This window comes from Acinetobacter sp. Ag2, from assembly GCF_001005515.1.
GTDB lineage: Bacteria > Pseudomonadota > Gammaproteobacteria > Pseudomonadales > Moraxellaceae > Acinetobacter > Acinetobacter bereziniae.
In genome coordinates this window covers 57672-115342 of sequence record NZ_LBNA01000053.1, presented here as the reverse complement: position 1 = coordinate 115342, position 57671 = coordinate 57672, and the positions used below count along the sequence as shown (strand labels likewise).

Genomic DNA, 57671 nt, shown 5'->3' with positions numbered 1-57671 from the left:
CATAAAAGCTGAAAACCCAGTGCAATCCGACTGGGTCTTAATTCATATCGCTGATGTTGACTTGATTCAGCCATGAACATAATGTTTTAACTTATTGATCAATACTCTTAACTCTGGACGTGGTGGTTCAGAAACCTCCATAAACCAATCAAGTAGGTCTGGATCTTCTTGATCAACCAATTCTTTAAATAAGGCTTTTTCTTGTGCATCCGCTTGTAAGTAATATTGTTTTACATAAGGGTCAAAATAAACATCAATCTCTTTTAGACCACGACGTGCGCGATAAATCACCTTACGCTCTTCTAAACTCATTTCTTCTGACATTTTTTACCCCAATGATTCAGTTCTGGCTTAGTTTACCTTATTCAACATTATTTTCGCGCTAAATTCTTTGAAATGACCAAATTCATCATTTAAAAATAAGTTTTGAGCATTCATCTCATTGCGGCAATTCGACATTTCACCTAATTTCAACTCACTAAAACTCATATGGATATTATAAAAATGCAATCAGGTGCAATTCGACCTCTAAGCAATATGTTGCCACGCCAATTATTTAATTCAGATCACGAGGCTTTTCGTGAAACTGTACGAAAATTTTATGAAAAAGAAGTTGTACCGAATATTGCAAAGTATGAGCAACAACAACATGTCGACCGTGACTTGTGGAATAAGGCTGGTGAACTGGGTTTACTTTGTGCAACCATGCCTGAAGAATATGGTGGTTATGGAGTTGATCGCCTATACAGCATGATCTTAATTGAAGAACAAGCCTATGCGATGGATTCTTCAACTGGCTTTTCTCTACATTCAGATATCGTTGCCAACTATATCAATAATTTTGGTAATGAAGCGCAAAAGAAACATTGGTTGCCTAAAATGGCATCTGGTGAAACCGTCACTGCAATTGCAATGACTGAACCGGGTACTGGATCTGACTTGCAAGGTGTTCGCACTACAGCCGTTTTGGATGGTGATGAATATGTCATCAATGGTTCTAAGATCTTTATTACCAATGGTTATCTTTGTGATATGGCAATTGTGGTCTGTAAAACAGGCAATTCTGATAAAGGTTCGGCAAACCTATCCTTAATTATCGTTGAAGCAGACCGTGCTGGATTTACCAAAGGCAAACCCCTCAATAAAATTGGGATGAAAGGTCAAGACACTTGTGAATTGTTCTTTGAAGATGTGCGAGTCCCGAAAGAAAACCTTTTGGGTATGGAAGGTATGGGCTTCATCATGCTCATGAAAGAGTTGGCTTGGGAACGTATGTTGGTGGCAATTATTTGTCAGGCGGGTGCAGAAGCCGCACTGGCGCATACCGTTCAATATACCAAAGACCGTAAAGCCTTTGGTAAACCGATTGGTGCATTTCAGAATACCCGTTTCAAACTTGCAGAAATGCGCACAGAAATTGATTTCTGCCGTGCTTATCTTGATCGTTGTATGGAATTACAACTTCAAGGAAGCTTAGGGGTCGATGCTGCAGCAGCGGCAAAATATAAAATTTCTGAACTATTTTCAAATGTTGTCGATGAATGTCTACAATTGCATGGTGGCTATGGCTATATGATGGAATATCCAATTGCTCGTGCATATATTGATAATCGTGCAAATCGGATTTATGCGGGCACCAATGAAATTATGAAAGAACTCATTTCACGCTCCTTATAATTGAAATGTTCTGATCAAGGAGCTTCGGCTCCTTTTTCTATAGCCAAGCTTTTTATAATTAAATTTTATCATCACATAAAAAAGGAGCTTACGCTCCTTTTTATTTCCAAATTAAATTAGGAAACCAGTTTAGGCTTTTTTGCTGCTTGCGCTTCCCGTTTGTGAAACTTTAAAACCCCATCATCAAACTTGGCATTTTTAAGCTCTTTACGATCTGCAAGATAATTATTGGTCACTTTCCAAGGCGCATGTTTACCTTGTTTTGGCATAACATCCGCAGCACGTGCGATATAGCCCGAGCTTAAGCTACCCATCACAGTATCTTCCATTAACTCTGTTGCATCACCTTGAGGAATCACTTCATCATAGCCTTTCTTGTCCATATAATTGACCAGACGACAGATATATTCTGCTGCAATATCAACTTTCAATGTCCATGATGCGTTGATATAACCAATAATCATCGCCATGTTTGGCACATCGCTGACCATCACACCCTGATACAACATATGTTGAGAAGTATTCATTGGCTTATTATCAATAGTAGCTTTAATACCACCTAAAATTTGAATTTCTAAACCTGTTGCCGAAACAATGATGTCTGCATCTAAATGCTTACCAGACTTGAGCTGAATACCTGTTTCAGTGATTCTTTCTATATGATCGGTTTCCACACTGGCTTTACCCGAACGTAAGGTTTTAAATAAATCACTGTCTGGAACAACACATAGACGTTGATCCCAAGGATTATAACTAGGTGTAAAATGCTTAATATCTGTTGTTGAGCCTTTTAACTGACGTTCAATTCGATTCAGTAAAAAACTTCTAACAATTTTTGGTTGGCTCTGTGCCAAAGCATATAAACCACGTTGAATGCCAATGTTACGTGCGCGAGTCAATTTATAGGCAATATCTTCTGGTAAAACTTTACGCATCTTGTCATAAACAAAATCAATTGATGGAATAGACGCAACATAAGTCGGTGAGCGTTGTAACATGGTCACATGACCTGCTCCACCTTTAGCCATTGCAGGAACTAAAGTAATGGCAGTTGCCCCACTACCAATAATCACTACTTTTTTACCTGTGTAATCTAAGTTTTCTGGCCAAAATTGTGGATTAACGAATTCACCTTTAAAATCATTTTTACCTGGATAGTCGGGTTGATACCCTTGATCGTAATTATAATAACCTGTACAGCCAACTACGAAGTTTGCGACCCAAGTTTGTAATTTTTGATTTTCATCTTCAATTTCTACAATCCATTTTTTAATTGAAGAATCATAATTTGCAGTACGCACACGATGATTAAAATGAATTTTATCTTTTAACTTAAACTCTTCAACAACTTCTGCAACATAACCTTTGATTGATGCGCCATCAGCTAATACATTGGCTTTTTGCCATGGTTTAAAATTAAAACCAAATGTAGACATATCTGAGTCAGAGCGAATACCAGGATATTTAAATAAATCCCACGTACCACCGAAGCTTGCACGACGTTCAATAATTTCAAATGAACGTTGTGGCGAGTTTTTAGAAAGATGTGCAGCAACACCGATACCAGAGATACCTGCGCCAACGATAAGAATATCAACTTGCTTTTCCATGTTCTTTTTATAACCTTTTTAAGAGTACATTTTTATTAAAGCATAAATTTGACAATACACAATGTCAAGTTTGAATTTTTCTGACGAAATTTATGTCAATTGAGGACAAATTTAAAAAATTGTCTAACAATACAGGCACAAAAAAAGGTCGGTGAGACACCGACCTTTTTCGAACAACCGATTGTTCTATGACGTAAGTAATTAGTTTACTTCACGATCCACAAGCTCTACATAAGCCATCGGCGCAGCATCACCTGCACGGAAACCAGCTTTAAGAACACGTAGATAACCGCCGTTACGTTCTTTGTAACGAGGGCCAAGAACGGTAAATAATTTACCAACTGTTGCTGCTGAACGAGTACGAGCAAACGCTAAACGACGGTTTGCTACAGTATCGTTTTTAGCTAAAGTGATTAAAGGCTCAGCTACACGACGTAACTCTTTTGCTTTAGGCACAGTCGTTTTGATTAACTCGTGCTCAAACAAAGAATTCGCCATGTTTTGGAACATCGCTTTACGATGGCTGCTGGTACGGCCTAATTTCACACCACTATTACGATGACGCATGGTGATAGTCCTACTTAATTAACGGCTACGATAGGCGAAACGATCGTCCATACGGAGACTAGCTGGTGGCCAGTTCTCTAAACGCATGCCGAGCTGTAAGCCCTTAGAAGCCAGAACATCTTTGATCTCAGTAAGCGATTTCTTACCAAGGTTAGGAGTTTTAAGCAACTCAACCTCAGTACGCTGTACTAGATCACCAATGTAGTAAATATTTTCTGCTTTCAAACAGTTAGCAGAACGAACAGTAAGCTCTAGATCATCAACTGGACGAAGCAAGATTGGATCAACTTCTTCACGTGGCTCTTGAGCAACTGGAGCTTGATCTTTCTGAAGATCAACAAAAATTGCAATTTGTTGTTGCAAGATTGTTGCCGCTTTGCGGATCGCTTCTTCAGGATCTACTGTTCCATTTGTTTCAAGATCAATGATCAGCTTATCAAGGTCAGTACGTTGTTCCACACGAGCGTTTTCAACTGTGTAAGACACACGTTTGATTGGGCTATAAGAAGCATCTAACTGTAGACGACCTACAGGGCGCGTTTCACCTTCAGGGAAACGTGAGTCAGAAGTTTCATAACCACGACCTTGAGAAACTTTCAAGCGCATTTTTAATGAGCCTGAAGCACTTAAAGTACCGATCAAATGTTCAGGGTTAACCACTTCAACATTATGCGGTAAGCGAAGATCAGCAGCAGTTACATCGCCAGGACCTTGCTTTTCCAATGTTAAATATGCTTCGTTTTGATCGAACAGCTTAATAGACAATCCTTTTAGGTTCAGCAAGAGCTCGACGATGTCCTGCTGCAAGCCTTCTAAAGTACTGTACTCGTGCTCGACACCCTCTATTTCAACTTCTACCACAGCAGCGCCAGGTAAAGAAGACAATAGGATGCGACGTAAAGCATTACCAAGAGTATGACCGAAGCCACGCTCTAATGGTTCAAGAATCACTTTTGCCGAGGTCCCGCTTGCCGCTTCGACCTTGATCGCTTGCGGAGTTAGAAACTCGTTTGCAGTACGCGTCATTATTGCTACCTCAAGGATTATTTAGAATACAATTCTACAATCAAGCTTTCGTTGATTTCAGCAGGTAAATCAGAACGATCAGGTGCAGCTTTAAATGTACCTTCAAGTTTTGAATGATCTACGTCAATCCAAGCAGCTGTGCCACGTTGAGCAGCTAATTCAATTGCGTTTTTAATACGTAATTGTTGTTTAGCGCTTTCGTGAACTGCAATCACGTCACCCGCTTTAACTTGGATAGACGCGATGTTAACACGACGACCATTTAAAGTGATTGAACGGTGAGATACCAGCTGACGAGCTTCTGCACGTGTAGAACCAAAACCCATGCGATAAACAACGTTATCGAGGCGGCTTTCAAGCAATTTCAACAAGTTTTCACCAGTTGCGCCTTTAACACGAGCAGCTTCTTTGTAGTAATTACTAAATTGACGCTCTAAAACACCGTACATACGACGTACTTTTTGTTTTTCACGTAATTGTAGTGAATACTCAGATTGTTTAGCACGGCTTTGGCCATGTTGACCAGGAGCTTTAGCAGATTTTTTTGTTTTGACGTCAAAAGGTTTAACGCCAGATTTTAATTGCAGGTCTGTCCCTTCGCGGCGAGAGAGTTTGCATTTTGGACCAATATAACGAGCCATGAATGTTTCTCCTTACACGCGACGTTTTTTAGGTGGACGGCAACCGTTGTGCGGAATCGGAGTCACATCGGTAATGCTGTTAATTTTATAACCCACTGCACCTAATGCACGAACCGCAGATTCACGACCTGGACCAGGACCTTTAACAAGGACGTCCAAGTTTTTCAAACCGTAATCTAAAGCAGCTTTACCAGCAACTTCAGCAGCTACCTGAGCAGCAAACGGAGTTGATTTACGTGATCCACGGAAGCCTTGTCCACCTGAAGTAGCCCAAGCCAATGCATTACCTTGACGATCAGTAATCGTAACAATGGTGTTATTAAAAGAAGCGTGAATGTGTGCAACACCTTCAGAGACGGTACGGGTGACCTTCTTGCGTGTGCGAGTATCTTTAGCCATCTTTTAGCTTCCAGAAATCTTATTTCTTAATAGGTTTGCGCGGACCTTTACGGGTACGTGCGTTAGTTTTGGTGCGTTGTCCACGAACAGGCAAGCTGCGACGATGACGAAGACCGCGGTAGCAGCCTAAATCCATTAAACGTTTAATGTTCATGGAAATTTCGCGACGTAAGTCACCTTCGGTAGGAACCTTAGCAACTTCAGCACGAATCGCATCAAGCTGAGCGTCATCTAATTCACGGATTTTAGTCGTAGTTGCAATACCAGCAGCAGCTAAGATACTCTTAGCAGTGTGGCGACCAATACCAAAAATATACGTGAGAGAGATAACAGCATGCTTGTTATCCGGAATGTTTACACCGGCAATACGAGCCATTCAAATTTCTCCAAAAAGGCAGTAGAGATAATCAACCGCCCCACAAAAATCTTGAGGGGCGGATAATAACCTAATTAGCCTACTGAAATCAACAGGTCTTAATTAAATTAACCTTGACGCTGCTTATGACGAGGTTCTGCGCTGCAAATTACGCGAATAACCCCATTACGACGGATAACTTTACAGCTACCACAAATTTTCTTTACAGAAGCTTGTACTTTCATGATGAAACCTTCTAAGTGCGCTTATCCCTTAGGATGAGCAGTCGTTTTTCTCATTAACGATTGATTGTCATATTGATGCGAAGTGAGATGGGCTTGAAGCTGAGCCATAAAGTCCATCACAACCACAACCACGATAAGCAATGAGGTACCACCCAAATGGAATGGAATACCGAAAGAGCTTTGTAAAATCATCGGCATTAAACAGATGACCGTGATATAGATTGCACCAATAAACGTCAAACGATTAAGAATATGATCTAAGTAACGAGCAGTTTGCTCACCTGGGCGAATACCAGGTACGTAAGCTCCACTGCGTTTCAAGTTCTCTGATACTTCTTTCGGGCTAAATACAAGCGCCGTATAGAAATAACAGAAAAAGATAATTAACGCACCGAAGAGCACTAAATACAACGGTTGTCCAGGCGATAATACCAATGCCAAATCTTGTAGGCTACGTTTTACAATTCCTGCATTTGGATCAGCACTGCCTAACCATTGTCCTAAACTTGCAGGGAACAACAATAACGAACTTGCGAAAATTGCTGGAATTACCCCTGCCATGTTGATTTTCAATGGCAAATGCGTTTGCTGTGCAGTAAATACACGACGACCTTGCTGTTTTTGTGCATAGTTTACAGGTATGCGACGTTGAGCTTTCTCAATAAACACAATTGCGGCTAAAACAGCAACTGATAGCAATCCAAATACAGCCAAACCAATAAGACTGGATTGACCATTATCTACCGAAGTAAATGCTTGAATCACTAAGTTCGGTAAACCAGCAACAATACCTGCAAAGATAATCATTGAGATACCGTTACCAACACCACGTTCAGTAATCTGTTCACCTAACCACATCAGGAACATAGTACCTGCAACCAACGATGTTAGTGCTGGAACGTAAAAAGCCAGTCCTGAAGTCAAAGTAATCCCTTGACTAATCAGACCAGCACACATCCCGATACCTTGAACCAATGCAAGCAATAGAGTGCCGTAACGCGTATATTGATTGATCTTACGCTTACCTTGCTCGCCTTCTTTCTTCAATGCTTCTAACGAAGGAACCACTGTAGACATTAACTGCACAATAATGGATGCAGAAATGTATGGCATGATCCCTAACGCAAGAATGGACATTCGTTCTAATGCTCCACCCGAGAACATATTAAACAAACCTAAGAAAGTACCTTCATTAGCTTTGAAAAAACGTTCTAGAGCAACATTATCAATACCTGGCAGCGGAATATGCGCTCCTAGTCGAAAGACCACCAATGCGCCAATCAAGAACATTAATCGGCGAATAATTTCACGGTATTTCACGTGAAATGGCTGACCTTTCATCATGTTAACATGACCTGTAGAACTAGGAGACATAGTCACTCGCGATTACTCCTCGACTTTACCGCCAGCAGCTTCAACAGCAGCTTTAGCGCCTTTAGTCAATGCAACACCTTGAACAGTGAATGCACGAGTGATTTCACCAGAAAGAACGACACGAGCACGTATCATATCTTTACGTACTACATTCGCAGCTTTCAAAGTTTCAAGTGAAACGATATCACCTTCAACTTTAGCAAGTTCAGACAAACGTACTTCAGCAGTTTTCAAAGCCAATTGGCTTGTGAAACCGAATTTAGGTAAACGACGATATAACGCAGTTTGACCACCTTCAAAGCCTGGACGAACGCCACCGCTTTTACGTGATTTTTGACCTTTGACACCACGGCCACCAGTCTTACCAACGCCAGAACCGATACCACGGCCTAAACGACGGTTTTCACGTTTTGCACCTTCAGCAGGTGCAAGCTCATTTAAACGCAGAGTCATGGCTTATTCCTCTACACTAACCATATAGTAGACTTTGTTGATCATACCACGGTTAGAAGGAGTATCTACCACTTCTACTGTATGACCAATACGACGCAGACCTAAACCTTGTAGGCAAAGTTTGTGATTTTTCAAACGATGCGAAGAAGATTTAGTCTGGGTAACTTTAATCGTTTTCATGATTGATTACCCTAAAATTTGTTCTACTGAAAGACCACGTTTCGCAGCAACTTTCTCAGGAGAAGTCATATCACGCAAACCGTTAAAAGTCGCGTTTACAACGTTTGCTGCGTTAGTAGAACCATAGCACTTCGTCAATACGTTACGTACACCAGCAGCTTCTAAAACCGCACGCATAGAACCACCAGCGATTACGCCAGTACCTTCTGATGCAGGTTGCATGTAAACACGGCTAGCGCCATGACGAGCATTAATAGGATGTTGTACAGTACCATCAACAAGATCAACAGTGATCATGTTGCGGCGTGCAGCTTCAAGTGCTTTAGAAATAGCAGCTGGAACTTCACGCGCTTTACCGCGACCAAAACCTACACGACCATTACCATCACCCACAACAGTTAATGCTGTGAAAGAGAAGATACGACCACCCTTAACAACTTTGGCTACACGATCAACGGCAACCAGCTTTTCAACAAGACCTTCGTTTTGTTCAACTTTAGCCATGATTAGAACTCCAAGCCGTTTTCACGAGCAGCATCAGCCAAGGCTTTGATACGACCATGATATTTAAAACCAGAACGGTCAAATGCAACTTTAGTTACACCAGCAGCTTTTGCACGTTCTGCGATTAAAGCACCTACTTTAGTAGCTGAATCTACATTACCAGTAGTTCCGCTACGTAAAGATGCATCCAAAGTAGAAGCTTGCGCTAATACTTTGCCACCATCTGCAGAAATAACTTGAGCATAGATGTGACGCGGCGTGCGGTTTACACACAAACGAGTCGCACCCAATGCACGAATGTGCAAGCGTGTGCTTTTCGCACGACGCAAACGGGATTGTTTCTTTTCGTTCATAAGAACCTCGCGCCTTATTTCTTCTTAGCTTCTTTACGAAGTACAACTTCGTCAGAATAACGAACACCTTTACCTTTATAAGGCTCTGGCGGACGATAACCACGGATTTCTGCAGCAACTTGACCTAACAATTGCTTGTTAGCTGATTTCAAAATGATTTCAGTAGCAGTCGGAGTTTCAGCAGTTACACCTTCTGGAAGAGCGTAATCGATTGGATGAGAATAACCAAGGTTAAGGTTTACAACAGTACCTTTAACCGCAGCTTTATAACCAACACCGATCAGTTGTAACTTACGTTCGAAGCCTTCGTTAACACCTTTAACAAGGTTATTAAGAACAGCGCGAGCAGTACCAGCTTGCATCCAAGAATCACGAGATTCTTTAACTGGAGCAATATGAAGTTGACCTTCTTCCTGTTTAAGCTCGACCAGCGCATGCAGGTTGAAAGACAACGTACCTTTGCTGCCTTTCACTTCGACCTGCCGGCCGTTCTGAGTAACTGCTACACCGTTAGGTACAGTTACTGGGGCTTTAGCCACACGAGACATGAGGAATCACCTATTAAGAAACAAAAGCAATAACTTCACCACCAACGCCCGCAGCACGTGCAGCGCGATCAGTCATGATGCCTTTGCTTGTAGAAACAATTGCAATACCTAAACCTTGCTTAACGCTCGGAAGTGCATCTTTACCGCGATACTGACGTAGACCTGGACGGCTTACGCGCTTCACAGTTTCGATAACTGGTTTGCCTTCAAAATATTTTAAAGTAATTGTCAAAGTAGCTTTGCCTTCAAGATCAGCAACTTCTACATTTGAAATGTAACCTTCTTGTTGAAGTACGTTTGCAATTGCAACTTTCAACTTAGAATTAGGCATAGAAACAGTTTGTTTCTTTGCCATTTGTGCGTTACGAACACGAGTTAACATGTCGGCAACGGTATCTTGCATACTCATTTATAGTCGCTCCTTACCAGCTTGCCTTAACAACGCCCGGTACATCACCTTGCATTACTGTGTCACGTAATTTGTTACGGCTTAAACCGAACTTACGGAAGTAACCATGAGGACGACCAGTTAAACCACAACGGTTACGAAGACGTACTGGAGACGCATTACGTGGTAATGCTTGTAACTTCATCATCGCTTCGAAACGTTCTTCATCAGAAGCATTTACGTTTGCAATTGTTGCTTTTAATTCAGCACGTTTTGCAGCGTATTTAGCAACTGTAGCTTCGCGTTTCAATTCGCGATTAATCATACCTTTCTTAGCCATATCGACCTCTTATTTGAACGGGAAGCCGAATGCACGGATTAGCGCACGGCCTTCGTCATCGGTGCGAGCAGTCGTAGTGATAGTAATATCCATACCACGAATACGATCGATCTTATCAAAATCGATTTCAGGGAACATGATTTGTTCCTTGAGACCCATTGAGTAGTTACCACGACCATCGAATGATTTCGCAGAAAAACCGCGGAAGTCACGAATACGAGGAATCGCAATAGAGATCAAACGATCTAAGAATTCGTACATTTGTTCGCCGCGTAAAGTTACTTTACAACCAATCGGCCAACCATCACGGATTTTAAAACCAGCGATTGATTTACGCGCTAATGTAAGAACTGGTTTTTGACCAGCAATAGCTTGCATATCCGCCAAAGCGCCATCTAACAATTTCTTGTCAGCTGAAGCCGCACCAACACCCATGTTGATGGTGATTTTAGTGATGCGAGGAATCTCCATCACATTAGCCAAACCAAGTTCTTCTTTTAACTTAGCTCGGATTTCGTCGTTATAACGTGTTTTAAGTCTGGCCATAGCCTATTTCAACCTATTACTTCGCTACCGCCACTGATTCACCATTTGATTTGTAAACGCGAGTTTTCACGCCTTCAATCACTTGGTAACCAACACGGTCAGCCTTTTGGGTTGTAGCATTTAAAATTGCCACGTTTGAAATATGAAGCGAAGCTTCTTGTGTAACGATAGCGCCTTCAGCACCTGTTGCACGGTTCGGCTTTTGATGCTTCTTAACTAAATTAAGGCCTTCAACCTTAACTTGGTCATTTGAAACAGACAAAACAGTACCCTGTTTGCCTTTTTCTTTACCTGCGATCACAATTACTTGATCGCCTTTTCTAATCTTAGCCATGATTGCCTCTATTATAGAACTTCAGGAGCCAATGAAATGATTTTCATGAACTGTTCAGTACGAAGTTCACGAGTCACTGGTCCGAAAATACGAGTGGCAATCGGAGCCTTGTTGTTGTTCAAGATAACTGCAGCATTATCATCGAAACGGATCACAGAACCGTCTGGACGACGAATACCGAATTTAGTACGAACTACAACTGCATTCATCACGTCGCCTTTTTTAACACGACCACGCGGAATTGCTTCTTTTACAGTAACTTTAATAATGTCGCCAACAGAAGCATAACGACGATGTGAACCACCAAGTACTTTAATACATTGTACGCGGCGAGCACCACTGTTGTCTGCTACGTCTAGCATACTTTCGGTCTGAATCATTGCCCTACTCCAAAACCGAGCATCACCGGTCGCAATTTCGAAAGGCTCAAAGAGTACTCGAAATTGACCGATGATGCAACAAGAACGTCTAATTACTCAGCAGCTGCTTCAATAACTTCCACTAAAGTCCAAGCTTTAGTTTTTGAAATTGGGCGGCTTTCTTTAATGGTTACAACATCACCAGTTTTAGCAGTGTTGTTCTCATCATGAGCGTGTAATTTTGTTGAACGGCGGATTGATTTGCCATACAACGGGTGTTGAACGCGGCGTTCGATAAGTACAACAATAGACTTGTCCATTTTGTCGCTTACTACTTTGCCTGTTAACGTGCGAACTGTTTGCTCACTCATTGTGCGTTCCCCTGTTTTTCGGTAAGGAGGGTCTTGATACGAGCAATAGTCTTACGAGTTAACGCAACTTCATGCGATTTACCCAATTGACCTGTTGCTTTCGCCATACGAAGACGGAATTGGTTCAACTGTTGCTCATCAAGCAAAGCTGTCAACTCTTCTACCGACTTTTCACGTAGATCTTTAGTTTTCATTACATCACCGTCTTAGTAACGATAGTGGTTTTAAATGGAAGCTTAGCAGCTGCAAGCGTAAACGCTTCGCGTGCCAATTCTTCACTAACACCATCCATTTCGTACAAGATCTTACCTGGTTTGATTTGGCAAACCCAGTATTCCACAGAACCTTTACCTTTACCCATACGAACTTCTAATGGTTTTTCAGTAATTGGTTTGTCTGGGAAAACACGGATAAAGATCTTACCACCACGTTTAACACGACGGCTAATTGTACGACGCGCAGCTTCAATTTGACGTGCAGTCATTTGACCACGTTCAATAGATTTAAGTGCGATTGTACCGAAAGATACTGTGCTACCACGATGCGCTAGACCAGTGTTACGGCCTTTTTGCACCTTACGGAATTTAGTACGTTTAGGTTGCAACATGGATTATTCTCCTTTTTCAGCAGAACGATCATTGCGACGACCACGACGCTCTTGACCTTCACCACGACCGCGACCGCGTTTAGCTGGACGTTCTTCAGCAGGAGCAGGGTTCATGACTTGTTTCATGCCACCTAAGATCTCACCACGGAAAATCCAAACTTTAACACCAATCGTACCGTAAGTAGTTTCAGCACGCATAGTTGCATAGTCGATATCAGCACGAAGTGTATGCAAAGGTACACGACCTTCACGATACCATTCAGTACGTGCAATCTCTGCACCGCCTAAACGACCAGAAACTTCAACTTTGATACCTTTAGCACCAGCACGCATCGTATTTTGAACCGCACGCTTCATAGCACGACGGAACATTACACGTTTCTCTAATTGAGAAGCGATTGCTTCAGCAACTAAACGAGCGTCTAAATCTGGGCGATCGATTTCGTTGATGCTTACTTGCGCTGGAACACCCATAATAGTGGTGAGTTCACGCTGTAATTTTTCAATGTCTTCGCCTTTTTTACCGATCACGATACCTGGACGAGCAGTGCTAATTGTTACTTTAGCAGCGCCTGTAGGACGTTCGATAAGAATATTGCTGATCATCGCGCTTTTAAGTTTTTTAGTTAAAAACTCACGAACTTGAAGATCTTTAAGCAAATATTCAGCGTATTGTTTCGGACTCGCATACCAGTTGGCGTTATGACGTTTTACAACACCAAGGCGGATACCGATTGGATGAACCTTCTGACCCATATCAAACCCCTACCTTAACGGTAATGTGACAAGTACGCTTAGTAATACGATCTGCACGGCCTTTAGCACGTGGCATAATACGTTTAAGGCTCATGCCTTCATCAACGTAAATCGTAGATACTTTAAGATCGTCAACATCTAAACTGTTATTGTGTTCAGCGTTTGCAATCGCAGATTCCAAAGCTTTTTTAACTAAAACTGCAGCTTTTTTGTTGCTGAAGTTCAAGATATTTAAAGCATGCGCAACAGATTTGCCGCGAATTAGGTCTGCAACCAAACGTGCTTTTTGTGCCGAGATAGCGGCACCGCGTAATTTAGCAGTTACTTCCATCATAGCACCTATTAACGTTTAGACTTCTTGTCAACACCGTGACCACGATAGGTACGAGTTGGCGCGAATTCACCTAATTTATGACCAACCATATGTTCAGATACGATCACTGGAACATGGTTACGGCCATTGTGTACAGAAATTGTTAAACCAACAAAATCCGGGAGGATCATCGAACGACGCGACCAAGTTTTGATCGGCTTACGGTTATTAGCCGCGATTGCCGCTTCAACCTTAGCGAACAAGTGCGCATCGACGAATGGGCCTTTTTTCAGAGAACGAGGCATTGTCAGATTCCTTTACTTGTTACTTAACGCGACGGTCGCGAATGATCATCTTAGTCGTACGCTTATTGGTACGAGTCTTGTACCCTTTAGCTTTTTGACCCCATGGGCTTACAGGTTGAATACCTTTGTTACGCCCTTCACCACCACCATGTGGATGGTCTACTGGGTTCATCGCCATACCACGAACGGTAGGACGAACGCCACGCCAGCGTGCAGCACCTGCTTTACCAAGTGAACGAAGGTTGCTTTCTGAGTTAGATACTTCACCTAACACAGCACGACATTCAACGTGTACTTTACGCATTTCGCCTGAACGAAGACGAATGATTGCGTAAGAACCGTCACGACCTAACAACTGAGCAGAAGTACCAGCTGAACGCACTAATTGTGCACCTTTACCGATTTTAAGCTCGATGTTATGTAGTGTAGAACCGATAGGCATGTTACGAAGTGGTAAGCAGTTACCTGGACGAATTGGAGCATCGTTACCAGACTGTACTTTATCACCAGCACGTAAACCTTTAGCAGCGATAATATAACGACGCTCACCGTCAGCATATTTCAATAAAGCAATATGAGATGTACGGTTAGGATCGTATTCAATACGCTCAACTACAGCAGGAATGCCATCTTTGTTACGTTTAAAGTCAACGATACGGTAGTGTTGTTTATGACCACCACCAACGTGACGAGTAGTAATGTGACCGTTGTTATTACGACCACCAGTACGTTTTTTAGCTTCAACCAACGGTGCATAAGGCGCGCCTTTGTGAAGGTGATCATGAACCACTTTCTCTACAAAGCGACGTCCTGGAGACGTTGGCTTACATTTTTGAATCGGCATAATTTTCGTCCTTATTCCGCTGCGCTTTCAGCGGTATCGCCCAAGTCAGCCATTTCAACATCTTGGCCAGCTTTCAGGGTGACGTATGCTTTCTTAACATCAGAACGACGTCCTAATGTACGACCAAAGCGCTTAGTCTTACCTTTAGTGATAGTCGTGTTAACTTTAACAACTTCTACACCAAATAATTGTTCTACTGCTTTTTTGATTTCAAGCTTGTTTGCATCAAGTGCAACTTTAAATACTTGAACACCAGCAGTTTCACCTAAAACTTGTGCTTTTTCTGAGAATACAGGTCCTTTTAGGACTTGATAGATACGTTCGTTGTTCATCCGAGTTCTACCTCAATTTTCTTAGCAGCAGCAACAGACATAACAACTTTATCGAACGCAATCAAACCAACAGGATCGATCCCAGCAGCATCAACCACATCAACGTGTGGAAGGTTACGTGCAGCTAAGTATAGATTTTCATCTACAGCTTCAGTAACGATTAATGCGCGAGTAGCGTTCAAGCCGTTTAGTTTTGCAAGCAATTCTTTAGTTTTTGGAGCTTCAACTGCAAACTCTTCAACCAATACAAGACGATCTTGGCGAACAAGTTCAGCTAAGATACATTGCATTGCACCGCGGTACATTTTACGGTTAACTTTTTGAGACCAATCTTGTGGACGAGCAGCAAAAGTTTTACCACCACCAACCCAGATTGGGCTACGAATAGAACCAGCACGAGCGCGGCCAGTACCTTTTTGACGGAATGGTTTTTTACCACCGCCAGAAACGTCTGCACGTGACTTCTGAGCTTTAGAACCTTGACGACCACCAGCTAAATAAGCTGTAACAACTTGGTGTACAAGAGCTTCATTAAATTCACGTCCGAAAGCAACTTCAGACAATTCAACAGCAGAGCCGGAAACAGTTTTTAAATTCACGTTATTTCCCCTCAGGCCTTGATCGTAGGACGAACGATAACGTCGCCACCAGTAGCACCAGGAATCGCACCTTTAACAACAAGAACTGAACGTTCTGCGTCAATAGATACAATCTCAAGACCTTGTACAGTTACGCGATCATCACCTAAGTGACCAGGCATTTTTTTACCTTTGAACACGCGACCAGGAGTCTGGTTTTGACCTGTAGAACCGATTACACGGTGAGATACAGAGTTACCATGTGTAGCATCTTGCGTACGGAAGTTCCAACGCTTAACACCACCTTGGAAACCTTTACCTTTTGATTGACCAGTAACGTCAACAACTTGACCTACTGTGAACAAATCAACACCGATAGTTCCACCAACTTCACGACCTTCAAGATCAGCTTCTGCAACGCGGAATTCTTTAACCAAACGACCAGCAGCAACACCAGCTTTCGCAAAGTGACCTTTTTGAGCGTTAGTTACGCGAGATTCGCGACGTTCACCAGTAGTGATTTGAATCGCTTGATAACCATCAGTTTCAAGCGTTTTGATTTGAGTGATACGGTTAGGATCAACCTCAATCACTGTTACAGGCACAGAAACACCAGCATCTGTAAAGATACGTGTCATACCGCACTTGCGACCGACTAAACCAATAGCCATGTGCATAAACCTCTAAAAAAGCGGCTTAATTAACTTAGAGCGTTAATTAACCGAAAGCCTTAACCCAATGCGATCTGAACATCAACACCAGCTGCAAGATCCAACTTCATCAATGCATCTACAGTTTTGTCTGTAGGTTGAACGATGTCGATCAAACGTTTATATGTGCGGATTTCATATTGGTCACGCGCATCTTTGTTCACGTGTGGCGATGTCAAAACGTTAAAACGTTCGATGCGAGTAGGCATCGGAATTGGACCACAAACTTGTGCGCCAGTACGTTTTGCTGTTTCTACGATCTCTTGAGAAGATTGATCAATTAAACGATGATCAAAAGACTTAAGACGGATACGAATTCTCTGGTTAGACATACCAGTTAACTCCAAGCCAAATATATAAAGAATCACCCTTGACGCATCTCACCCCACTAAATAAGGCAAGTGTCAAAGGCAGTGAAAATCACTAAGGTCGTGATCGATGCCACGACTGTAACGATCTGAATGACTTTCTTCGCCATTCATCCCTTCATATCGAAGGGTCGCCCATTATAACGATTGTTTAACGCTTAAGCAAATAAATTTAGATTTTTTTCGCATTATTCCAATATTGGTAAAGAAATAAAATGTTTAAGATTTAAACAAAGGTTTAAACCCTTAAAACATAGTCAATTGCATGATTCAGCAACTGGTTTCCAATGACATAATCTGCATTTGGCGTTTTTTTCAAATTGGAGAGTGACTGATTATGTATATCGCTAAATACCATTCCTTCCTCTTCATGCTCGATAAATATGTTTAAGCTATGCGGTGTAATTTCTGGATGAAACTGGAAACCCAAAACATTTTTACCAATTTGATAGAGTTGATTTGGACATGCTTGATTTTCTGCCAAGCGAATCGCACCTTTTGGAATATCAAAAGTCTCACTATGCCACTGCATGACACTGATTTGCTCAGGAAGTTGAAAGTATTCTGCAGGCACATGATCACTTTTGTTGACAAAAGTCCAGCCTAACTCTTGCACATTATTACGGCGTACATTTGCACCAAGTGCATTAGCAATTAACTGCCCACCCAAGCACAAGCCAATTGCTGGTTTCTCTGATGCCAGATAACGTCTAATCCAGCGTTTTTCCACTTTTAACCAAGGAAAGTTTGCTTCATCATTTACACTCATCTCCCCACCCATAATAATGAGCAAATCCACATCATTGACATGAGGTAATGCATCTATGTCTAATGCCGAATCTGTCGGTAAAGCAAAAAACTCTGTTGCAGTAATTTCAGCACCCATTGCCTTTAAATATTCATAGCAACTACCAAAGCCTTCACCTGCAATATGTTGAAAATAATGCACTTTAAGTTTTTTCATGTTATCACCTATTCTTGTTGTATCGACTACGCTACAAATCAAAAAACACAGTTCAACAAATGCAAAAATGAAGCCAATATCAGTTTTATTTATTATTTTTCACAAATTATTGCTTTTCGTCACCGAGTGATTATGTTTTCCTTATTTTAGTCCTGATATTTACAAAATTTGAGTATTCTTGTGAAACTAAAACCACAAACAGCTTTAATTCATTCTCCACGACAAGCACCACAGTACATCCATACAGTTCAACCTCCCTTATTTCGTGCATCAACAATCATATTCAAAAATACCGATGCACTATTTAATCGCCATTGGACTGATGATTATGACTATAGTTATGGTACCCACGGCACTCCAACAACTTTCACGTTGGCTGACAACATTGCAAAAATAGAAGGTGGTCAATATTGCTTGCTTACTCCAAGTGGGTTATCAGCCATCAACCTTGTGAACTCATGTTTTTTAAGCCATGGTGATGAAGTTTGGGTTGCAGACAATATCTATGGTCCAAACATGGAACATTTGCGCAATCTTGAACAACGCTATGGGATCATCGTCAAAGTTTATGACCCTATTTGTGCTGACTCATTTCAACCGTCTGAACAAGCAAAATTAATCTGGCTCGAAGCCGCAGGTTCAGTCACGCTTGAATTCCCAGATTTGATTAATTTAGTGAAAAAAGCAAAAGCCAAAAATATACTGGTCGCTTTGGATAATACTTGGGGCGCAGGACTGGCATTTAATGCTTTTGATTTTAGCCAAGAACATTTAGCCGTTGATATCAGCATACATGCACTCACCAAATACCCTAGTGGTGGGGGCGATATTTTGATGGGTTCTGTGGTTACACAAGATCGGGCTTTACATCATCAGTTGTATCGTATGCATGCAATACAAGGAATCTCCATATCAGGTGATGATGCTGCCCAAGTACAACGTAGTCTAGCGTCAATGCAATTGCGTTATCAGCATCAATCTCAAAGTACCTTAAAACTCTTAAACTGGTTAAAACAACAAGCGGTCTTTGCACAGGTTTTACATCCAGCGGACCCAGACAATGTGAGTCATGCTTATTGGAAAGAAACTTGTGAAACTCAGCAAAGTGCTGGACTCGTCAGCGTGATCTTCAAATCCGAATTCGATCTCGCGGCAGTTCGTAAATTTTGCGATCAGCTTCAACTATTTAAGCTCGGATTTAGCTGGGGCGGTCCAGTAAGCCTTGTGATGTTGTATCAACTTGACCAGATGCGTCAGCTAGCACGTCCACATTTACAACAAGGAATCTTGGTGCGTTTTTGTATTGGATTAGAGGATCCAGAAGATTTAATCTATGATATTCAAACAGCTCTTCAGGCGATTTCAATTTAATTTATATCTGATATTTTTTTAATATAGCGCTTTAATAACTTCACGTATCGCTTTTGATACGTGAAAACTTTTTATCATTGAACACAGATTTACAACATCATCATTTTATGCAATTTTGTATAACAATAAGCATATAAATACCGAGTCAAATGAATAAGATTCGAACTTAGATCAAAGCTATAGGAATAACAATGGGCACACCAATCGTCATTGCAAAAAAGACCTCAGATTCCACTCAAGATATTGTTCTACACTCACAATTTGCCAATCGTCACGGACTCATTGCAGGTGCGACAGGTACTGGTAAAACCGTAACCCTAAAAGTGCTCGCTGAAAGTTTTTCCAGAATTGGTGTTCCAGTATTTCTTGCTGATGCCAAAGGTGATGTATCAAGTATTGCCAAAGCTGGCTCAAGCAATCCTAAATTCGATGAACGCATTAAAAGCTTAGGTATAGACAGTATTCCTTTTGCCGCATCACCAACCATTTTTTGGGATTTATTTGGCGAACAAGGACATCCTATTCGCACCACCATTTCAGAAATTGGTCCCTTATTGTTGGCTCAAATGTTGAATTTAAATGATACCCAAGAAGGTGTGCTTTCAGCTGTGTTCCGTGTTGCAGACGATCAAGGTTTATTATTGATTGATTTTAAAGATTTAAAAGCCATGTTGACTTATGTCAGCGAAAATGCTGCTGACTTAAAAGCTGAATATGGCAATCTCTCTCCAGCCAGCTTAGGTGCAATCCAACGTAATTTATTGGCTTTAGGAGATCAAGGCGGACAGCGTTTTTTTGGTGAACCAAGCCTAGACATTATGGACTTTATTCAAACTGATTCAAATGGGCATGGCTACATCAACCTATTGGCTGCGGATAAGCTGATGAATACACCAAAGCTTTATGCAACCTTTTTGCTGTGGATGCTTTCAGAGTTATTTGAAAAGTTGCCTGAAGTCGGTGATTTAGACAAACCTAAATTGGTATTCTTTTTCGATGAAGCTCATTTATTGTTTAATAATGCCAGTCCAACATTGCAAGAAAAAATCCAACAAGTGGTTCGTCTGATTCGTTCAAAAGGCGTGGGTATTTATTTCATCACTCAAAGCCCACTAGATATTCCTGAAAATGTATTAGGGCAATTGGGAAATCGGGTACAACATGCATTACGTGCATTCACCCCCAAGGATCAAAAAGCAGTAAAAACAGCTGCAGATACTTTCCGTACCAATCCTGAATTCAAAGTTGATCAAGCCATTACAGAGCTGGCAGTTGGTGAGGCACTCATTAGTTTTCTGGATGAGCAAGGCACCCCCCAAATTGTAGAGCGTGGTATGGTTATGCCACCCTACTCCTCTTTTAGCCCAATCACACCTGAAGAACGTAAAGCTCTGATGGCACAAAGTATTGTGGCGGGTGTTTATGACAATGAAGTGGATCGTGACAGTGCCTATGAAATGCTTCAACGTAAAGTGACCGACAACACACAGCAACAAGTTGCCTTTGAAGCTGCCGCACAACAAGCCAAACAATTGGAAGAACTCGCAAAACAGCAACAAGTCCTAGACAAACAACAAGCCAAAGAGCAAGAACGTTTACAAAAAGAAGAAGCCAAAGCCGCCGCTGCTCGTGCCAAACTGACGCAGGATGTCATTGGTACATTTGCCAAGAGTGCAGCCAGAACACTTGGCGGTCCAACAGGACAAAAACTGGTACGTGGCTTATTAGGTTCGTTATTTGGTGGGCGTTAATTCTTTTAAACACATCTATGAGGAGCGTTAACGCTCCTTTTTATTTCCCATGCTTTAACCACATATATTACTTATTTTGATATTTGCTTTTTCCTTATCATTTGCTCCGAACTTATATAAGAACTTTCATGAAAATCTAAAAATAAATTAAGTTATTTCAAGCAATAAGGCTTAATCTTAAAATAAACCATAATTATTTTATGTCTTTTCAAATAGATGTATTGCAAATATTTTTAATAAGATGTATTTTAAATACATCTTATTAAGCCAGATAAAAAAGGTCTAGCCAATGACTCCACAGCATATTGAACTTGTAAAATCTACAGTCCCTGTACTTCGTGAAAATGGTGTTGCATTAACCAGCTATTTTTATAAAAGAATGTTGGGTAATAATCCTGAGCTGAACAATATTTTCAACTTAGATAGTCAAAACTCAGGTCGCCAACCTCGTGCACTTGCAGCAGCAGTTTTGGCTTATGCTGAGAATATTGAAAATCCTGCTGTTTTAGCAAAAGCAGTTCAGCATATTGCGACCAAGCATGTTAGCTTAGATATTCAACCCGACCAGTATTCAATTGTCGGTGAAAATCTACTGCATTCTATTAGCGAAGTTTTAGATGTGCCGATGGACTCTGAATTGATTGCTGCATGGAAAGTGGCTTATCTACAATTGGCAGATATTTTGATTGGTGTTGAAAAGCAAAAATATGAAAACCTAGTTGCTCAAAATGGCGGTTGGGCAGGTTGGAGAGCATTTAAAATTATCTCAATTGAAGTATCTGAAAACGGTAAAACCTTTACAGTAGAAGCAGTAGATCAACAGACAGTTGCCCAGATTCATGGAGGCGAATTCATTTCAGTAAAAGTAAAAGTACCGCAAAAAGATATTGAGCAACCACATCAATACACTGTCCTTCAGGCGACTGAAAACACTTATCAATTTGCTGTAAAGCCTGAAGAAAATCACACTGAATATTCGGTATCCAATATATTATTGAATCACTATCAAGTGGGTGATCAAGTCAAATTGACTGCACCACAGGTAAAATAATACTCAATGATATTCTCCGTAATGTATGGTGCCTGATTAATCCATACATTACGATGCTTTGAATAGCTCAAAATCTCTACACTATCGTTGATCTTTTTGCGCTTTAACTTTTAAATCAATATTTATACACTGATACTTATATTGATGAAGCAGAGTTCAGATCATGCAACGTATCATATTGATTCTCAGTCTAAGCATTAGTTTGTTATCTTTTTCAGTGGCTAGCCATGCAACTGAAATAAAATCTTCTACGCAATGTAAAGATCAAGCAATCAAACAAGCCGCCAAACTTTTAGAGTTTCATTTTGGTCCAGATGATCGTATTGAAATTCAACCAGAGGTCAAAGCGCTTCCATCTATCGTCAACCCACGTAATAAAAAGCAAAGATTCGATGTATTAGAAGTCTGGGGCTACATATATAAAGGTCAGTATCGTATGCGCTTTGAGTATTATAGCCAAAGTGATTGCATACTCATGGGACAAGAGATCCTCGAATATGCCAATTTGTAGACAACATATCTTTCATTGTCTATTCACGCTAAGATAAACATGCAATCTGTTCATGTCCAATTAATTTAAATCTATGCAACTTAATAAATTTACCGACTATGCCTTACGTATTTTGATGTACATCTCTCTTCCAAGAGATACACCTTATACGATTGCCGAAATTGCACAAGACTTGAATGTTTCACAGAATCATTTGGTTAAAATTGTGCATTTTATGGGAAAACAGGACTGGTTAATTACCACGCGTGGTAAAGGTGGAGGTTTACGCTTAAACCCTGTAATTCTTGAGTTTCGATTAGGGCATATCGTGCGCATCCTGCAAGGTGATGCACAAATCGTAGAATGCAATACCCCACCATGCGTCCTTCGCCCTCGTTGCGGTTTAAAAGGTATTCTAGATCAGGCAGTTGAACAGTTTTATCAGAGTTTAGACCAATATACGGTTGCCGATGTTTTAAATGCCCCACCACAAACTACCATTGTTAACTCTCCTATTCCAAACTTGAATGTTTAAGCATTTGGATCTCAATTGAACTGTTTTAAAATTATTTTAATGTCTTCATTTAAATAAGCGCCTCAATCCCGTTTGAATTATCTGTGTCAAAATTCGCTTGAATCTTCGACTTCCTTTATAATGTCCCTTGTTTATCCATTTATTGAAGTTGAAGTATGCATCGCAGCAGTGGAAAGTCTAAAAATAGTAAGGCATCACATGCCCCTAAACAGAAAATCAGTTATGAAAAAAAGGCTGATCCTGCGATTTCGGAATATTCAACCTCATCTTTAAACTGGTTACGTAAAGCTGAATTCTTGATGAGTGCGCCAAAACTAAATCTTTGTGTAGAAGATACAGGCTATGAAATCGCCTTTGCGGGTCGCTCAAATGCTGGGAAATCCAGCGCCATCAATGCACTAACCAATCAAAAACAATTGGCACGCGCATCTAAGAAACCTGGTCGTACCCAAATGATTAACTTCTTTAGCTTGGGAAATCCAGACCAACGTTTAGTCGACTTACCGGGTTATGGTTATGCCGCTGTCCCTGAAGCAATGAAAATCGTTTGGCAAAAAGAACTTGAAAATTATTTGATTCATCGGAAAAGTTTACAAGGCTTAGTTTTATTGATGGATATTCGCCATCCTCTGCAACATTTTGATGTCATGATGTTGGAATGGGCATATTCTCGTCATTTGTTTGTACACGTTCTACTCACTAAAGCAGATAAGCTGAATCGTGGTCCTGCCAATAAAGCCTTGTTAGAAGTACAGCAACAACTGAAAAAGATGAAGCTGAACTTTTCGATTCAACTGTTCTCATCACTGAATAAACAAGGTTTAGAAGAACTCGCTTCTGTGATGGCAGGTCGTCTAAATTACACCTTAGATAAAACTTTAGGCTTTGATCTCGATGCGATTCCAGAACTCAGTGCTGACGACATCGAAGATGAGTTTATCGATCAAGATGCTGAAGCAGACCTTGATGTTGAAAATATTGATGGAAATATAAATGAAAAACCAGAGTAACAACTAAAAATCCTCTTGTCTGACAAAATTCATCACATATTGATACTTCAATGTCCTAAATTGCTAATAACTATTTAGGACATTTTTTTATACTTGAATAAATAAAGTGTGAAATCACCAAAGAAAAATTAGGACACTGTGATGAAGTTACTCGCTAAATTTAAAAACAGTCGGATTGGATCGTCTATTCAGTACCACATCAAACCACGTAAAGTGAAGTTTGAATGGCAAGACACACCAGTCGATTGGATTCCAAATCAGCCTTTTGTCAGCTACTTTATCAACGAGATCAACAATATTCTTCCTGCGGGTGAGTTTTGGTTCTGCCGTTTATACAACCGCGTTTTACCCAAAGTCACAGATGAAAAACTTGCAGAAGATGTTCGTGCTTTTATCCGCCAAGAAGCCATGCATGCACAAGCACATGTGTCAGCAAATAAAGAATACTTAACCGTTCGCCATATTGATATTCAAAGAAATCTTGAAATTATGGATTTCTTGTTTGGAAAGTTACTGGCAGATCAACCACTTGGTTTCAAAGTTCCTAAAGTTCTTGATCATCAATGGGATTTGTTCCGTTTAGGTATTGTGGCAACAGTTGAGCATATGACCTGTGTATTGGGTAAATATGCACTTTATAATAAAAAATGGGCTGAATTAGGCGCAGATCCAAACATGCTCGATTTGGTCAAATGGCATGGTGCAGAAGAGATTGAACATCGCACAGTTGCATTTGATTTATATCGTCACTTAGGTGGTGGTTATATTTCACGTTATTATCAAAGTGTGATCGTGATTGCTGCCGTATTAGGTTTATGGGTAGATGGTGCTGCACACATCATGGGACAAGACCCACGTTTTGCAGACAAAAAGCCAGCATTCTATAAACCTTGGATTTGGCGTGAATGGGCAAGTATTGCACAATCTGACAATCGTTTAATGCCACACCCGCTTTGGTTGGTTTCACAGCAGTTGGGCTACTTAATGCCATGGTACGACCCTGTACATGAAGCCAAAACTGAAGATGCAATTGCCTATTTAGATCAATCGCCTGCTGCAAAACGCGCTTTGCCTAGAGTTGCAGCATAGGGACTGCTCAAGCCTAAATAGTACTGAAATCAAAAAAGCAGGATTTAAAGTCCTGCTTTTTTTATACTTAACACTTTAAAATAAGTGCATAACGCTTCTGTCTACATCCCGTACTAAGATGAACTTTCCATATCTCGGGTATGTCGATCAACGACAACACTGATCATCATATCCCCTTGCACATTCACTACAGTACGCACCGTATCGAGAATTCGATCAATTGGTAATAAAATCGCAATCGCCTCAGCAGGCAAGCCCACAGACTGTAAGACCATAATCATGGTGACCATACCTGCACTTGGGATTCCTGGGGCACCTAATGATGCAATCATCGCTGTCAAACACACAATAATTTGTTGGGTAATCGATAACTCCAACCCCATAAGGTTCGCAATAAATAATGCTGCTGCTGCTTCATAAAGCGCGGTCCCATCCATGTTTAACTGCGAACCGAATGGAACGACAAAACCTGCAATTTGTGGACGTACCCCTAAATTTTCTTGGGTACATTTCAGACTTAAAGGCATTGTTGCTGAACTTGAACTGGTCGCAAAAGCCGTGATTAATGCCGCGCGCGTTCCTTTGAAAAAAGTGATGGGATCCATTTTCCCAAAAATCCATAACAACAGCGGTAGAACCACCACGCCATGAAATATGGTTGTCCCGGTAACCACAATCGCAAACTCAGCAAGACGGCTCAAAATAGAGATGTCTTCTGTTGCAATCAGCTTTGCCATCAAGGCAAAAATACCAATTGGCGCAACTTTCATTACCCAACCCACCAACATCATCATAATGTCAAAAAATTGACGTGCCAGTTGTTTGATTGAATTAAAACGTTCTCCACCCTGCACCAATGCCAAACCCAATAACAATGCAAACAGTACAACCGCCAAAACATTGCCATCGCTAAAAGCCTTAAAAGGATTAATTAAGGTGTTTTGAATAAAATTGGTCAGAAATGAACTGGGTGTTAATGAATCAGGGCTTTTATGCTGACTCATAGCATCTTTAAACAAGTCAATATCTACACCCTGCCCGACATGGAAAAAGTGAGTGGAGACCAAACCAAGAATCAGTGCCAAAGTGGTGGTGGTTACACAGCAAGCTAAAGTAATTTTCCAGACACGGCTTAACTGGCTGCCTGCTTCTAAATTAGAAACCCCAACTAAAATTGAACTGAAAATTAGCGGTACCAATAGCATTTTGAGTAAACCAATAAAAATACTGCTGGCGATACTCAAAGTATAAATACTGCCGTCTAAAAACTGAGTATCAGGGAATTGGTTTAACAGAAATCCAAATGCCACACCAAGAATGGCGGCAATTAAAATTTGGGTATTTAAGCTCATCGTCATTGACTGTTATATATTTTCACATTTTAAACTATGCCATTGAAGTTATTTAGAATCGAGCATTTTTTTGTCACAAGCTCTGCTAAAAAATAGAAAAGCCATCAATGATGATGGCTTAATTGTTTATGGTTTAATCCTGAATGGTTTATTGTGTTTCGATTTCACGTACACGCATCAGACCTTCCTGAACAGTACTACACACCAATTCACCATTTTGCCACATCCGTCCAAAGTTTAGACCGCGTGAATTTGCACTGACCGTTGCATCCATGTCATACAGCATCCAATCATCTGCTTTGACAGGCTTATGAAAGTAGATCGCATGATCAATACTCGCACACTGCAAACTTGGCGAGAGATAATTTAAACCGTGTGGACGCAATGCAGTCATCATCAAGGTATAATCTGAATAGAAGGCAACAATCGCCTGATTTAATGAAATATCATCTACCAATTCCGCAGCTAATGGCTCATGTGTACGCAAATAATGCGCATACGATGGCGCTTCTGGCTGCGGTTGAAAAGGATTGGTCACATTAATCGGACGAATTTCTACCTGACGTGGACGCATAAATGCAGCACGAATGTTTTCAGGAATAAAACTGATTAAGTTTTCTTTTAATTCCTGTTCAGATTTTAATGATTCTGGATCTGGATATTCAGGTTCAGCAATTTGATAATTCAGCCCCTCTTCAGGTGTTGCAAATGAAACCATTGCTGAAAAAATAGTACGCCCATGTTGAATGGCACGCACTTGACGACTTAAAAAGCTTTTACCATCACGCAAACGATCTACTTCATAAATAATCGGGGCATTAATATCCCCACCATATAAGAAGTAGGCATGCAATGAATGTACAGGACGGTCCGCAGTATATGATGCTGCTCGTAGCGCTTGCCCTAAAACCTGTCCACCAAAAACACGTTTGCCCACTAAGTTTCGGCTTTGACCACGGAAAATATGTTCTTCAAGTTTTTCTAGCGTTAAAAGCTCTACAAGCTCTTGGGTTAAAGCATTCATAAGTGACCTATCTATATACTGACTTTATTCAAATGGATAGAATAAAGTATTCATATTTTAGAGATTTAACTCTATTTTGCCATAAATCCAGAGTGATAAACTAAACTTTCATAAACTATGCTGTCACTTCTCTTGTCTAGCTGGATTGTTTAAAATACGATTTTTAACGATAAAATCTGACAAGAAATAGTGAATTTGTCAGAAAATGACATCCTGTTCTGTGCTTCAATTACAGAAACTTTATTTTTATACGCTGTATTGCGTGATTCACCATTGGCTAGGAGTATTTATGTCCAAGAGTGGCTTTGGTCAAATGTATCGTCGACTTTCGAGTAAAATACTTGACCTTGTGGTAACCCCACATGTTCTTGGAGAGGTTCCTACAGAAACTCCAACGCTAGACCAGTCAACTGATCGCCCTGAAAATAATACATCAACACCTCAGAAAGTAGTGTGTTATGTATTACAGAATTACTCTAGAAGTAATGCTTTGGTCGTTGATGGTGAAACACGTCGTTTACAACTTGCGCCAGCCCTTGATCCACTAGTGATTGGTGCAAACCGTGAAAAAGCGGCGATTCTGTTTTTACAGCATCAGGATGAAAATAATTATTTTAACCCTCCTGAGCATGCATTTCCGCCACGTTTACTCAGATTGATTGAGTCTCTGGATCAAGATTCGAACTTAGACATTGAGCTGATTCCTGTGACAGTATTGTGGGGACGTTCACCTGATAAAGAAGATTCTTGGTTTAAACTTTTGTTTACCGACACTTGGGCGACACCAAGTAAAGTCAAACAATTGATGAATATCGGCTTACATGGTCGTCAGTCCTTCTTAGAGTTTCATGAAGCACAATCACTGCGTGGCTTAGTTGAACATGCAAAAATCCATCATCCCAACATTTCTCCAGCAACCTATATTGTCAATCAACTCAATGACTTTCTAGATCGCCAGCGAGAAGTTATCCTTGGACCAGATTTATCTGATCGTCGTAATGTGATGCAATCTTTGATCAAAGCACCAGATGTCCAAGATGCGATTCGCAAAGAAAGTGTTCGCTCTAAAATCAGTATGATTGATGCTGAACGTCGTGCCATCGGTTTTGTCAACGAAATTGCATCGGATTATTCCGCTTCGGCTGTACGCTTTGCCGATATGGCATTAACCCGACTATGGACGCAACTTTACGATGGTGTTGAAGTACATAACTTCAATACAGTACGTGAATTGGTCAAAGACTATGAAGTGATTTATACCCCATGTCATCGCAGTCATATTGACTACTTGCTGTTGTCTTATGTGATTTATAAACGTGGTTTGATGGTGCCGTATATTGCCGCTGGTGATAACCTGAATATGCCATTTGTGGGGCAATTGCTTCGTGGTGGTGGTGCATTCTTTATTCGTCGCTCTTTCCGTGGTAATGCTTTATATACATCAGTGTTTAAAGAATATTTATTCAGCATTCTTTCTCGTAATACGCCACTTGAATACTTTATTGAAGGTGGGCGCTCTCGCACAGGACGCTTATTACCTCCTAAAACAGGGATGTTGGCAATGACGGTACATGGTCACTTACGTGGTCGTGCCAAACCGATTGTTTTCATTCCAACCTATGTGGGATATGAACGCTTGATGGAAGGCGCAACTTATGTGGGTGAAATGAATGGTAAACCCAAAGAGGCTGAATCCATTTGGGGGATTGTACAAACCCTGAAAAAAATTGAGCGTATTTTTGGTAAAGTACATGTTAACTTCGGCGAACCTGTGTTTTTAGACGACTTATTGAAACAGCATGGTGCAGATCAAATCCGCATTGAACACAATGATGCGCCGATCCCTCAAGAAGTATCCAATGCAGTCAACAGTTCTGCCAATGCCATTTTAGAAAATATTAACCGCGCTGTAGTGATCAATCCTGTTTCGCTGTTATCACTTATTTTATTGGCGACACCAAAACACACTTTGGATGAAGAAATCTGCATCAAACAACTGGATACTTATCGTAAGTTATTGACGGCAATTCCTTATGATCAACGCACTCAGGTGACACCACTTTCAGGTAAAGAAATCATTGCTTATGGCATGAAACTGAAATTGATTAAACGGGTTCAGCATGTACTGGGTGATATTATTGCGATTGAAGATAATCAAGCTATTTTACTGACCTACTTCCGCAATAATATTTTACACGCCTTTGTACTTCCATCATTGATTGCTGCTTTGGTCGAGCATAATGGTAAAATCAGCCAGACTGATCTGCTCAATGTGATTCGCACACTATACCCATTCTTAAAAGCTGAATTGTTTTTAAAATGGAAAGATCATGAAATCAAAGCTCAAGTGACTGAATATGTCGATGCTTTGGCACAAGCAAATTTAATTTTTGTCGATGATGAAGGCTTTATCTTTAGCCCTGCGCCAAACTCTGAAGATCACAATCAACTTGCTGTTTTAGCTGCACCTGTTCGTCAAAGTCTTGAACGTTATTACATGACGCTTGCGCTTATTACTCAGCGTGGCTCTGGAAATATCTCAATTCGCCAAGTTGAAGAATTAAGTCATTTGGTTGGACAACGTTTATCCGTATTGTATGAGTTCAATTCACCTGAGTTCTTTGATAAAGCTTTATTCCAAAGTTTTATGAAAGTGTTAATTGAACAAGGTTATATTAAAACCAACGAAGATCATGCAATCGTTTTTGATGAGCAGTTCAGAAATGTTGCTCAATATGCCAATTTGGTACTGGATGATGTGACCTTACAAATGCTTCACCACATTACCTCGTTTACCGATGAGGAGCTAAAAGAGGCGTTAGATGCTTTAGCTGCACAACAAGCCAAGAAGCGTTTAAAACGCAAGAAGAAATAAATGTCAAACACCCTTCTCCCTTTGGGGGGAAGGGGGATGATTAGCTACTTCTCTCCGATTAGGAAATGGGAAATTATAAAAATGTGAATATTTCTATCAAAGAATCTCTCTTTGTTCAGGTTACATTTATATTCATCACCTGCTGATCATCTTTATTCTTAGGCTTTATAGCTATAGTCAAACCGCCTGATTATTCATACAAGTGATTTGGATGATTCATTTATTTTGTACTTTTGAATCATAAACAGTCTTGCTATCACGAGGCGACATGGATGTCGCCATGTTGAGCGGGGGTATTAGGATGTACCCCTCGCTCAACGGAAGATTTTTGTTACTTTTCATCTCTGAAAAGTAAAGTATCGCCTACGCAAAACAATTTAAACTTTAGAGCTAAAGCGTGGCTGTGCAAGCTTTAGATCATCAAACAATATATTGATCGCTTTAATCTTATTGATCAAGAGAAATGATATTCTACTGTATGAATTTTTCAACAGATTGACTATATCTTAATGCATTAATTTAAACCCACTTGCCAACACCCTCTCCGCAAAAATTTTCTTTCCCGACTCCCGATCACTTTCTAAAGCCAACTCGGATAAATTCAATTCGCGCTGAAGATTTAAAATTTTTTCATGCAAAGGTTGCGGCTTATTATTTGTACAAATATATGATTTTTCAGGATGTTCCACGTGAAGCAAATACGCTAAGAAATTGGCAAGATCATCAATATGGATTCGATTTGACCAATGAATATTTGGATAACTTCGAGTCGTTTCTGCAAGTTTTGCCATTCTCATTGTAGACATGCCATAAATTCCTGTCGGTCGAACAATCACACATTCAACAGGGTAAGCCTGTCTCCACAATTGTTCCATTTCTAGCAGTAAATGACCTTGTTCATCACTCGGAATAATTACAGAATCATCGGTGATTACTTCACCCTGATTTTCTCCATACACCCGTGTAGATGACACCACGATGATACGTTTCACTGGATGATTTCTCAGTGCCTTGACGATGGGTTGCACAGAATCTACATAGGTGTGCTGATACATGTCTAGGGCATTGAGCGAAGTATTTCGAGAAGGTGCGAGTGCGACATAGACCACATCCACAGCTTGAATATGTGACAAGTCGAGTGCATGAATATCCTGCATCAAGTGCTGAGCAAAATCATCCGCTTTCGGGCTACGGCTAACTGTGGTAATTTGGTGATCTTGCTGAAATAATTGTTTAGCAACACGTTGTGATGTTTTACCATAACCTACAAATAGAATATGCATGACACGACCTATTCTTCAAAATCAATCAAACTTAAGCTGAGGGGACATGGCAGCAGTTCATCAATTACAAGGGGTTGGCAATGCTGCAGCTGCCTTACTTGAAAAACTGAATATTTTTACAACAGATGACTTGCTGTTTCATTTGCCACGGGATTATGAGGATCGTAGCACGATCATTGCCATGAACCAATTACAGGTAGGTCGGAGTTACTTGTTAGAAGGTGTTGTTAAATCTATCGACATGCCACCTGGTAAACGTAAATCCATGGCGATTTTATTACAAGATGACTTTGGCAAAGTCACGCTACGCTTTTACCATGTTTATAAAGCTTTAACTGATCGAGCGAAAGCAGGCAATCGCTTAAGAATATTTGGTGAAGTGCGAGTCGGTGCTCGTGGCTTAGAACTTTATCACCCAGAAATACAACTGATTACCGAACATACACCGCTTCCTAAAACACAATTAACGGCAATCTATCCCGCTACAGAAGGTTTAACCCAGCCAAAATTACGTGACTATGTCAAACAGGCACTGAATCAACATGCAGATGAGCTTCCTGAATTATTGCCAGAAAAATTCACCAATGGTTTTGCGCTCAAAGAAGCACTGGAATATATCCATCACCCTCCCGTAAATGCCAACATGCTACAGCTTGCGCAAGGTGCTCATCCTGCTCAACAACGTCTGATTTTTGAAGAACTGGTTGCACACCAAATTAGTTTGCTCACTCGACGGGCATATATTCAACAAATTGCGGCCCCATCTTTTTCGCCAAGCAAAAAATTTGCCAAAGCCCTGTTGGCAAGTTTGCCCTTTGAAATGACCGATGCGCAAAAACGTGTATCGAATGAAATCGCCAAAGACCTGAAACAAAATAAACCGATGTTACGCCTTGTACAGGGTGATGTGGGTGCAGGTAAAACATTGGTTGCAGGTGTTGCTGCTTGTCATGCGTTGGAAGAAGGTTGGCAAGTTGCACTGATGGCACCGACTGAAATCCTAGCGGAACAGCATTATTTAAACTTTAAAAAGTGGTTTGAACCTTTAGGCTTAAATGTTTCTTGGCTCTCAGGCAAACAAAAAGGTAAAGCACGTACAGCAGCTGAGCAGACCATTAAGGATGGAACAGCCAATGTTATTGTAGGTACCCATGCTTTATTTCAGGACAATGTTGAATTTGCCAAATTAGGCTTAGTGATTATTGATGAGCAACATCGTTTTGGTGTAGATCAACGTCTGGCGCTACGCAATAAGGGCGTGGACAACACCACTCCTCATCAACTGGTCATGACAGCTACCCCGATCCCTCGCACACTGGCAATGTCTGCCTATGGTGATTTAGATACCTCTGTCATTGATGAACTTCCACCAGGACGAACACCGATTCAGACCGTCACGATTCCACTTGATCGACGTGAAGAAGTATTAACAAGAATTGCCACCAATTGTGCTGAGGGTAAACAGGCGTACTGGGTCTGTACACTGGTTGAACAATCTGAAACCTTGGATGCACAAGCAGCAGAAGCAACTTATCAAGAAATTAAACAACGCTTTCCAAACCTCAATATCGGTTTAGTGCATGGCAAAATGAAAGCTGACGACAAACAAACTGTAATGCAGCAATTCAAAGACAATGAATTACAACTTTTAATTGCCACTACAGTGATTGAAGTGGGTGTCGATGTGCCCAATGCATCGATTATGGTGATTGAAAATGCTGAACGGCTTGGGCTTTCACAACTCCATCAATTACGTGGACGTGTAGGACGTGGTGCAACAGCAAGTTTCTGTGCACTGCTTTATAAAAACCCACTGTCTCAAAATGGACAAGAACGGTTAAGAATTATGCGTGAAACCAATGATGGATTCATCATTGCCGAAAAAGATTTAGAAATCAGAGGTCCTGGAGAATTACTGGGAACAAAACAGACTGGAGATATGGGATTTAGGGTTGCCAAACTTGAACGAGATGACCATTTGCTCAATCAAGCGCATTATGTGGCAGCCCAAGTACTTAAAGATTTTCCAGAAAGCGCAGAAGCATTACTCAAACGTTGGCTCCCTGAAGCACCGCGATATGCTTATGTTTAACATAACGAAAATAGAATGATTTAGGCTTTCGACTACACTAGGATTTTGCAATACAATTTTCACAATCGTGATGATTTATCGTCTTCATGGATGTCGTCAAATGAAAAGTTTTTATTTGAAATTGCTGATATGAATGGATCATCGCTGAAGCTTGATCAAATAAAGATTAGAAAACATGCTCCAATTTATCCATCAACTGCTCCATAAAGGCGTTCAATGTATTTCTCCATGCTTACTGTGCGGCATTGACCAACAACAAGCTCACTCCTTATGTCAAGACTGTTGGAATCAACTCCCTTGGTACAAACAATCCATAGAGCGACATGAACAACAAATACTTTGCGCACATCACTATGATTTCCCAATTGATCGCATCATTCAAACGTATAAATATGAGCAACAATTACAATATCAAAACGTGCTTGCACATAGTTTATTGAACTTAAGATTTTCCAGAGTTCAAGCGATTGTTCCTATGCCCATTTCAACCGAGCGCCTTAAAGAACGGGGTTATAACCAAATGTTGATTGTGGCTAAAATTATGGCAAAACAATTAAAAATTCCTGTTTGGCAACCCGTGGTTCGACAAGCTCAACATTCACAAAAAGGCTTAAGTCGAGTTGAACGACTGGAAAACATTGAGCATCAATTTCGAACCATTCAATCCGAAAAGAGAAAATATAAAAAAGTATTGATTGTGGATGATGTGGTCACAACAGGAAGTTCAATTCATGCCCTCACCCAAGCTTTACAACGCTTGGGCTGTCAGCAGATTTCCAGTCTTTGTATTGCAGCAGCACATCCATCTATGAAATGATCATTGCAATGATTTAAAGAATAATGCTTGTTAAATTCATTTGACTTAGCTTAAAAAATTTTCCTTACACCAAGGGATCACCACTTCTCTTGTTAAGGGTGCCAATAACGTCTGTTGATCGTCTAAATCAATCCACTTCATTTCAGCAATTTCTGCATCAATTTTCGGTGCATCAGGTAAATTAACTTGATAGACATAACTCACCAACTGATGCCCTGCCTCATTCGCAGCTGAAGTTTCAAATCGACCAATATAGTGTTTAATCTCAGCTTGAACACCTATTTCCTCTGCGATTTCACGTAACATGGTCTGTTCAGGTGCTTCATTGGGTTCCAACTTCCCACCAACTTGCATAAAAAACTGTGTATTCTTTTTTCGTACCAGTAATAATTGATTTTGATTATTTAAAATCACAGCGGCAGCTACAGTAATTACATTCATCATTCTAAGGAACATTAAAAAACACAACATATTGTGACATTAATAAAATTAAAAACAATATATTGTGTTTTAAAAATTAGCGAAACAAACTGAATAAAGCACTAATCAGTAAATTAAGTTTTAATCTAATTTTACCAATTCCTCGCGCTCTTTAACGCCCCACTTTGGTTCTGGTGCTTGATAGGCTTTAAACTGAGCCAAAATATCCTCAATTGATGCAGAATGAATCAATTGGTTTGTAAATCTCGCCTTAGAAAATCCTTTGTCTGTGGTCAACTGTATAAATTTCAACAAATCATCATAAAACCCTTCAACATTTAAAAATGCACATGGTTTTAAATGAATGCCGAGTTGCGCCCAAGTCCATTGTTCAAAAATTTCCTCAATCGTCCCAGCACCGCCTGGTAATGCAATAAAGCCATCAGACAATTCAGACATTTTTGTTTTACGTTCATGCATATTTTTCACAATATGAAGTTCAGTGAGCCCGGGATGTGCCAGCTCACGATCTACAAGACCTTGAGGAATCACACCAATTACCTGACCACCTGCCGCCAATGCGCTGTCAGCGACGATCCCCATTAAGCCTGAACGCCCACCACCATAAACCAATGTTTGACCATGCTTGGCGATAGTTTCACCAGTCAGTTGTGCAACATCAGCAAAAATCTGATCTGTACCTAAAGATGAACCACAAAAAATAGCAATAGAATTCATAAATTTAACCTAATTTTAATTTAGTCATGCTAAAAATATAGACGAACAATAAAGATTTTTTTTACAAAAGAGCGTTGTAAGCAGTGTTTTTCCTAAAATCCTTGTCTAAAATACACACATCAAATTGACACCACACTGCGCAAGGGAGAAAAGACACAATGCTTGAAGCCTTTTACGCCACTGAGCGCGGTAGCTTAGAAGATGCAACCATTAATGGTGGATTCGACCTACATCCTGAATTGGTTTGGGTTGATCTTATTGCACCTTCACAAGAAGAACAAGAATGGGTTTTAGATGCCTATGAGCAAAACTTACCAACCCTCAAATCTTTAGAAGACATTTCATCTTCTGCACGATTTTACCGTGATGATGATGGTATTCTACATATCAGTACGTATTTTTTAACAAAAAATAAAAATTACCAAGTTGAGGGTGATCCAGAAGACACCTCGAATATGCTGGCAAATGTACAAACCGTTGCTTTTATCTTGCATAAAGAGCGTTTATTTACTTTGCGCGGAGAGAAACTGGTTGCCTTTCGTGCCTTCCGTGCACGTGCTCGACGTAATGATTATGAAATCGACTATAAAGATCCAACTTGGATTCTTCTCGGTTTACTCGAAGCGAAACTTGATGAGCTTGCGGATATCTTGGAAGATATCCACAGAGATTTAGAACTGTACTCTACTGAAGTCCTCAACGTACGTCATCGTGAGATGATTCTCGACCTTGATGACATGATTACACGTCTTGCACAGAAAGAGGACATGCTTGGAAAGGCACAGCTCTGTTTAATTGATTTACGCCGTGTTCTCACCTTCTTATCGCGTCCTCGTGCATTGGGTAGTCATATTTATGATGCTGATATCCGAGAGTTAAGCGAAGACGTACGTTCTCTTGTTGAACATGATGCCTTCCTGTTTCAAAAAGTCCGCTTCTTACTCGACACGACTTCTGGATTCATTAACACAGAACAGAACGATACGATTCGTCGATTCTCGATTTTACCCAGCATGCTTGCACCACCCATGTTGATCGCCAGCATCTATGGAATGAACACTGAAATTCTTCCTTTTGCGCATGGGCATTGGAGTTTCTACGTTGTTATTTCATTGTTGATCGCATTTTTTGTTGGTCCATTGGCTTACTTTAGATGGAAAAAATGGATCTAAAACTACTGGGTTATATGACTTTTTCAGCATAAGCGATGAATTTTTTAATCAGTATTTTAGGACACAAAGTTCAATTCAATAAAAAAGCACCTGATGGTGCTTTTTTATTGAGAAGTGATTTAAATCAATTTCAAATCATCTTGCAAATGACAAGCCTGAATGATTTTCATCATTTTTTCTGGCACTGCTTTAAATTGTAACCCTTGTAAATCAGGGGTTTGACGCAGCCATTGTACAAAGACAGACAGTGCAAGCGTACTACCATGTTCAAGCTGAGACAGATTTACCGTCAATGGAAAGTTTTTCTCACTTTGAATAACTTTCAAGCCATTTAAATAATAACTTTCTGCATTTTCATAAGCAATTTTACCACTGACATATAATTCCTGATTCTTAAATTCAATCACTTGCTTACACCTATCTTAGCTCAATGAGATACGCTTATTTTTTTACAGCAGCATCTGCATCTGGTTTAAATGTCGCAATGGCTTTATCGATATTACCGCCATTACGTTGCACATTTGCCGCAAATTGATTACGGAATTGCAAACCTAGATCAATACCAGACACATTTAAATTACGCACTTTCCATTGGCTACCTGCATCAGATAATTGGAAAGAAACTGGAATTTTTTCACCGTTGTTATTGAAATCAATCGTCACAACAGGGAATTTGCTATTGGTCGCTTTATAAGGACGCATTGTATAGGTCTGGTTTGAATACTTCGCAAAAGCACTACCATAGTTTTCAATCAAGGTATTACGGAAGTTTTGTTCAAATTGAGCACGTTGCGCTGGTGTACTGCTATTGGCATAAGTCCCCATCACGATACGTGTAAAAGCTTGACCATCTACAAACGGATCAAGATTCTGACGGACAATCGCTTTCACCGCAGCTGGATTATTTTGTAATTTACCATGCTCTGCTTTTAGGCGTGAAATCAAACCATCAGCAACACGTTTAACAAAGGCAGGCGGTGCTTCCGCTGGCGCAGCTTGAACAGCTGTAGCGACCATCGTAGCCAAAACACTTGCAGTCAAAGTTTGTTTTAATAACATATTCATTTCAATAACTCCTCTAATGCTTATTCAACGAATGAAGTTTGAGCATCAGTTGTTTCAGTGGATGCAGATGTGTCTTTAGCATCTGATGCGCCAGTCGATGTCTTTCCAGCACCACCCGTAATAAATTTGGTAATCAAATCTTCTAGATCCATCGTACCTTGTGTATTGGCAATACTTTCACCGCGTTTAATATAGTTAATGCCGCCACCAGGAACGATTTTCAAATATTTTTCGCCTAAAAGACCATTGGTTGCGACCATTATGTAAGCATCTTCATCAATATTTGTGATGGATTTCATGTTACTTAAAAGTTGCGTTTCCATTTCTTTTTGTTTCTCAGGCGTAGCTGCCTGATAATCTGCACTGTAATGCAAATCACCTAAAGCATTTTCTTTGACTTTTTTCAGCTGCTCAGCATTAAACGTCGTCAATGAACCATCTAAATCAAATTTAACTGTCGCTTGACGGGTCACTGGATCAAGTGTAATTGCATCAACTTGACCAATTTTAACACCACTCATTGTAACTTTTGCACGTGGTTTTAAACCATTCACATTGTCAAATGTTGCAGTCATTTCATAACTGTCTTTTAAGTTTGTGCCGACCAAGCCACTCACTTTCATTGCTAAAAAGAATAGAGCGATACCAAAGATGATGACAAAAACACCTACGGTCAACTCACTAGTACGTGATTTCATTAAACACCTCCGAACATGACCGCAGTCAACACGAAATCAAAACCTAAAACACATAGTGATGAATACACAACAGTACGTGTTGTAGATGTTGCGATTCCCTCAGATGTTGGTTCACAGGCATAGCCTTGATACACCGCAATCCAAGTACAAATTAAAGCAAAGACTAAACTTTTGATGATGGTGCCGTTAAAGACATCTTTCATAAATTGGGTGCTGCTTAAAATGCCACTCCAATACGAACCTTCGTCTGCACCTAGAAAATCTACTCCAACCATTTTCCCGCCCATAATGCCGATTGCGGCGAAAATGACAGAAAGCATTGGTAAACTCACAATACCTGCCCATAAACGTGGTGAAATTACACGTTTCAAAGGATCAACACCGATCATTTCCATACTGGATAATTGTTCTGTGGCTTTCATCAAGCCTATTTCAGCAGTCAAAGCAGAACCTGCACGACCTGCAAAAAGTAAGGCAGCGACCACGGGTGCAAGCTCACGCAACAACGTCAAAGCTACAGCAGCGCCTAGCATCGCCTCACTACCAAAAGTCACCAAAATGTTATACATCTGTAGACCTAGAACTGCACCGATAAATAAACCAGATACAGCAATAATCAACAAAGATAAAACACCGACACGATACATTTGATAAATGAACAGCTTTACGCCCAGTATTGTGGGAAGCGAAAATAAGATTCGCAATAACATCAGCATTGCTACACCAATGCCTTGAACACGTTCTAGAACGCGTCTACCTAATAAGGCAATAGCATTCATGAACTCACCTCATTGCTTAAATAAGCTTGATGGCTAAATTGATAATCCACAGGTCCTTCAACAGATCCTGTTAAAAATTGCTGCACAAATGGAGAAGCATGTTGTTTTAATTGCTCAGGCGTGCCTTCACCTTGTACTTTGCCTTCTGCCACCACATAAATATAGTCAGCGATAGACAATGTTTCATCCACATCATGTGAAACAATAATCGTGGTGAGATCTAGTGCCTCTCGTAATGAACGAATTAAACGTGTTAAAACACCCATCACAATCGGATCTTGTCCGGCAAAAGGTTCATCATACATGATCAAATCTGGATCAAGCGCAATGGCGCGTGCCAGAGCAACACGTCGATTCATCCCGCCTGAAAGCTCAGCAGGCATAAGTTTTTCAGCACCACGCAAACCGACTGACTCTAGTTTAAGCGCGACTAATTCTGCAATTAAATTTTCGGGTAAATGTGTATGTGCGCGAATTGGAAATGCGACATTTTCATAGACCGTCATATCTGTAAATAATGCACCACTTTGGAAAAGCATCCCCATACGTGCGCGAGCAGAAAAAAGCTCACTACGTGACATTGAGGCAATGTTTTTTCCATCAAGTAATACTTGCCCCTCATCAGGGCTTAGCTGACCACCAATCAAACGCAATAAGGTCGTCTTACCCGTACCTGATGGACCCATGATTGCAGTAATTTGCCCACGACGAATTTTTAAATCCACGTTGTCGTAAATTACACGCTCACCACGGTTAAAACTTAAATTTTTAACTTCAATTAAAGCTTCAGCTTCGGAATGGCTTTGCTTATTCATAGCTGAACATTTTCCTGCATTTACCAGCTCAGATACTATACTCTGAAATATCTGTATTTTTTGTAATTAAAAGATAAAACTACGGCTTTAAACTCATATGTATTGTTTAAATAATATCATTTAAATCAAATGCATTGTTTTTTTACTTCTAAATTGCAGTGTTTTAATTGTACAACGCCAGCTTATTTGAAAATGAAGCTATAAAAGAAATAACCTACATTGGAAATCAATAAAGCTGAAAACATGTATAACATAATTGCCTCAAAAAAACTCATCGCCTTCATTTCAGACTCAATATCTCACAGAATAGAACAACCTAACTGTTTTATTAAATAAATTGAACTGCATCACACTTTATTTTACCAAATACTTTTCAACTTGCAATAAAAAACCAGCCGAATGGCTGGTTTTTTATTGCAAAGGCTTAATTAGTCATTGAATTTACGACGTGGACGGTCTGAGTTAAATTCACGCTTTGGACGATCTTCACCGCCAAAAGAACGTTTAGGACGGTCTGAATTAAACTCACGTTTTGGACGATCTTCACCACCAAAAGAACGTTTAGGACGATCTTCAAAACCACCTTCACGGCGTGGACGATCTGAATTAAATTCACGACGAGGGCGATCTTCACCAAAAGAACGTTTAGGACGGTCACCGAAGCTACCTTCACGACGTGGTTTATAATCTACGCTGTTGCCACGGTTGTCATCATTGAAACGTGGTTTATCATTAAAACCACCTTCACGACGTGGACGATCTCCGAAGCCACCTTCACGGCGTGGACGATCTGAATTAAATTCGCGACGTGGACGATCTTCACCACCGAAAGAACGCTTAGGACGATCTTCAAAACCACCTTCACGACGTGGGCGATCCGAATTAAATTCGCGACGTGGACGGTCTTCACCACCGAAAGAACGCTTAGGACGATCTTCGCCATAAGATGGACGATCACCACGAGGTTTGTCATCGAAGCTACGACGTGGACGATCATCACCGCCTTCACGACGTTTGAAGTTTGATTCACCTTCAAAACGACGTCCGCCACCGAAACCACCACGACCGCCATCACGACGACCACCGCCGTTACGACCACGACCACCATCACGACCACCACGTGCAGGAGGTGGAGATGGCTCTAAACCTTCAATTTCAGAAACACTTAAACGCGCTTCCAAATAATCTTCTAAAGCACGAATTTTTCCGCGCTCACGGTAAGTCGCTAAAGTGATTGCTTTACCTGTACGACCTGCACGACCTGTACGACCGATACGGTGTACATAATCTTCGTTCTTCATTGGAAGACCAAAGTTAATTACGTGTGAGATTGTTGGTACGTCAAGACCACGTGCTGCTACATCTGTAGCAACAAGGATTTTTGCACGACCTTCACGGATACTACGTAAACGACGGTTACGTACAGTTTGTGGCATAGCACCATGAAGCGCAACAACAGAAAGACCCGCTTCTGCAAGCTCTTCAGCCAACATATCTGTATCTTCTTGAGTTGATGCGAATACAACTGCTTGATCGACGTCTTCTTCATTTAACCAATGGGTAAGCAATTTTTTCTTATGCTCAAAACCATCAGTCCAATGTAAGGTTTGGGTAATGTCGGTATTGGTAGAATGACCTGTTTCAATTGCAATACGTTCTGGATCATTCATCATGCGTTCAGCAAGGTTAATGATACGTGGTGCAAATGTTGCAGAGAACATTAATGTTTGTTTACGATTTAAAGCCAAATCACTAATTGCTTCTAGGTCTTCAGAGAAACCTAAATCAAGCATACGGTCAGCTTCATCTACAATCAAAGCATCAACTGAATCAAGTTTGATTTGACGACGGTTCACAAGGTCAAGTAAACGACCTGGAGTTGCAACAACAACTTGTGCACCTTTTAATTGTTGGATTTGCTTACCAAAAGGCATACCACCCATAATCGCAGCAACACGTACACCTTTCATGTGACGTACAAATGCAATCGCATCTTGACATACTTGTTGTGCAAGTTCGCGAGTAGGTGAAATCACCAAAATATTCGGTTGAGTGACTGCTTTCATACGTTCTTTAAATGGTACAAATGTATCTTGACCAGCTAAAGCATTTAACGTTGGGAGTAAGAATGCAGCAGTTTTACCAGAACCAGTTTGGCTTGATACTAAAAGGTCTTTGCCTTCTAAAGCCGCTGGGATAGATAATTCTTGAACAGGAGTCGGTGTAGTAAAACCAAGACTCTCGAGTGCTTTCTGTAGCGACTCGTCTAATGAAAATTCAGCAAAAGTTTTGCTCATAGAGATATTCACCCTAATGTGGGTGCTCCATTAATATATGGTCTGATGGACATCGGCAAAAAGCGGCACAGCAATAATCGCTGAAAATATAGAATCAGCGGCGATCCGAGAACGACGATGCGTATAACGCACATTTGATAACAGCCGCAACCTGAAGGAATCGCTTAAGCGATTGGGTGGGGCGCGAAATATTGTCCTCTCTTTGGACCGGACGCGCATACACAATATAGAAGAGAATGTTCAGGTAATGAACGAAATTTAGTGCGTGCGCGGAGTATAGCAGAATTTATAATAATGTCACGAAGTTTTATTGTTTTTTCCTGTATCATTCACTTACTGTGGCTCTTTATATAATTAAATAAAAAATATCACCTAAATTGTCGTGGCTATCCTCAATCAGACTTTTAACACTAGCAACCAAACTATCAACAGTGAACTCATGAATGATTATGGTATTTGCTTGCCAATAAAATGCACCAAAAGAATTCTCACCTGTTTGACTGTATCTTTGAATTAAATATTGGATATTTGCAATCGTTGTTGCACTCCCCCAATAACTTTTACCTTCTGTTTTAATCCAAAAATCTATGTTTTGCTGAGTAATATCATTGTTGGGAATTTGATGATGTGTTTCTATACTGAATTTTTCATTTTGATAAATTGTTTTCATAAGGTTTAGATTGTCTCAACACCTGTTATGAGTAATATATTTTTCTTTGTTCTCTCAATAAAAGCTTTAAACCCAATATTTCTTATTCAATTACAACATATAATATCTCTATCAATATCCATGCAGAAACAAATAAAAAAACAAGGAAAAGCAGTGTTTTTTGCTTTAACTTGTGTTTTAAAAATAACATAAAAAAGCCTTCATTCACATGAAGGCTTTTTAAAACTCAATCTACACAAATAATTAAAAATTATTTCGCAGCTTCGCCCCATGCTGGAACAACTTGTTGCATCAATGGTTTTAACAACTTCATAGAACAAGCGATAACTTGACCATTTTCCATTGATTCTGAACCACCACGAGCATCAACAACTGTACCGCCCGCTTCTTTCACAATCAATTCACCTGCCGCAATATCCCAAGGCTTTAAACCAAGTTCAAAATAAGCATCTAAACGACCAGCAGCAACATAAGCCAAATCTAATGCAGCAGAACCTGCACGACGATATTGTGCGCCAGCTTCAGTGACATTTAACAAAGATTCAAAGTGATTTTTTGCATAAGAAACAATTTCACCGTTACGTTTTGCACGATAAGCATGTCCTACACCAACAAAAGTATTTTCAAGGCTGTCTTTAACATTTACGCGAATACGGCGTTGATTCAACATAGCACCGCGACCACGGCTTGCTGAGAATAACTCATCTTTTACAGGGTCATAAATAACACCGTGTTGAGTTACACCTTTATGTTGAACTGCAATAGATACACAGAAATGTGGAAAACCATTGATAAAGTTTAAAGTGCCATCAAGTGGATCGATCACCCAACACCAATCGGCATCGTGACCTTTACCTTCTTGTAGACCAAATTCTTCACCAAGGAAGCTGTGATTTTTATAACTTTTACGAAGTGTATCAATGGTAAGTTGCTCAATGTAACGGTCTACACGAGTCACAGGACCATCAATCCCTTTTTCTTCGACTTGTAGATCGAGTTTATGACGATTTTGATGCGCTTTTAAAAGCTCTTGACCAACTAATTGAGCCGCACGCGCAGCCATCACCACCATAGGTTCCATTGAACACCCACTACAAATTTGAAGATACTGATAAAGAATAATGCATAAAAGCGCAGGCATTTTAACAAATATCTGCGCTTTTTGGGAAATTTTGTTTCTAAAATTTTACATATTGAGTTTTTACAGTCATTTAAACATGTTGAACAAGTTTCAACCATGTCTGCTGAATTGAGTTTTTGATGCCATCCGCATCTAGACCACAGTCTTGAAGCATTTCAGTATGAGTTGCTTGAGCCAGAAACTCATCAGGTAAACCTAAGTTTAAAATCGGTTTTATGATTTGAGCATGTGCTAAAAATTCATTCACCGCACTTCCTGCACCTGCCATGACAGCGTGTTCTTCCACGGTAACAAATAAACTGGTTTTATCCACCAAATCACGAATGATCTGCTCATCTAGTGGTTTAACAAAACGCATATTCACCACACGAACGGCAATATCCAGTTGTTGAGCAAGCTGTTTAGCTGCCTCCAAGGCAGGCTGGACACGACTACCAAATGCTAAAATACTCATACCTTCATCATGTTCAGTATTGAGTTCTAATAATAATTCGGCTTGACCAATTTCAAGCTCAGTCAGTTGTTGCTGGATTTCAACCCCTAAACCATTTCCTCGTGGATAACGCACAGCCGTAGGACCTGGATATAAATAGGCAGTGTGCAACATCTGACGACATTCGTTTTCGTCTTTTGGTGCCATGATCACCATATTCGGTACTGTACGCATATAAGCATAATCATAAGCGCCAGCATGAGTCGGTCCATCTTCTCCAACCAATCCCGCACGATCAATACCAAAGGTTACATCGAGATTTTGCAAAGCAACATCATGTATCAATTGATCATAACCACGTTGCAAGAAGGTCGAATAAATTGCAACAACAGGTTTTAAGCCTTCACAAGCCATACCTGCTGCTAAAGTGACTGCATGTTGCTCTGCAATCGCGACATCAAAGTAGCGTTCTGGGAATTGTTTGGCAAACTGCACCATCCCCGAACCTTCACACATCGCTGGTGTGATCGCTAACAATCGTTGATCTTGTTTGGCTTCATCACATAACCATTGCCCAAATACATCTGAATATTTCGGCGCTGAATTTTTAGCAGGCGAAGCATGCGTTTTACCGATCGCATGATATTTGATTTGATCAGCTTCGGCAGGTGCAAAGCCTTTACCTTTTACCGTATATACATGGATTAAACGTGGACCTTTACGTTTTTTCAATGCATTGAATACTTGTACCATCTGCTCAACATCGTGACCATCAAATGGACCAAAATAATCAAAGCCAATTGCTTTAAATAAATTATCGGCTGCATCTGTTGCTGACTGGTGTAAACGAGAATTGTAGTCCCACTCTGGACAGTCTTGAACAAAAGCTTGCCCCTCTTCATCAATATTGATGAATTGCCCTTGTTCCCAAATTGCAGCCAAATGCTTTGCAAAACCGCCTGTGCTACACGAAATAGACATATCATTGTCATTCAGTACCACAATCAAATCAGCATTGTGTGCAACAGCATCATTCATGGCTTCAAAAGCCATACCTGCCGTCATCGCACCATCCCCCACAATCGCCACGACTTCACAAGGATCTTTTTGATAACGACGTGCTAACGCCATACCTAAGCCCGCTGAAATCGCAGTTGAAGAGTGACCAACACCAAAAGTGTCAAACTCTGATTCTTCTCGTGCAGGGAAAGCAGCCAAACCATTTTTGGAACGAATCGTGGTTAATTGTTCACGACGACCAGTCAATGCTTTGTGTGGGTAAGCTTGATGCCCCACATCCCAAACTAGACGATCTTTAGGTGTTTCAAAGCAATAATGTAAAGCGACAGTGAGTTCAATAACGCCGAGGTTTGCCCCAAAATGCCCGCCACTTTGTCCAGCAGCATACAAAATGAATTGACGCAATTCGTCTGCGACCTGCACCAATTGGCTTTGCTCAAGCTGACGTAATTGTTGAGGATGGTCTACTTCATCCAACAATGGCGTAACAGGACGTTGATTAGGTATTTCGGTATACAACATATGTGGCAAAGCCTTCTAAAGCCTGGCAAATCTAAGCTAGGTACACGGGTTAGCATGATTGTGAAAACAAATCATATCACATTCGATCAGCCACATTTATAATGATGCGTCATTGGAGACTTCCAAGTCAGCAAGTGTGCTCTTGGTGTCAATTATCATGAATAATCTATCTATATATCAACTATTATCGTGCGCTTTATACAAAAAAGAATTTTTTATCGCAAAGTTATCTATAAAAACATGCTTTTCAATTCTACCAATGTCCAAGCATTACGCTATACTTTAGCTAATTTCTAAACAAATAGATGGAAGATTCTGTGTCAATAGAGTTTGTTGCCACTTCAAAATTACCCACCGCTTATGGTGATTTTAAAATTTCTGTATTTCAAGATCCGTTGACAGGCGAAGAGCATGTTGCTCTTTCTAAGGGTTTAGAAATCGCTCCCACACATCCTGTTTTAGTTCGCATTCATTCCGAATGCTTAACTGGTGATGCATTTGGCTCATTGAAATGTGACTGTGGTCCACAGTTACATAACACCATGAAAATGATGAATGAGGCAGGTCAAGGTGTAATTTTATATTTGCGCCAAGAAGGTCGCGGAATTGGTTTAACCAATAAAATTCGTGCATATGCTTTACAAGACCAAGGTCATGATACTGTAGATGCCAATTTATTGTTAAACCTCCCTGCTGATGCTCGCCAATATGACATGTGTAGCATCATGTTGGATCATTTACAGGTTAAACAAGTCAAGTTAATCACCAATAATCCGTTAAAACTAAAAGCGCTAACAGATTTGGGTATAGACGTTGTTGATCGTGTTCCTTTAACTGTTGGCTTAAATAAATTCAATGAAGATTATTTAAAAACCAAACACGATCGTATGTCTCATATGTATGAGAAAGATGATTTTTAATCACTGATTCGTTGCAAGTATGTTTTTGAGAAATTGCTAAACGCAGTGATAAAAACCATCGTCTGCTTGATAGTCGGAGGTATGCACTATACCTCCTCTAACGTTCAAAGCCGTTTTAGCTCAGGATGTTTTAGCTCAGAATAGAGCCCTCATAAAGATTGAAAATGATTAAAAAAACGGCATTAAGTTTTCATCAAATTGTCATTGAGAAAATCTGTGTTTCAGGCTTTCTTCGTTTTAAATGCAAATCAAAAGCCATACAAATATTACGAACAAAAGGCTTGCCTTGTTCAGTAATCACAATTCGATCTGTTTCAATTGTCAGCAAACCATCCTGTTGCATCTCGATAAGTTGCTCGATAACCTGAGCTCGTTCTGTGAAATCCATAGACGGCTCAGCCCATGATGTCTGAAAAGTACACATTAAATTTAAAATATGCTGACGAATTTTCAAGTCTTCAGCACTCAGTACATGACCTTTTACGACAGGAATTTCATCACGGTCTAGACACGCATAGTATGCTTCCAGGTCTTTTTCATTCTGAGCAAAGCTATACCAGCTATCACTGATCGAAGATATTCCAAGACCAACCATGAGTTGTGTTTTTGACGATGTATAGCCCATAAAGTTGCGATGCAGTGTACCCGCCTGAAAAGATTGATACATACCATCTTGTGCTAAGGCAAAATGATCCATGCCAATTTCATGATAACCATGCGCTAAGAGTTGCTTTTTACCCGCTTCATACAAGGTTCGCTTCACATCATCTTTTGGAACATCTTGATCTTTAAAACCACGCTGTCCATTCCCCTTAATCCAAGGTACATGCGCATAGCTATAAAAAGCCAAACGATCTGGCATAAGACTGTTGGTTAAATCAATTGTTTTCAAAACATCATTTAGATTTTGAAAAGGCAAACCAAAAACCAGATCATGTGAAATTGAACGATAGCCAATCTCACGCGCCCACTGTGTGACATTGGCAACCTGCTCAAAAGGTTGAATACGGTGAATGGCTTTTTGAACAGTATCGTTATAGTCTTGCACACCATAGCTTACGCGGCGGAATCCGAGATCATACAATGCTTGCAAATGCGCACGTGTTGTATTATTTGGATGTCCCTCAAAACTAAATTCATAGTCTTTCGCAATATCAGCTTTGGCTAAGACACCTTGAATAAGCTGTTGTAAATGCTCTATTGAAAAAAAAGTCGGTGTACCACCACCCAAATGAATTTCTTTAATGATGGGTTTTTCTTGAAGTAATTGACAATACAAATCCCACTCTTTTAAAACGGCTTGGATATAAGGTTGCTCCATTTCATGCCGTTTGGTCACTTTCTTATGACATCCACAGAAAGTACATAAACTCTCACAAAACGGTAAATGGATATATAAGCTAATGCCCTCACTTTGATTAGACTCGTCAAAAGAACGCTTTAGGGTCTGTTTCCATTGTTGCAATGAAAAAGAACTTTCATCCCAATACGGAACTGTTGGATAACTGGTATAACGTGGACCAGCCACATTATATTTCTGAATTAAAGAACAACTCATATTTACTGCTCAGTACCATATTAAGATTTACAAACCTATAAATGCACACGAGTGCCTCTATCCTCAATCCATTGTGCTGAGCTTAAACATAGATTTCAACCTAGCGAATTGCTCGGGATTTTTTATAAAAGACTTGAAACAGTCAATAATATTCTTATGCATTGAATCCAGTAGCAAAAGTATTCAAAAAAAACATCTTCTTTTTTCAATGGTTTTCTTTTTTAATGGTTTTATGCTTTGATGTATAAAATCATTTTGTGCGCCTTTGAGGATCGTCATGCAAAACCCAACCTCTGAAGATATTCAACGTGTTCGTACGTTTCTTGTCGACTTACAAGCGCGAATTTGTTCAGCTTTGGAACAACAAGAACAATTAGGTCAAGGGACTGCAAAATTTGAAGTGGATGATTGGCAACGACCTGAGGGTGGCGGTGGTCGTTCCCGCGTTTTACAAAACGGCACAGTGATTGAAAAAGGTGGTGTGATGTTCTCGCACATCAATATTTCAAAACTACCTGCTTCTGCGACTGAGCGCCATCCTGCTATAGCAGGAGCTAAAGCTCAAGCATTAGGCGTATCCTTGGTGATTCATCCCAAAAATCCAAATGTGCCGACCTCTCATGCCAATGTTCGCTTATTCGTCGCTGAACCCGAAGGTCAAGAGCCAATTTGGTGGTTTGGAGGTGGTTTTGATCTGACACCATTTTATCCCAATCAAGAAGACGTATTGAGTTGGCATCAAAGCGCATTTGATTTATGCAAACCCTTTGGAGAAGAAGTCTATACAGAACATAAGCAATGGTGTGATGATTATTTCTATTTAAAACATCGAGATGAACAACGTGGTGTTGGTGGCTTGTTTTTTGATGATTTAAATCAGTGGGATTTTGAAAAATGCTTTGAATATATGCAAGCTGTGGGTAACGGTTATTTAAAAGCCATCTTGCCTATTTTTCAACGCAATCAAGATAAACCCTATACCGAAGCCCAACGAGATTTCCAGTTGTATCGTCGTGGTCGTTATGTTGAGTATAACCTCGTCTATGACCGAGGCACTTTATTTGGTTTACAAACGGGGGGGCGCATTGAATCTATTTTGGTCAGTATGCCACCGCTTGCAGCATGGTCTTATCGTCCTGAATGGGACGAACAGAGCCCAGAAAAACAATTAACCGAATATTATTTAAAACCTCATGATTGGTTATCTATACTCAAATGACCTAAAATAATAAAAAAAAAGCTACCCAGTCACATGAGGTAGCTTTTTTATGCTTCATCAAAATAAGTTTTGAAAGATTTACTCACAATTAAGATGAGAATTATTCACAATAACGCAGCTTTTTAATTTAAATTAACCTTAAACTCGGCTACTATAGCAGACTTAAAATTTCCTTAATTTTTTCGATAAATTTATATTGAATATCAGAAGATTATAGCAGTTAACGCGAGAGGTTGATATGAGGAATTTATTAGAAAATCATAAACTTACACTTTCAGTAGGCATTCTGTTTTTACTGGTGTGTTCTGTTTCAACCACAATCATCTCTACCAATGATTTATCGGATAGCATTTCAATTACTTCCAGTGTTGTTTTATCGATTGGTTTTGTTGTCGTTTTTGCGATGATTTTTCTCGATTTTCTAGAATCTGTATGTAATCCATAATTCAAAAATAATTTCTCTTTTTTTTAAATCTTAACAATCAAAATATAACGATTTAATCCCAAAGTACGCCAAGATACTTTTTGTTGTCTTCAACGTTTTCCCGTATATTGTTGCCATGCCTTAAAAATCAATATTATCAATACTTGGACATTGGACATGAGCAAACAATTCGCAGTCATTGGCAATCCGATTGAACATTCTCGTTCTCCTGAGTTACATCATGCTTTTGCAAAGAAAACAGGTATTGATCTGAATTACAGCAGACGTCTAGCCCCACTAGATGGTTTTGAAAGCAGTGTGCATGAGTTTTTCTCTCAAAATGGCGTAGGAATCAATGTCACAGTTCCTTTTAAAGAACAAGCTTTTGCCATGTGTACGCAACTTACTGAACGCGCAAAAATTGCCAAAGCTGTAAACACGCTATGGATGGAAAATGGTGAGCTACACGGAGACAATACAGATGGTCAAGGTCTGGTCGATGCCATTAAAGCTTTGGATTGGGACTTAAAGGATGCAGACTTGCTGATTATTGGTGCAGGTGGTGCAACTCGGGGTGTCATCTATCCGTTGGTAAAAGCAGGGGTAAAAAAAATCGTGATCGCCAACCGTACACTTGCTCGTGCTGAACAATTGGTTGCAGACTTAGCAGACAGCGTGCCTGAAGCACAGCTGATGGCTTGTAGCTTAACAGCATTACAGGGACAATTTGATCTTGTTATCAATGCGACCTCAGCAAGCCTAAGTGGTGACGCCCTTATACTCCCTGAAACATTAACATTTAATCATGCATATGAAATGGCATATGGCAAAGCATCAAGTTTTATTGAACAAGCCAAAGCACGTCAAGTTCCAAGCTCGGAAGGTTTTGGTATGTTGGTTGGGCAAGCAATAGAGGCATTTTATATCTGGAATGGTGTCCGTCCAAATCTAAAAGATTTTCTCTGAATGTATACTGATGTATAAGCTCTGTAGAATGCTTATCTAGGACAGAATAAGCATCAAAAAAAGAACCTCTATTGAGGTTCTTTTTTATCAATCGCTACAAGACAATTACTTTAACTTGGCATCACTCAATGCCTGATAAGCTTGCTTGAATAAGTCATAATCAATAAATTCATTAGAATCAACATTCAATGTCGATACGACTTGATCATTAAACTTATTATTTTTAAATGCAACATAAGATTTTGCTAAAACTTTTGCTGTTTTTATAAACTCTCCACGCTGAGACTTTTCAATCTCATTTTCTGCTTCAAACTTCTGCATGTAATATTGTGCAAACACAGCTTCGGTTGTTTTATATTTTTTAACTAAACCCTGCACCTCTAAAGTACTTTGTTGAGCTTTCCAGATTTTAGCAACAATCTCATCTACATCATTTCCAAGTTCATCATCGTACTGATGATCATCTTCTAAATGATGCTTTTTCTGTAGGGCTTGAATTTGTTTCAAAGCCTGCCCTTTTGGATTGTAGATTTCTTCATCTGAGTAAGAATAAGCATAAATTGCTGCGATTTCTTGTAAATCTTGAGCAGAATATTGTTTGATCAATTCAGGCTTTTGTGCAGTCAATTTTGCAATAAAAACTGCTTTATAGGTTTTTTCATAAGAGCCAGTTTGTGCAAATACTTGTTGTGCCAGTTGCTCTAAACGTTCATCTAAACTTAAGTATTTTTGCTCATCACTACGTTCTGAACCCGATATTCCACCCACCGCTTGTTCCATAATGCTGCCTTTAAAGATCTCTTTAAAAGGTTTCGCCTGTTTGAGAACATTTTGATCAATCTTGCTTGCATTGCCATAATTAAGGAATTGCATGTCCATTTTAATGTTTAACTTACGATTTAAGGTATCTAAATCTAAGCCCATATCATAATCTGCTTTAACTGCTCGTCCTTTATTGTCCAATGACAAATCAACGATCAGTGGATTACGTTTGTCTGGAGCTGGCAAACTGCTTTCAATCTCAGTGAGATGTTGATTCCACAATTGTTTAAATTGTTGCGCATCGACCAACTGATCTTTCGCATAGCCATTAAATGTGCTGACCAATGCAGTCTTATTTTTCTCTCTCAACGCAGTATCTGATGAGGATTCTTTTTGTTGCTCACCTTTTAAGACGTCTATTTCGTAATGATATTGACAATATTCCACATCACCAAAACGAGGATTTGCTTTAGCTTTGGTCAAATCTTCACATTGTTGCTCAGTTAAGATTTTTGTCGTATTGCCGTCTGCTGCAGCTTCAACAGCCTCATCGTCAGAATCACGCTCTTGATCTTGATCAGCAGTCGCATCGTCTCCGTCATCTTCTACAGCAGCACGTGCTGCTTGTGCTGCATCCCCTGCTTCAACTTCTTCCTCTAAATCTTCATGAGACTTACGATTGACGGCATTGTAAAGTTGATACATTGCGCTTGATGCATCATTGGCACTATCATCACTCGATGTGATGCCTGCTAGCGCTTCATCTGCAGCTTTCATCGCTTCCTGAGCAGCTTCATAAGCCTCATCACTTGCCTGACTGTCGCTACTCGGTCCTAGGATTTTTGCAATATTAGATTGATTCAATCCAAACACTGAATTCATCAAATATTGACGATTCACTGTAGAGTATAATTGCCCTTGTAAGAACATTTCTTCTACTGATGTATTTAAGCGAATTTTTTCCACGATTCCTGCTTGCTTGTCCGCAGAACTCACTGCAAGATTTTCAATTTGATGAGGCGCGGCAATTAAATATGAAGTTGCACCCGACTGTTTAAGCAACTCGATCAAGGCTTTGCCATTCACCTTGTTAATATCATCTTTATATTTTGAAAAATCATAATACGCATATTTGTCTTGATCTTGAGAATTTGCCAAATAAGGCATGATCGAAAAAATATGGGTATAGAATTTATAATTATTCATATCCAAAACTGTAGGAATACGCATTTCCACAGATAAATTTGGCTTTTTGTATTGTGTTTCTAAATTAAACGATGCCATTTTTTGGCGATAATTCACTGTTCCGTCGTATCGAATTTGCAAATCATTGACAATATTTTGAACAACATCTGCTCCCATGCCGACAAAACGACTGATATAGTTTGAATCCTGTTTCGCAATCGCTTGATAAAGTTCTTTTTTCTGTATATCTGTCAGTTTAATTTTTTGATCTTTTAAATACTGATTGACCTTTTTTTCAATGGCAGGATCTAGTTGCTTTGAATCCGTAGACTTCAGATTTTGATCTTTCTGTGGGCGATCTAAATGAACTTGAAATTGCCCACGATAATCAAAATTAGGATATTCATACAGTGCATTAAACCCTTGAATTGCACGTTGAGGAGCGTCTTGATCTGCATTTAAAGCATTACTTTTAATCACATGTGTTGAACATGCCGACAAACTCAAACCTAAAAGACATAATGTTAATTTTTTTAAATGCATGAGAGATTGACTCACTTCAATATTATAAAGATACTAAAAATAGCAATGAAACTACAAAAACAAACTGTTCAATACTATCAAAAAACCAACAGATTCGCATGTACTTTTTCTACCAAATTCGCATTTCTGACAATTCTTTTAGAGAGTCTTATCAATGTATTTCTCATATGATTATGAATAATGAAACTATCGATTGAATATCCAAAACTATTTCTAAATTAGGATTAAATACATGCCAGCATATAAAGCGCCGCTCCGTGATATTCGTTTTTTAATCAACGAAGTTTTTGACTATTCTGGGCACTATAAAACATTATCAATTGGCGAAAATGCCGATGCTGATACGATTGATATGATTTTAGAAGGTGCAGCAGATTTTTGTGAAAATGTGCTTTCTCCTTTGAATCAGTCTGGCGATGAAGAAGGTTGCCATTTTAAAGAAGGTGAAGTCACTACACCAAAAGGATTTAAAGAAGCTTACGATCAATTCGTTCAAGGTGGTTGGCAAGGTTTGTCGTACCCAGAAGAGTTTGGTGGTCAGGGCTTACCAATGTCTTTAAATCTGATTAAATCAGAAATGATGGGAACTGCAAACTGGTCATTCACGATGTACCCAGGTTTAAGCATGGGCTGTATGAACACCATCATGCAATTTGGTACAGATGAGCAAAAAGCAACCTACATGCCACATCTTACTGCTGGTACTTGGTCAGGTACGATGTGTTTGACTGAACCACAATGTGGTACAGACTTAGGACAAGTTAAAACCAAAGCAGAGCCAAAAGAAGATGGAACTTATGCCATCACTGGTACAAAAATCTTTATCTCTGCGGGTGAACATGATCTGACTGAAAATATCATTCATATCGTACTTGCGCGCTTACCAGATGCACCTGCTGGCACAAAAGGGATTTCATTATTTATCGTACCAAAATTTATCCCAACGGTAGATGGCGGTATTGGTGAACGCAACCCAGTGACTTGTGGTTCAATCGAACACAAAATGGGGATTCGTGCGTCAGCAACTGCGGTATTGAACTTTGATGCTGCAACAGGTTACTTGATCGGTGAAGTAAACAGAGGCTTACATGCCATGTTTACCTTCATGAACACTGCACGTATTGGTACTGCAGTTCAAGGTCTTGCACATGCTGAGTTAGCATTCCAAGGCGCACTGCCTTATGCAAAAGATCGTATGTCTATGCGTGCACTTTCAGGTAAAAAAGATCCAGAGAAAGTTGCCGATGCAATTATTCACCATGCTGATGTTCGTCGCATGTTATTGACCCAAAAGGCAATTGCTGAAGGTGGTCGTTCAATGATTTATCATGCTGCTCAATTGGCTGATAAGATGACTGATGCTTTGGCGCAAGGTGATCAAGCAAAATTTGATGAATATGACGATAAACTTGGTTTTTATACGCCAATTCTCAAGGGCTTCTTAACAGAAATGGGCTTAGAGGCTGCAAATCACGGGATGCAAGTCTTTGGTGGTCATGGTTATATTAAAGAACATGGCATGGAACAAATTGCACGTGATGCACGTATTTCAACCTTGTATGAAGGTACAACTGGCGTACAGGCACTTGATTTGATCGGGCGTAAAGTATTGCTTTCTTCTAAAGGTAAAGTGGTTCGTGAATACACCGCTGAAATCTTGAAGTTCTGTGGTCAACATGCACGTAATAAATATATGCGTCGCTTTGCATGGGATTTAACTAAAATCTGTGCGCAATGGAATGCTTTAACTGTTCGTATCATGCTTGCAGCACGTAAAGACCGTGACATCGTTTCTTCTGCTTCTGTAGATTTCTTGATGTTCTCTGGTTATGCAATGATGGCTTATTACTGGGCACAACAAGCAGCCGTGGCTTCTGAAAAATTGGCGTCAGGAAATGGTGCTGAAGTTCCTGAGTTCTATAAAGCAAAAATCAAAGTTGCTGATTTCTACTTTGAGCAATTGTTACCGCGTGCACAAGGACATGCTGAGTCGATGGTCAACCCATCTAAGACCATGATGTCACTTGACGCTGAACATTTTAGTTTTGACTACTAATATGTAGGTTTTCGCTAAGAAAAATAGAAAGAGCGCTTCGGCGCTCTTTTGTATTTTTAAGGAAAGTTAATTGAAATTCTGCCGGAATATGCGATAACTCATCCTCTTTTCTACTTGTTTATAACAATAGAAAGCTGATTTTTTCGCATTTTTAGTCACCCACCATGCACTAAAACATACTAAACAACGTGAATTCGATGCAATTAAATCTTCAACTCATTGAAAAATAATAAATCTCTGAGGAGTCTTGCTGGGTTTTCATCAAATTTTAGGATGAGGAGCGGAGCTCCGCAAGCGCAACCATCAATAGCGTTTCATTTCTCTTGATCAATAAAATAAAAGCGATCAATAGATTGTTTGATAATCTAAAGCTTGCACTGCCACGCTTTAATGCTAAAGTTTAAATTCTTTTGCGTAGGCGATGGCTCACTTTTCAGAGATGAAAAGTGACAAAAATCTTTCGTTGAGCGAGGGGTACATCCTTTACCCCCGCTCAACATGGCGACATCCATGTCGCCTCACGATAGCAAGACCATCAATGATTCAAAAAGTACAAAATAAATGAATCATCCAAATCACTTGTATGAATAACTAGGCGGTTTGACTGTATCATCTTTCATCAAGGATTTTTATCGAACTCAGGTTAAATAAATGCTAAGTTTTTAAAAATTTCTGTGCATAAATCCAAAAAATCATCTCTTGTTTTGCCTTATTTTTGATTTTTTGACACAGGTTCAACGATGGTTTTCAGCAGCTTAAAGCGGCTTTTTTCGAGTACATAAAAACGAGTAGTGACTTGATCAACTTCATAGTTTTGATCCATATGTTCTTCTTGTGTGACCAATAAACGACTATTCGCACGTGTTGCGATGACATCTTCTGTTCGTGCCTCGTCCCCAAAACCATCAGCTAACAGTTGCCCTGTACGTTTATTGACGAAAGAATACATTCTACAACTTGCACCACATCCCCACATGGTGGTGACATATTCACCAGCAAAATCTGGTTTTTCTTTCAAAGCATCTCTCAGTCGAGTACGAAACATATTGGCACTTGGATCAGAAATATCCAGTTTGGCGGTCTTACCCGTATATACCGATTTCACAGGATAATCACGAAACTGGGGAACTGCACTTTTCGCGTGAGCAATTGAGATTGCTGTTAGGGCAAAAAACAGACTGATGAGATATTTATTCATTGTTATAACCTAAAGATTTAAAATATTTATTTTCGGTCACAGCATAACAAAACTGGATATCTCCTGCTGTTTATTTTGAGCAATATATTTATAAAAATGCCTCTAAAACAGAGTTTAAAAATATATGCCCTTGCGCCGTACAGGACAAGCGTGTTGCATCATTGACCATTAAATGACGCTGTTTTAATGGGCTGATTCGCTCATTTAAATCCTCAAGATTCAAACCTGTACGTTCAGTATAGAGTTCAGCAACGACACCATCATTTAAACGCAAAGCATTCAT

General features: G+C 40.0%; 66 protein-coding genes and 1 pseudogene (2 of these 67 cut by a window edge). 17 read left to right on the top strand and 50 right to left on the bottom strand.

Annotated features, from left to right (window positions below):
- On the bottom strand, positions 1-74 hold the 5' portion of the coding sequence (locus tag AAV97_RS13985; RefSeq protein ID WP_009586036.1) for a hypothetical protein. Its footprint begins 325 nt before the window's first position; the window shows 74 of its 399 coding nt (coding positions 1-74); it begins with the start codon at positions 72-74; its stop codon lies beyond the left edge, outside the window.
- Positions 67-324, bottom strand: coding sequence for a succinate dehydrogenase assembly factor 2 (locus tag AAV97_RS13980; RefSeq protein ID WP_004825172.1), 258 nt, complete (start codon positions 322-324; stop codon positions 67-69). Before AAV97_RS13980 ends, AAV97_RS13985 begins: the two co-directional genes overlap by 8 nt.
- A 180-nt stretch (positions 325-504) precedes the next feature.
- Here AAV97_RS13980 and AAV97_RS13975 point away from each other — a divergent pair, with 180 nt between their 5' ends.
- Complete coding sequence (locus AAV97_RS13975) at positions 505-1677, top strand: acyl-CoA dehydrogenase family protein (protein WP_005034122.1); 1173 nt, start codon at positions 505-507, stop codon at positions 1675-1677.
- A 116-nt stretch (positions 1678-1793) separates the two neighbouring features.
- On the opposite strand, the gene AAV97_RS13970 is transcribed toward AAV97_RS13975, so the two are convergent.
- The 30 genes and pseudogenes from AAV97_RS13970 to AAV97_RS13825 form a co-directional block, all read right to left on the bottom strand.
- Positions 1794-3287 (bottom strand): flavin-containing monooxygenase, encoded by a 1494-nt coding sequence (locus AAV97_RS13970; RefSeq protein ID WP_009586044.1) that lies wholly within the window; start codon positions 3285-3287, stop codon positions 1794-1796.
- A 201-nt stretch (positions 3288-3488) separates the two neighbouring features.
- Complete coding sequence (rplQ, locus tag AAV97_RS13965; protein ID WP_004281488.1) at positions 3489-3854, bottom strand: 50S ribosomal protein L17; 366 nt, start codon at positions 3852-3854, stop codon at positions 3489-3491.
- Between the two features lie 18 nt (positions 3855-3872).
- The gene (locus AAV97_RS13960; protein ID WP_004650465.1) at positions 3873-4880 is read right to left on the bottom strand and encodes a DNA-directed RNA polymerase subunit alpha; all 1008 of its coding nucleotides are present in this window, start codon (positions 4878-4880) and stop codon (positions 3873-3875) included.
- A 17-nt stretch (positions 4881-4897) separates the two neighbouring features.
- Complete coding sequence (gene rpsD / locus AAV97_RS13955) at positions 4898-5521, bottom strand: 30S ribosomal protein S4 (RefSeq protein ID WP_004825175.1); 624 nt, start codon at positions 5519-5521, stop codon at positions 4898-4900.
- Between the two features lie 12 nt (positions 5522-5533).
- Entirely contained in the window at positions 5534-5920 is a 387-nt protein-coding gene (gene rpsK / locus AAV97_RS13950; RefSeq protein WP_001040166.1) for a 30S ribosomal protein S11, read from the bottom strand.
- A 19-nt stretch (positions 5921-5939) separates the two neighbouring features.
- Positions 5940-6296, bottom strand: coding sequence for a 30S ribosomal protein S13 (rpsM, locus tag AAV97_RS13945; protein ID WP_004825176.1), 357 nt, complete (start codon positions 6294-6296; stop codon positions 5940-5942).
- Between the two features lie 107 nt (positions 6297-6403).
- A complete protein-coding gene (rpmJ, locus tag AAV97_RS13940; RefSeq protein WP_000867907.1) occupies positions 6404-6520 on the bottom strand; it encodes a 50S ribosomal protein L36 in 117 nt (38 codons plus the stop codon).
- Positions 6521-6541: 21 nt separating this feature from the next.
- Positions 6542-7861, bottom strand: a complete 1320-nt coding sequence (gene secY, locus AAV97_RS13935) for a preprotein translocase subunit SecY (RefSeq protein ID WP_171064902.1) — start codon at positions 7859-7861, stop codon at positions 6542-6544.
- A 45-nt stretch (positions 7862-7906) separates the two neighbouring features.
- Complete coding sequence (gene rplO / locus AAV97_RS13930) at positions 7907-8347, bottom strand: 50S ribosomal protein L15 (protein ID WP_004825179.1); 441 nt, start codon at positions 8345-8347, stop codon at positions 7907-7909.
- A 3-nt stretch (positions 8348-8350) separates the two neighbouring features.
- Entirely contained in the window at positions 8351-8527 is a 177-nt protein-coding gene (gene rpmD / locus AAV97_RS13925) for a 50S ribosomal protein L30 (protein WP_004825182.1), read from the bottom strand.
- 6 nt (positions 8528-8533) lie between these two features.
- Positions 8534-9031 (bottom strand): 30S ribosomal protein S5, encoded by a 498-nt coding sequence (gene rpsE, locus AAV97_RS13920; protein ID WP_004825184.1) that lies wholly within the window; start codon positions 9029-9031, stop codon positions 8534-8536.
- A gap of 2 nt (positions 9032-9033) precedes the next feature.
- Positions 9034-9384, bottom strand: a complete 351-nt coding sequence (gene rplR, locus AAV97_RS13915; protein WP_004725713.1) for a 50S ribosomal protein L18 — start codon at positions 9382-9384, stop codon at positions 9034-9036.
- 14 nt (positions 9385-9398) lie between these two features.
- Positions 9399-9932, bottom strand: coding sequence for a 50S ribosomal protein L6 (rplF, locus tag AAV97_RS13910; protein WP_004725711.1), 534 nt, complete (start codon positions 9930-9932; stop codon positions 9399-9401).
- 13 nt (positions 9933-9945) lie between these two features.
- Complete coding sequence (gene rpsH, locus AAV97_RS13905; RefSeq protein ID WP_004725709.1) at positions 9946-10341, bottom strand: 30S ribosomal protein S8; 396 nt, start codon at positions 10339-10341, stop codon at positions 9946-9948.
- A gap of 13 nt (positions 10342-10354) precedes the next feature.
- Positions 10355-10660, bottom strand: a complete 306-nt coding sequence (gene rpsN / locus AAV97_RS13900) for a 30S ribosomal protein S14 (protein WP_004825185.1) — start codon at positions 10658-10660, stop codon at positions 10355-10357.
- Positions 10661-10669: 9 nt separating this feature from the next.
- Positions 10670-11206 (bottom strand): 50S ribosomal protein L5, encoded by a 537-nt coding sequence (rplE, locus tag AAV97_RS13895; RefSeq protein ID WP_004825186.1) that lies wholly within the window; start codon positions 11204-11206, stop codon positions 10670-10672.
- A gap of 16 nt (positions 11207-11222) precedes the next feature.
- Complete coding sequence (rplX, locus tag AAV97_RS13890) at positions 11223-11540, bottom strand: 50S ribosomal protein L24 (protein WP_004825187.1); 318 nt, start codon at positions 11538-11540, stop codon at positions 11223-11225.
- A gap of 11 nt (positions 11541-11551) precedes the next feature.
- The gene (rplN, locus tag AAV97_RS13885; protein ID WP_004725701.1) at positions 11552-11920 is read right to left on the bottom strand and encodes a 50S ribosomal protein L14; all 369 of its coding nucleotides are present in this window, start codon (positions 11918-11920) and stop codon (positions 11552-11554) included.
- 92 nt (positions 11921-12012) lie between these two features.
- On the bottom strand, positions 12013-12270 hold the full coding sequence (gene rpsQ / locus AAV97_RS13880; protein WP_004725698.1) for a 30S ribosomal protein S17: 258 nt from the start codon (positions 12268-12270) through the stop codon (positions 12013-12015).
- The gene (gene rpmC, locus AAV97_RS13875; RefSeq protein ID WP_004825188.1) at positions 12267-12464 is read right to left on the bottom strand and encodes a 50S ribosomal protein L29; all 198 of its coding nucleotides are present in this window, start codon (positions 12462-12464) and stop codon (positions 12267-12269) included. The genes rpsQ and rpmC overlap by 4 nt, the downstream gene beginning before the upstream one ends.
- Positions 12464-12877, bottom strand: a complete 414-nt coding sequence (gene rplP / locus AAV97_RS13870; RefSeq protein WP_004825189.1) for a 50S ribosomal protein L16 — start codon at positions 12875-12877, stop codon at positions 12464-12466. Before rplP ends, rpmC begins: the two co-directional genes overlap by 1 nt.
- A pseudogene (rpsC, locus tag AAV97_RS13865) lies at positions 12817-13633 on the bottom strand (30S ribosomal protein S3). The gene rplP and the pseudogene rpsC overlap by 61 nt, the downstream one beginning before the upstream one ends.
- 1 nt (position 13634) lies before the next feature.
- Complete coding sequence (gene rplV / locus AAV97_RS13860; RefSeq protein ID WP_001982638.1) at positions 13635-13964, bottom strand: 50S ribosomal protein L22; 330 nt, start codon at positions 13962-13964, stop codon at positions 13635-13637.
- Positions 13965-13975: 11 nt separating this feature from the next.
- Entirely contained in the window at positions 13976-14251 is a 276-nt protein-coding gene (rpsS, locus tag AAV97_RS13855; protein ID WP_004281508.1) for a 30S ribosomal protein S19, read from the bottom strand.
- Between the two features lie 19 nt (positions 14252-14270).
- Positions 14271-15095: a 50S ribosomal protein L2 gene (gene rplB, locus AAV97_RS13850; protein ID WP_004825191.1), complete on the bottom strand. Its 825-nt coding sequence runs from the start codon at positions 15093-15095 to the stop codon at positions 14271-14273.
- Positions 15096-15106: 11 nt separating this feature from the next.
- Positions 15107-15427, bottom strand: a complete 321-nt coding sequence (gene rplW / locus AAV97_RS13845; protein WP_004825192.1) for a 50S ribosomal protein L23 — start codon at positions 15425-15427, stop codon at positions 15107-15109.
- Positions 15424-16026 carry a 50S ribosomal protein L4 gene (gene rplD, locus AAV97_RS13840; protein WP_004816870.1) on the bottom strand — a complete coding sequence of 201 codons (603 nt, stop codon included), beginning with the start codon at positions 16024-16026 and terminating at the stop codon, positions 15424-15426. Before rplD ends, rplW begins: the two co-directional genes overlap by 4 nt.
- Before the next feature lie 11 nt (positions 16027-16037).
- Positions 16038-16676, bottom strand: a complete 639-nt coding sequence (gene rplC / locus AAV97_RS13835; protein WP_004825193.1) for a 50S ribosomal protein L3 — start codon at positions 16674-16676, stop codon at positions 16038-16040.
- A 59-nt stretch (positions 16677-16735) separates the two neighbouring features.
- A complete protein-coding gene (rpsJ, locus tag AAV97_RS13830; RefSeq protein WP_004725677.1) occupies positions 16736-17047 on the bottom strand; it encodes a 30S ribosomal protein S10 in 312 nt (103 codons plus the stop codon).
- A 274-nt stretch (positions 17048-17321) separates the two neighbouring features.
- Positions 17322-18047 carry a type 1 glutamine amidotransferase gene (locus tag AAV97_RS13825; protein WP_004825194.1) on the bottom strand — a complete coding sequence of 242 codons (726 nt, stop codon included), beginning with the start codon at positions 18045-18047 and terminating at the stop codon, positions 17322-17324.
- A 180-nt stretch (positions 18048-18227) separates the two neighbouring features.
- Between AAV97_RS13825 and AAV97_RS13820 the strand changes: the two genes are divergently transcribed.
- From AAV97_RS13820 to AAV97_RS13790, 7 genes are all read left to right on the top strand, one after another.
- Entirely contained in the window at positions 18228-19418 is a 1191-nt protein-coding gene (locus AAV97_RS13820) for a PLP-dependent transferase (protein WP_046760864.1), read from the top strand.
- A gap of 191 nt (positions 19419-19609) precedes the next feature.
- A complete protein-coding gene (locus AAV97_RS13815) occupies positions 19610-21169 on the top strand; it encodes a helicase HerA-like domain-containing protein (RefSeq protein ID WP_009586069.1) in 1560 nt (519 codons plus the stop codon).
- A 289-nt stretch (positions 21170-21458) separates the two neighbouring features.
- On the top strand, positions 21459-22220 hold the full coding sequence (locus tag AAV97_RS13810; RefSeq protein ID WP_009586035.1) for a globin domain-containing protein: 762 nt from the start codon (positions 21459-21461) through the stop codon (positions 22218-22220).
- Between the two features lie 163 nt (positions 22221-22383).
- A complete protein-coding gene (locus AAV97_RS13805) occupies positions 22384-22731 on the top strand; it encodes a hypothetical protein (RefSeq protein WP_009586041.1) in 348 nt (115 codons plus the stop codon).
- A gap of 73 nt (positions 22732-22804) precedes the next feature.
- Positions 22805-23245 carry an RrF2 family transcriptional regulator gene (locus AAV97_RS13800; RefSeq protein ID WP_004825199.1) on the top strand — a complete coding sequence of 147 codons (441 nt, stop codon included), beginning with the start codon at positions 22805-22807 and terminating at the stop codon, positions 23243-23245.
- 155 nt (positions 23246-23400) lie between these two features.
- A complete protein-coding gene (yihA, locus tag AAV97_RS13795; protein WP_004825201.1) occupies positions 23401-24255 on the top strand; it encodes a ribosome biogenesis GTP-binding protein YihA/YsxC in 855 nt (284 codons plus the stop codon).
- Positions 24256-24396: 141 nt separating this feature from the next.
- Positions 24397-25344 (top strand): metal-dependent hydrolase, encoded by a 948-nt coding sequence (locus tag AAV97_RS13790; RefSeq protein WP_004825204.1) that lies wholly within the window; start codon positions 24397-24399, stop codon positions 25342-25344.
- 113 nt (positions 25345-25457) lie between these two features.
- Here the strand turns inward: AAV97_RS13790 and AAV97_RS13785 are convergent, their stop codons facing one another.
- Positions 25458-26696 (bottom strand): dicarboxylate/amino acid:cation symporter, encoded by a 1239-nt coding sequence (locus AAV97_RS13785; RefSeq protein WP_046760895.1) that lies wholly within the window; start codon positions 26694-26696, stop codon positions 25458-25460.
- Between the two features lie 148 nt (positions 26697-26844).
- A complete protein-coding gene (locus AAV97_RS13780) occupies positions 26845-27720 on the bottom strand; it encodes an acyl-CoA thioesterase (protein WP_005034152.1) in 876 nt (291 codons plus the stop codon).
- Between the two features lie 289 nt (positions 27721-28009).
- On the opposite strand from AAV97_RS13780, the gene plsB reads away from it, so the two are divergent.
- Complete coding sequence (gene plsB, locus AAV97_RS13775; RefSeq protein WP_009586070.1) at positions 28010-30595, top strand: glycerol-3-phosphate 1-O-acyltransferase PlsB; 2586 nt, start codon at positions 28010-28012, stop codon at positions 30593-30595.
- 506 nt (positions 30596-31101) lie between these two features.
- Here the strand turns inward: plsB and AAV97_RS13770 are convergent.
- Positions 31102-31878: an NAD(P)H-binding protein gene (locus tag AAV97_RS13770; protein ID WP_046760863.1), complete on the bottom strand. Its 777-nt coding sequence runs from the start codon at positions 31876-31878 to the stop codon at positions 31102-31104.
- Positions 31879-31924: 46 nt separating this feature from the next.
- Between AAV97_RS13770 and recG the strand changes: the two genes are divergently transcribed.
- Positions 31925-33970, top strand: coding sequence for an ATP-dependent DNA helicase RecG (recG, locus tag AAV97_RS13765; RefSeq protein WP_046760862.1), 2046 nt, complete (start codon positions 31925-31927; stop codon positions 33968-33970).
- A gap of 175 nt (positions 33971-34145) precedes the next feature.
- A complete protein-coding gene (locus AAV97_RS13760; RefSeq protein ID WP_046760861.1) occupies positions 34146-34787 on the top strand; it encodes a ComF family protein in 642 nt (213 codons plus the stop codon).
- A gap of 45 nt (positions 34788-34832) precedes the next feature.
- On the opposite strand, the gene AAV97_RS13755 is transcribed toward AAV97_RS13760, so the two are convergent.
- Complete coding sequence (locus tag AAV97_RS13755; protein ID WP_010590771.1) at positions 34833-35228, bottom strand: NUDIX hydrolase; 396 nt, start codon at positions 35226-35228, stop codon at positions 34833-34835.
- A gap of 120 nt (positions 35229-35348) precedes the next feature.
- Entirely contained in the window at positions 35349-35945 is a 597-nt protein-coding gene (locus AAV97_RS13750) for a TIGR00730 family Rossman fold protein (protein ID WP_009586053.1), read from the bottom strand.
- 158 nt (positions 35946-36103) lie between these two features.
- On the opposite strand from AAV97_RS13750, the gene AAV97_RS13745 reads away from it, so the two are divergent.
- Positions 36104-37117 carry a magnesium and cobalt transport protein CorA gene (locus AAV97_RS13745; RefSeq protein ID WP_004825220.1) on the top strand — a complete coding sequence of 338 codons (1014 nt, stop codon included), beginning with the start codon at positions 36104-36106 and terminating at the stop codon, positions 37115-37117.
- Between the two features lie 119 nt (positions 37118-37236).
- On the opposite strand, the gene AAV97_RS13740 is transcribed toward AAV97_RS13745, so the two are convergent.
- The 9 genes from AAV97_RS13740 to dxs all read right to left on the bottom strand — a co-directional run bounded on the left by AAV97_RS13740 (position 37237) and on the right by dxs (position 46557).
- Positions 37237-37524: a hypothetical protein gene (locus AAV97_RS13740; RefSeq protein ID WP_004825222.1), complete on the bottom strand. Its 288-nt coding sequence runs from the start codon at positions 37522-37524 to the stop codon at positions 37237-37239.
- A gap of 34 nt (positions 37525-37558) precedes the next feature.
- A complete protein-coding gene (locus AAV97_RS13735; RefSeq protein WP_004825224.1) occupies positions 37559-38182 on the bottom strand; it encodes an MlaC/ttg2D family ABC transporter substrate-binding protein in 624 nt (207 codons plus the stop codon).
- 20 nt (positions 38183-38202) lie between these two features.
- Entirely contained in the window at positions 38203-38880 is a 678-nt protein-coding gene (locus AAV97_RS13730) for an outer membrane lipid asymmetry maintenance protein MlaD (protein WP_004825227.1), read from the bottom strand.
- Positions 38880-39659: a lipid asymmetry maintenance ABC transporter permease subunit MlaE gene (gene mlaE / locus AAV97_RS13725; RefSeq protein ID WP_004725633.1), complete on the bottom strand. Its 780-nt coding sequence runs from the start codon at positions 39657-39659 to the stop codon at positions 38880-38882. Before mlaE ends, AAV97_RS13730 begins: the two co-directional genes overlap by 1 nt.
- A complete protein-coding gene (locus AAV97_RS13720) occupies positions 39656-40474 on the bottom strand; it encodes an ABC transporter ATP-binding protein (protein ID WP_004825229.1) in 819 nt (272 codons plus the stop codon). The genes mlaE and AAV97_RS13720 overlap by 4 nt, the downstream gene beginning before the upstream one ends.
- A 428-nt stretch (positions 40475-40902) precedes the next feature.
- The gene (locus AAV97_RS13715; RefSeq protein WP_009586057.1) at positions 40903-42771 is read right to left on the bottom strand and encodes a DEAD/DEAH box helicase; all 1869 of its coding nucleotides are present in this window, start codon (positions 42769-42771) and stop codon (positions 40903-40905) included.
- 346 nt (positions 42772-43117) lie between these two features.
- Positions 43118-43441, bottom strand: coding sequence for a hypothetical protein (locus AAV97_RS13710; protein WP_005034169.1), 324 nt, complete (start codon positions 43439-43441; stop codon positions 43118-43120).
- A 250-nt stretch (positions 43442-43691) separates the two neighbouring features.
- Complete coding sequence (locus tag AAV97_RS13705) at positions 43692-44522, bottom strand: inositol monophosphatase family protein (RefSeq protein WP_004825232.1); 831 nt, start codon at positions 44520-44522, stop codon at positions 43692-43694.
- 130 nt (positions 44523-44652) lie between these two features.
- Positions 44653-46557, bottom strand: a complete 1905-nt coding sequence (gene dxs, locus AAV97_RS13700; protein ID WP_046760860.1) for a 1-deoxy-D-xylulose-5-phosphate synthase — start codon at positions 46555-46557, stop codon at positions 44653-44655.
- A 317-nt stretch (positions 46558-46874) separates the two neighbouring features.
- On the opposite strand from dxs, the gene ribA reads away from it, so the two are divergent.
- Positions 46875-47477, top strand: a complete 603-nt coding sequence (gene ribA / locus AAV97_RS13695; protein ID WP_010590772.1) for a GTP cyclohydrolase II — start codon at positions 46875-46877, stop codon at positions 47475-47477.
- 193 nt (positions 47478-47670) lie between these two features.
- Here the strand turns inward: ribA and hemN are convergent, their stop codons facing one another.
- Positions 47671-49035 (bottom strand): oxygen-independent coproporphyrinogen III oxidase, encoded by a 1365-nt coding sequence (hemN, locus tag AAV97_RS13690; protein WP_046760859.1) that lies wholly within the window; start codon positions 49033-49035, stop codon positions 47671-47673.
- A gap of 277 nt (positions 49036-49312) precedes the next feature.
- Here hemN and hemF point away from each other — a divergent pair, with 277 nt between their 5' ends.
- The 3 genes from hemF to aroE all read left to right on the top strand — a co-directional run bounded on the left by hemF (position 49313) and on the right by aroE (position 51644).
- Complete coding sequence (hemF, locus tag AAV97_RS13685; protein ID WP_005034177.1) at positions 49313-50254, top strand: oxygen-dependent coproporphyrinogen oxidase; 942 nt, start codon at positions 49313-49315, stop codon at positions 50252-50254.
- Between the two features lie 238 nt (positions 50255-50492).
- On the top strand, positions 50493-50699 hold the full coding sequence (locus AAV97_RS20950) for a hypothetical protein (RefSeq protein WP_004825243.1): 207 nt from the start codon (positions 50493-50495) through the stop codon (positions 50697-50699).
- 156 nt (positions 50700-50855) lie between these two features.
- Complete coding sequence (gene aroE, locus AAV97_RS13680; protein WP_005034179.1) at positions 50856-51644, top strand: shikimate dehydrogenase; 789 nt, start codon at positions 50856-50858, stop codon at positions 51642-51644.
- Between the two features lie 105 nt (positions 51645-51749).
- On the opposite strand, the gene AAV97_RS13675 is transcribed toward aroE, so the two are convergent.
- Positions 51750-54134, bottom strand: coding sequence for a hypothetical protein (locus tag AAV97_RS13675; protein WP_046760858.1), 2385 nt, complete (start codon positions 54132-54134; stop codon positions 51750-51752).
- A 232-nt stretch (positions 54135-54366) separates the two neighbouring features.
- On the opposite strand from AAV97_RS13675, the gene AAV97_RS13670 reads away from it, so the two are divergent.
- The gene (locus AAV97_RS13670; protein ID WP_009586038.1) at positions 54367-56190 is read left to right on the top strand and encodes an acyl-CoA dehydrogenase C-terminal domain-containing protein; all 1824 of its coding nucleotides are present in this window, start codon (positions 54367-54369) and stop codon (positions 56188-56190) included.
- A 709-nt stretch (positions 56191-56899) separates the two neighbouring features.
- Here the strand turns inward: AAV97_RS13670 and AAV97_RS13665 are convergent.
- Both AAV97_RS13665 and hemW read right to left on the bottom strand, forming a co-directional pair.
- A complete protein-coding gene (locus AAV97_RS13665) occupies positions 56900-57388 on the bottom strand; it encodes a hypothetical protein (RefSeq protein ID WP_046760857.1) in 489 nt (162 codons plus the stop codon).
- An 88-nt stretch (positions 57389-57476) separates the two neighbouring features.
- Positions 57477-57671: the 3' portion of a radical SAM family heme chaperone HemW gene (gene hemW / locus AAV97_RS13660; protein ID WP_046760856.1), read on the bottom strand. It continues 1002 nt past the right edge of the window; 195 of the gene's 1197 nt are visible here — the last part of the coding sequence; its start codon lies beyond the right edge, outside the window; it ends in the stop codon at positions 57477-57479.

Coding starts and splice junctions, on each gene's coding strand:
- yihA (WP_004825201.1), top strand. CDS start 23,401: ATGCATCGCAGCAGTGGAAAGTCTAAAAATAGTAAGGCATCACATGCC.
- AAV97_RS20950 (WP_004825243.1), top strand. CDS start 50,493: ATGAGGAATTTATTAGAAAATCATAAACTTACACTTTCAGTAGGCATT.
- AAV97_RS13675 (WP_046760858.1), bottom strand. CDS start 54,134: ATGCATTTAAAAAAATTAACATTATGTCTTTTAGGTTTGAGTTTGTCG.
- rplP (WP_004825189.1), bottom strand. CDS start 12,877: ATGTTGCAACCTAAACGTACTAAATTCCGTAAGGTGCAAAAAGGCCGT.
- rpsQ (WP_004725698.1), bottom strand. CDS start 12,270: ATGAGTGAGCAAACAGTTCGCACGTTAACAGGCAAAGTAGTAAGCGAC.
- AAV97_RS13665 (WP_046760857.1), bottom strand. CDS start 57,388: ATGAATAAATATCTCATCAGTCTGTTTTTTGCCCTAACAGCAATCTCA.
- AAV97_RS13815 (WP_009586069.1), top strand. CDS start 19,610: ATGGGCACACCAATCGTCATTGCAAAAAAGACCTCAGATTCCACTCAA.
- AAV97_RS13780 (WP_005034152.1), bottom strand. CDS start 27,720: ATGAATGCTTTAACCCAAGAGCTTGTAGAGCTTTTAACGCTAGAAAAA.
- AAV97_RS13980 (WP_004825172.1), bottom strand. CDS start 324: ATGTCAGAAGAAATGAGTTTAGAAGAGCGTAAGGTGATTTATCGCGCA.
- AAV97_RS13975 (WP_005034122.1), top strand. CDS start 505: ATGCAATCAGGTGCAATTCGACCTCTAAGCAATATGTTGCCACGCCAA.
- rpsE (WP_004825184.1), bottom strand. CDS start 9,031: ATGGCTAAAGTTGAACAAAACGAAGGTCTTGTTGAAAAGCTGGTTGCC.
- rplF (WP_004725711.1), bottom strand. CDS start 9,932: ATGTCTCGTGTGGCTAAAGCCCCAGTAACTGTACCTAACGGTGTAGCA.
- rpsS (WP_004281508.1), bottom strand. CDS start 14,251: ATGCCTCGTTCTCTGAAAAAAGGCCCATTCGTCGATGCGCACTTGTTC.
- rplX (WP_004825187.1), bottom strand. CDS start 11,540: ATGGCTAAGATTAGAAAAGGCGATCAAGTAATTGTGATCGCAGGTAAA.
- AAV97_RS13960 (WP_004650465.1), bottom strand. CDS start 4,880: ATGACGCGTACTGCAAACGAGTTTCTAACTCCGCAAGCGATCAAGGTC.
- rpsD (WP_004825175.1), bottom strand. CDS start 5,521: ATGGCTCGTTATATTGGTCCAAAATGCAAACTCTCTCGCCGCGAAGGG.
- AAV97_RS13825 (WP_004825194.1), bottom strand. CDS start 18,047: ATGAAAAAACTTAAAGTGCATTATTTTCAACATATTGCAGGTGAAGGC.
- plsB (WP_009586070.1), top strand. CDS start 28,010: ATGTCCAAGAGTGGCTTTGGTCAAATGTATCGTCGACTTTCGAGTAAA.
- AAV97_RS13670 (WP_009586038.1), top strand. CDS start 54,367: ATGCCAGCATATAAAGCGCCGCTCCGTGATATTCGTTTTTTAATCAAC.
- rpmD (WP_004825182.1), bottom strand. CDS start 8,527: ATGAAAACGATTAAAGTTACCCAGACTAAATCTTCTTCGCATCGTTTG.
- AAV97_RS13715 (WP_009586057.1), bottom strand. CDS start 42,771: ATGAGCAAAACTTTTGCTGAATTTTCATTAGACGAGTCGCTACAGAAA.
- rplO (WP_004825179.1), bottom strand. CDS start 8,347: ATGACTCTGCGTTTAAATGAGCTTGCACCTGCTGAAGGTGCAAAACGT.
- AAV97_RS13970 (WP_009586044.1), bottom strand. CDS start 3,287: ATGGAAAAGCAAGTTGATATTCTTATCGTTGGCGCAGGTATCTCTGGT.
- rpmC (WP_004825188.1), bottom strand. CDS start 12,464: ATGAAAACTAAAGATCTACGTGAAAAGTCGGTAGAAGAGTTGACAGCT.
- rpsH (WP_004725709.1), bottom strand. CDS start 10,341: ATGAGTATGCAAGATACCGTTGCCGACATGTTAACTCGTGTTCGTAAC.
- rplR (WP_004725713.1), bottom strand. CDS start 9,384: ATGAACGAAAAGAAACAATCCCGTTTGCGTCGTGCGAAAAGCACACGC.
- AAV97_RS13800 (WP_004825199.1), top strand. CDS start 22,805: ATGCAACTTAATAAATTTACCGACTATGCCTTACGTATTTTGATGTAC.
- AAV97_RS13750 (WP_009586053.1), bottom strand. CDS start 35,945: ATGAATTCTATTGCTATTTTTTGTGGTTCATCTTTAGGTACAGATCAG.
- AAV97_RS13785 (WP_046760895.1), bottom strand. CDS start 26,696: ATGAGCTTAAATACCCAAATTTTAATTGCCGCCATTCTTGGTGTGGCA.
- AAV97_RS13705 (WP_004825232.1), bottom strand. CDS start 44,522: ATGGAACCTATGGTGGTGATGGCTGCGCGTGCGGCTCAATTAGTTGGT.
- rpsN (WP_004825185.1), bottom strand. CDS start 10,660: ATGGCTAAGAAAGGTATGATTAATCGCGAATTGAAACGCGAAGCTACA.
- AAV97_RS13710 (WP_005034169.1), bottom strand. CDS start 43,441: ATGAAAACAATTTATCAAAATGAAAAATTCAGTATAGAAACACATCAT.
- AAV97_RS13810 (WP_009586035.1), top strand. CDS start 21,459: ATGACTCCACAGCATATTGAACTTGTAAAATCTACAGTCCCTGTACTT.
- AAV97_RS13745 (WP_004825220.1), top strand. CDS start 36,104: ATGCTTGAAGCCTTTTACGCCACTGAGCGCGGTAGCTTAGAAGATGCA.
- rplW (WP_004825192.1), bottom strand. CDS start 15,427: ATGAACAACGAACGTATCTATCAAGTCCTAAAAGGACCTGTATTCTCA.
- rplQ (WP_004281488.1), bottom strand. CDS start 3,854: ATGCGTCATCGTAATAGTGGTGTGAAATTAGGCCGTACCAGCAGCCAT.
- rplE (WP_004825186.1), bottom strand. CDS start 11,206: ATGGCCAGACTTAAAACACGTTATAACGACGAAATCCGAGCTAAGTTA.
- recG (WP_046760862.1), top strand. CDS start 31,925: ATGGCAGCAGTTCATCAATTACAAGGGGTTGGCAATGCTGCAGCTGCC.
- rplC (WP_004825193.1), bottom strand. CDS start 16,676: ATGGCTATTGGTTTAGTCGGTCGCAAGTGCGGTATGACACGTATCTTT.
- hemF (WP_005034177.1), top strand. CDS start 49,313: ATGCAAAACCCAACCTCTGAAGATATTCAACGTGTTCGTACGTTTCTT.
- hemN (WP_046760859.1), bottom strand. CDS start 49,035: ATGAGTTGTTCTTTAATTCAGAAATATAATGTGGCTGGTCCACGTTAT.
- rpsK (WP_001040166.1), bottom strand. CDS start 5,920: ATGGCTAAAGATACTCGCACACGCAAGAAGGTCACCCGTACCGTCTCT.
- rplB (WP_004825191.1), bottom strand. CDS start 15,095: ATGCCGATTCAAAAATGTAAGCCAACGTCTCCAGGACGTCGCTTTGTA.
- rpsM (WP_004825176.1), bottom strand. CDS start 6,296: ATGGCTCGTATTGCCGGTGTAAACATTCCGGATAACAAGCATGCTGTT.
- dxs (WP_046760860.1), bottom strand. CDS start 46,557: ATGTTGTATACCGAAATACCTAATCAACGTCCTGTTACGCCATTGTTG.
- AAV97_RS13770 (WP_046760863.1), bottom strand. CDS start 31,878: ATGCATATTCTATTTGTAGGTTATGGTAAAACATCACAACGTGTTGCT.
- AAV97_RS13755 (WP_010590771.1), bottom strand. CDS start 35,228: ATGAATGTAATTACTGTAGCTGCCGCTGTGATTTTAAATAATCAAAAT.
- AAV97_RS13720 (WP_004825229.1), bottom strand. CDS start 40,474: ATGAATAAGCAAAGCCATTCCGAAGCTGAAGCTTTAATTGAAGTTAAA.
- AAV97_RS13790 (WP_004825204.1), top strand. CDS start 24,397: ATGAAGTTACTCGCTAAATTTAAAAACAGTCGGATTGGATCGTCTATT.
- secY (WP_171064902.1), bottom strand. CDS start 7,861: ATGAAAGGTCAGCCATTTCACGTGAAATACCGTGAAATTATTCGCCGA.
- rpmJ (WP_000867907.1), bottom strand. CDS start 6,520: ATGAAAGTACAAGCTTCTGTAAAGAAAATTTGTGGTAGCTGTAAAGTT.
- AAV97_RS13735 (WP_004825224.1), bottom strand. CDS start 38,182: ATGAATATGTTATTAAAACAAACTTTGACTGCAAGTGTTTTGGCTACG.
- rplN (WP_004725701.1), bottom strand. CDS start 11,920: ATGATTCAGACCGAAAGTATGCTAGACGTAGCAGACAACAGTGGTGCT.
- AAV97_RS13760 (WP_046760861.1), top strand. CDS start 34,146: ATGCTCCAATTTATCCATCAACTGCTCCATAAAGGCGTTCAATGTATT.
- AAV97_RS13730 (WP_004825227.1), bottom strand. CDS start 38,880: ATGAAATCACGTACTAGTGAGTTGACCGTAGGTGTTTTTGTCATCATC.
- rpsJ (WP_004725677.1), bottom strand. CDS start 17,047: ATGTCTAACCAGAGAATTCGTATCCGTCTTAAGTCTTTTGATCATCGT.
- rplV (WP_001982638.1), bottom strand. CDS start 13,964: ATGGAAGTAACTGCTAAATTACGCGGTGCCGCTATCTCGGCACAAAAA.
- aroE (WP_005034179.1), top strand. CDS start 50,856: ATGAGCAAACAATTCGCAGTCATTGGCAATCCGATTGAACATTCTCGT.
- AAV97_RS13805 (WP_009586041.1), top strand. CDS start 22,384: ATGCAACGTATCATATTGATTCTCAGTCTAAGCATTAGTTTGTTATCT.
- mlaE (WP_004725633.1), bottom strand. CDS start 39,659: ATGAATGCTATTGCCTTATTAGGTAGACGCGTTCTAGAACGTGTTCAA.